Annotated in this window: 42 protein-coding genes and 3 pseudogenes; 28 read left to right on the top strand and 17 right to left on the bottom strand. The window is 40.7% G+C overall.

Going from position 1 to position 50962, the window contains the following annotated elements:
* Positions 1-195: 195 nt before the first annotated feature.
* Positions 196-525: a Grx4 family monothiol glutaredoxin gene (gene grxD / locus AB1A03_RS14635; RefSeq protein WP_354625372.1), complete on the bottom strand. Its 330-nt coding sequence runs from the start codon at positions 523-525 to the stop codon at positions 196-198.
* Between the two features lie 227 nt (positions 526-752).
* Between grxD and AB1A03_RS14630 the strand changes: the two genes are divergently transcribed.
* On the top strand, positions 753-1334 hold the full coding sequence (locus AB1A03_RS14630) for a Fe-Mn family superoxide dismutase (protein WP_354625371.1): 582 nt from the start codon (positions 753-755) through the stop codon (positions 1332-1334).
* Positions 1335-1437: 103 nt separating this feature from the next.
* On the opposite strand, the gene AB1A03_RS14625 is transcribed toward AB1A03_RS14630, so the two are convergent.
* Positions 1438-2061 carry an AhpA/YtjB family protein gene (locus AB1A03_RS14625; protein ID WP_354625370.1) on the bottom strand — a complete coding sequence of 208 codons (624 nt, stop codon included), beginning with the start codon at positions 2059-2061 and terminating at the stop codon, positions 1438-1440.
* 142 nt (positions 2062-2203) lie between these two features.
* Here AB1A03_RS14625 and serB point away from each other — a divergent pair, with 142 nt between their 5' ends.
* From serB to AB1A03_RS14610, 3 genes are read left to right on the top strand one after another with little or no spacing between them, the layout of a single operon-like run.
* Positions 2204-3250: a phosphoserine phosphatase SerB gene (gene serB / locus AB1A03_RS14620; protein WP_354625369.1), complete on the top strand. Its 1047-nt coding sequence runs from the start codon at positions 2204-2206 to the stop codon at positions 3248-3250.
* Between the two features lie 10 nt (positions 3251-3260).
* Positions 3261-3635: an ATP-binding protein gene (locus AB1A03_RS14615; protein ID WP_354625368.1), complete on the top strand. Its 375-nt coding sequence runs from the start codon at positions 3261-3263 to the stop codon at positions 3633-3635.
* Positions 3636-3682: 47 nt separating this feature from the next.
* Entirely contained in the window at positions 3683-4162 is a 480-nt protein-coding gene (locus AB1A03_RS14610) for a VF530 family protein (protein ID WP_354625367.1), read from the top strand.
* A gap of 73 nt (positions 4163-4235) precedes the next feature.
* On the opposite strand, the pseudogene AB1A03_RS17390 reads toward AB1A03_RS14610, so the two are convergent.
* A pseudogene (locus tag AB1A03_RS17390) lies at positions 4236-5536 on the bottom strand (DEAD/DEAH box helicase).
* 185 nt (positions 5537-5721) lie between these two features.
* Between AB1A03_RS17390 and AB1A03_RS14590 the strand changes: the two are divergent.
* Positions 5722-6081 (top strand): periplasmic thioredoxin of cytochrome c-type biogenesis, encoded by a 360-nt coding sequence (locus tag AB1A03_RS14590; protein WP_354625363.1) that lies wholly within the window; start codon positions 5722-5724, stop codon positions 6079-6081.
* A gap of 58 nt (positions 6082-6139) precedes the next feature.
* Entirely contained in the window at positions 6140-7228 is a 1089-nt protein-coding gene (locus tag AB1A03_RS14585) for a hypothetical protein (RefSeq protein WP_354625362.1), read from the top strand.
* A 226-nt stretch (positions 7229-7454) separates the two neighbouring features.
* Here the strand turns inward: AB1A03_RS14585 and AB1A03_RS14580 are convergent, their stop codons facing one another.
* Positions 7455-8225: a site-specific integrase gene (locus tag AB1A03_RS14580; protein WP_354625361.1), complete on the bottom strand. Its 771-nt coding sequence runs from the start codon at positions 8223-8225 to the stop codon at positions 7455-7457.
* Positions 8226-8546: 321 nt separating this feature from the next.
* Here AB1A03_RS14580 and AB1A03_RS14575 point away from each other — a divergent pair, with 321 nt between their 5' ends.
* The 6 genes and pseudogenes from AB1A03_RS14575 to AB1A03_RS14550 all read left to right on the top strand — a co-directional run bounded on the left by AB1A03_RS14575 (position 8547) and on the right by AB1A03_RS14550 (position 13825).
* On the top strand, positions 8547-10079 hold the full coding sequence (locus tag AB1A03_RS14575) for a transposase (RefSeq protein ID WP_354625360.1): 1533 nt from the start codon (positions 8547-8549) through the stop codon (positions 10077-10079).
* Between the two features lie 212 nt (positions 10080-10291).
* The gene (locus tag AB1A03_RS14570) at positions 10292-10651 is read left to right on the top strand and encodes a hypothetical protein (RefSeq protein WP_354625359.1); all 360 of its coding nucleotides are present in this window, start codon (positions 10292-10294) and stop codon (positions 10649-10651) included.
* Between the two features lie 264 nt (positions 10652-10915).
* Positions 10916-11869: a GapS4a family protein gene (gene gapS4a, locus AB1A03_RS14565; RefSeq protein WP_354625358.1), complete on the top strand. Its 954-nt coding sequence runs from the start codon at positions 10916-10918 to the stop codon at positions 11867-11869.
* Positions 11862-12038, top strand: a complete 177-nt coding sequence (locus AB1A03_RS14560; RefSeq protein ID WP_354625357.1) for a hypothetical protein — start codon at positions 11862-11864, stop codon at positions 12036-12038. Before gapS4a ends, AB1A03_RS14560 begins: the two co-directional genes overlap by 8 nt.
* Before the next feature lie 64 nt (positions 12039-12102).
* Entirely contained in the window at positions 12103-12978 is an 876-nt protein-coding gene (locus AB1A03_RS14555) for a hypothetical protein (RefSeq protein ID WP_354625356.1), read from the top strand.
* A gap of 497 nt (positions 12979-13475) precedes the next feature.
* Positions 13476-13825, top strand: a pseudogene (locus AB1A03_RS14550) (DMT family protein).
* Between the two features lie 190 nt (positions 13826-14015).
* Here the strand turns inward: AB1A03_RS14550 and AB1A03_RS14545 are convergent.
* The 9 genes from AB1A03_RS14545 to htpX all read right to left on the bottom strand — a co-directional run bounded on the left by AB1A03_RS14545 (position 14016) and on the right by htpX (position 22743).
* Complete coding sequence (locus AB1A03_RS14545; RefSeq protein WP_354625355.1) at positions 14016-15734, bottom strand: carbohydrate-binding module family 20 domain-containing protein; 1719 nt, start codon at positions 15732-15734, stop codon at positions 14016-14018.
* 718 nt (positions 15735-16452) lie between these two features.
* Complete coding sequence (locus AB1A03_RS14540) at positions 16453-17130, bottom strand: YoaK family protein (RefSeq protein ID WP_354625354.1); 678 nt, start codon at positions 17128-17130, stop codon at positions 16453-16455.
* A gap of 101 nt (positions 17131-17231) precedes the next feature.
* Positions 17232-17528: an antibiotic biosynthesis monooxygenase family protein gene (locus AB1A03_RS14535; RefSeq protein ID WP_354625353.1), complete on the bottom strand. Its 297-nt coding sequence runs from the start codon at positions 17526-17528 to the stop codon at positions 17232-17234.
* 452 nt (positions 17529-17980) lie between these two features.
* Positions 17981-19447 (bottom strand): ATP-binding protein, encoded by a 1467-nt coding sequence (locus tag AB1A03_RS14530; protein WP_354625352.1) that lies wholly within the window; start codon positions 19445-19447, stop codon positions 17981-17983.
* Positions 19448-19502: 55 nt separating this feature from the next.
* Complete coding sequence (locus AB1A03_RS14525) at positions 19503-20198, bottom strand: response regulator transcription factor (protein WP_354625351.1); 696 nt, start codon at positions 20196-20198, stop codon at positions 19503-19505.
* 55 nt (positions 20199-20253) lie between these two features.
* Positions 20254-20955, bottom strand: coding sequence for a spondin domain-containing protein (locus tag AB1A03_RS14520; protein ID WP_354625350.1), 702 nt, complete (start codon positions 20953-20955; stop codon positions 20254-20256).
* A gap of 10 nt (positions 20956-20965) precedes the next feature.
* A complete protein-coding gene (locus AB1A03_RS14515; protein ID WP_354625349.1) occupies positions 20966-21556 on the bottom strand; it encodes a spondin domain-containing protein in 591 nt (196 codons plus the stop codon).
* Positions 21522-21668 (bottom strand): hypothetical protein, encoded by a 147-nt coding sequence (locus AB1A03_RS14510; RefSeq protein ID WP_354625348.1) that lies wholly within the window; start codon positions 21666-21668, stop codon positions 21522-21524. Before AB1A03_RS14510 ends, AB1A03_RS14515 begins: the two co-directional genes overlap by 35 nt.
* A 199-nt stretch (positions 21669-21867) precedes the next feature.
* Complete coding sequence (gene htpX / locus AB1A03_RS14505) at positions 21868-22743, bottom strand: protease HtpX (RefSeq protein ID WP_354625347.1); 876 nt, start codon at positions 22741-22743, stop codon at positions 21868-21870.
* A 539-nt stretch (positions 22744-23282) separates the two neighbouring features.
* On the opposite strand from htpX, the gene AB1A03_RS14500 reads away from it, so the two are divergent.
* Positions 23283-24374 (top strand): linear amide C-N hydrolase, encoded by a 1092-nt coding sequence (locus AB1A03_RS14500; protein ID WP_354625375.1) that lies wholly within the window; start codon positions 23283-23285, stop codon positions 24372-24374.
* 59 nt (positions 24375-24433) lie between these two features.
* On the opposite strand, the gene AB1A03_RS14495 is transcribed toward AB1A03_RS14500, so the two are convergent.
* Complete coding sequence (locus tag AB1A03_RS14495) at positions 24434-24961, bottom strand: hypothetical protein (RefSeq protein WP_354625346.1); 528 nt, start codon at positions 24959-24961, stop codon at positions 24434-24436.
* 35 nt (positions 24962-24996) lie between these two features.
* The gene (locus AB1A03_RS14490; RefSeq protein WP_354625345.1) at positions 24997-25425 is read right to left on the bottom strand and encodes a hypothetical protein; all 429 of its coding nucleotides are present in this window, start codon (positions 25423-25425) and stop codon (positions 24997-24999) included.
* 262 nt (positions 25426-25687) lie between these two features.
* Here AB1A03_RS14490 and AB1A03_RS14485 point away from each other — a divergent pair, with 262 nt between their 5' ends.
* The 15 genes and pseudogenes from AB1A03_RS14485 to AB1A03_RS14400 all read left to right on the top strand — a co-directional run bounded on the left by AB1A03_RS14485 (position 25688) and on the right by AB1A03_RS14400 (position 49708).
* Positions 25688-26083, top strand: coding sequence for a hypothetical protein (locus tag AB1A03_RS14485; protein ID WP_354625344.1), 396 nt, complete (start codon positions 25688-25690; stop codon positions 26081-26083).
* A 167-nt stretch (positions 26084-26250) separates the two neighbouring features.
* Positions 26251-26523: a hypothetical protein gene (locus tag AB1A03_RS14480; protein WP_354625343.1), complete on the top strand. Its 273-nt coding sequence runs from the start codon at positions 26251-26253 to the stop codon at positions 26521-26523.
* A gap of 75 nt (positions 26524-26598) precedes the next feature.
* Entirely contained in the window at positions 26599-27459 is an 861-nt protein-coding gene (locus AB1A03_RS14475) for a zinc ribbon domain-containing protein (RefSeq protein WP_354625342.1), read from the top strand.
* A gap of 244 nt (positions 27460-27703) precedes the next feature.
* The gene (locus AB1A03_RS14470; RefSeq protein ID WP_354625341.1) at positions 27704-29419 is read left to right on the top strand and encodes an ATP-dependent nuclease; all 1716 of its coding nucleotides are present in this window, start codon (positions 27704-27706) and stop codon (positions 29417-29419) included.
* A gap of 199 nt (positions 29420-29618) precedes the next feature.
* The gene (locus AB1A03_RS14465; RefSeq protein WP_354625340.1) at positions 29619-29870 is read left to right on the top strand and encodes a type II toxin-antitoxin system Phd/YefM family antitoxin; all 252 of its coding nucleotides are present in this window, start codon (positions 29619-29621) and stop codon (positions 29868-29870) included.
* Positions 29867-30127, top strand: a complete 261-nt coding sequence (locus tag AB1A03_RS14460; protein ID WP_354625339.1) for a Txe/YoeB family addiction module toxin — start codon at positions 29867-29869, stop codon at positions 30125-30127. Before AB1A03_RS14465 ends, AB1A03_RS14460 begins: the two co-directional genes overlap by 4 nt.
* Positions 30128-30340: 213 nt before the next feature.
* Entirely contained in the window at positions 30341-31159 is an 819-nt protein-coding gene (locus tag AB1A03_RS14455) for a helix-turn-helix domain-containing protein (RefSeq protein WP_354625338.1), read from the top strand.
* Between the two features lie 93 nt (positions 31160-31252).
* The gene (locus tag AB1A03_RS14450; protein WP_354625337.1) at positions 31253-32743 is read left to right on the top strand and encodes a beta-ketoacyl synthase N-terminal-like domain-containing protein; all 1491 of its coding nucleotides are present in this window, start codon (positions 31253-31255) and stop codon (positions 32741-32743) included.
* Entirely contained in the window at positions 32625-37442 is a 4818-nt protein-coding gene (locus tag AB1A03_RS14445) for a phosphopantetheine-binding protein (RefSeq protein WP_354625374.1), read from the top strand. Before AB1A03_RS14450 ends, AB1A03_RS14445 begins: the two co-directional genes overlap by 119 nt.
* On the top strand, positions 37436-38773 hold the full coding sequence (locus AB1A03_RS14440) for a KR domain-containing protein (RefSeq protein ID WP_354625336.1): 1338 nt from the start codon (positions 37436-37438) through the stop codon (positions 38771-38773). The genes AB1A03_RS14445 and AB1A03_RS14440 overlap by 7 nt, the downstream gene beginning before the upstream one ends.
* Complete coding sequence (locus AB1A03_RS14435; RefSeq protein ID WP_354625335.1) at positions 38763-41180, top strand: PfaB family protein; 2418 nt, start codon at positions 38763-38765, stop codon at positions 41178-41180. The genes AB1A03_RS14440 and AB1A03_RS14435 overlap by 11 nt, the downstream gene beginning before the upstream one ends.
* 9 nt (positions 41181-41189) lie before the next feature.
* Positions 41190-46983: pseudogene (locus AB1A03_RS17385) on the top strand (hotdog fold thioesterase).
* A 24-nt stretch (positions 46984-47007) separates the two neighbouring features.
* Entirely contained in the window at positions 47008-48621 is a 1614-nt protein-coding gene (locus AB1A03_RS14410) for a PfaD family polyunsaturated fatty acid/polyketide biosynthesis protein (protein ID WP_354625332.1), read from the top strand.
* A gap of 8 nt (positions 48622-48629) precedes the next feature.
* A complete protein-coding gene (locus AB1A03_RS14405) occupies positions 48630-49067 on the top strand; it encodes a VF530 family DNA-binding protein (RefSeq protein WP_354625331.1) in 438 nt (145 codons plus the stop codon).
* Between the two features lie 5 nt (positions 49068-49072).
* Positions 49073-49708, top strand: coding sequence for a DUF1294 domain-containing protein (locus tag AB1A03_RS14400; RefSeq protein ID WP_354625330.1), 636 nt, complete (start codon positions 49073-49075; stop codon positions 49706-49708).
* Positions 49709-49710: 2 nt separating this feature from the next.
* On the opposite strand, the gene AB1A03_RS14395 is transcribed toward AB1A03_RS14400, so the two are convergent.
* Positions 49711-50151, bottom strand: coding sequence for a tyrosine-type recombinase/integrase (locus AB1A03_RS14395; RefSeq protein WP_354625329.1), 441 nt, complete (start codon positions 50149-50151; stop codon positions 49711-49713).
* Positions 50075-50650, bottom strand: coding sequence for a phage integrase N-terminal SAM-like domain-containing protein (locus AB1A03_RS14390; RefSeq protein ID WP_354625328.1), 576 nt, complete (start codon positions 50648-50650; stop codon positions 50075-50077). Before AB1A03_RS14390 ends, AB1A03_RS14395 begins: the two co-directional genes overlap by 77 nt.
* Positions 50651-50962: the final 312 nt, after the last annotated feature.

The raw sequence follows: 50962 nt of genomic DNA, 5'->3' as shown, positions 1-50962 counted from the left end.
CAGGACTGGTTTTCGATCTAAAAACCATCTTGAGGTAACATGGGGATATATTCATGCAACTTCAAGATGTAAAGTTAACAACTGATTGATACCAAATCCAATAATTATCTAGCCATGAATGCCTTGCCTTGTTCTACCATTGTTCATCAACAAGCTATGACTATAATATTATGCAAATTGGTATAAAAAATGATGCTAGGCTTCTCTATTCTTTTTAGCTGCCTGTTCAATAATGGGTTGTAATTCACCCTGTTGGAACATTTCTAAAATAATATCACAACCGCCAATGAGTTCACCGTCAACCCATAATTGTGGGAAGGTAGGCCAATTAGCATATTTAGGTAGCTCTGCGCGAATATCTGGGTTTTGTAGTATATCAACATAGGCGAAAGGGTGACCACATTGCATAAGAGCTTGTGATGCCTGTGAAGAAAAACCACAGCTAGGTAATTTAGGAGAACCTTTCATATATAATAGGATTGCATTTTCACTAATTTGATTTTTAATTTTATCTAACGTTTCCATTTTATACTCCAAAAAAATTTTATTTATTCTACTCAAATTCAAGTGTTAATAAAACGTCATTAAAAATGAGGGTTAACAATATGATAAAATATTATCACAAATAACATTGACATAGATCATTTTCTTGCAGAGAATCTAATAATAAATGAAGTTCGCTAACACGATCCCTGTGTCTGCATTTATAAAACGACTTATTTTGCAAATATTTTAATATGGAGACGAATAATATGGCTTTTGAATTACCAGCTTTACCTTACGCGAAAGATGCACTAGAACCACACATTTCTGCAGAAACGCTTGATTTTCACCACGGTAAGCATCACGCAACTTACGTACAAAAGTTAAATGGCCTAATCGAAGGTACTGACTTAGCAAATAAATCTTTAGAAGAAATTATTCAAACAAGTACTGGCCCGCTTTTTAATAATGCAGCACAAGTCTGGAATCATACTTTTTACTGGAACTGCCTAGCAGCGAATGCTGGTGGTGAGCCGACAGGCCCAATTGCACAGGCTATTGAACAAAGCTTTGGCTCATTTGCTGAATTTCAAGCAGCATGGAATGATAAAGCAGTAAACAACTTTGCTTCATCTTGGACATGGTTGGTTAAAAAAGCGGATGGTACATTGGAGATTGTTAATACTTCTAATGCGGCAACACCATTAACTGACGAAGGTGTTACACCATTATTGACGGTCGATCTATGGGAGCATGCTTACTATATTGATTACCGTAATGTACGTCCTAACTATTTAAATGGTTTCTGGGCATTGGTAAATTGGGATTTTGTAAATCAAAATTACGCTTAAAATTTACCTTAATAATTAGTAACATTAGTGTTGTAATAAAAAAAACCTTAACATTATGTTAAGGTTTTTTATTATATTCGCTCGTTAATTTAAGATGCTTTCTCTATTTAGAAAATTTCATTTTGTTTTTTGTTTCATTAAATTCTTTAATAAATAGGTTATGGCCTGCTTCAAGTTTTTTAAAAAATAGCGCCATTAAAATCCCACCGACAATAAATGAGCAGATTAATAATTGAATTAAAATGGAACGACCCGTTTCTTGATAATGATTAATGACACTGAGAATTTTTTGTTGCTCTAATGTGATACGTATATAACCTATTTTTTCATTTTTTTTGTATAACTCTGCAATATAGGGAGATTTTTCCTCTGCTTCTTTGACACCTTTTCTATCAAAATCTAATAAAGTTGATAGCGGTAATGCTTGTTTAGATTGGCTGACTATTTGACCTAAATGATCATAAATAGTGATATCTCTAACCGTTGGATCATTACTTAGCTCTTCAATAAGTAACTGCAATTCCTCTGTTTTATTATTGGCAAGATAACGTGTTGCTTGTGCTGCTGCTAAGTTCGTTAATGAATATGAAAATTTTTCGCTTTGCTGAGATTTAATATCATTAGAGGTCATTTGTAATATATAGTACTGATAGCCGATAATCATACAAACTGCTAATAAAGTTGTTATTTGTATAAAGCGCCATAAATAAAACCATTTTTTATGCATTTAAAGTTCCTTACAACAAGTTGTTATACTTGCAATGATGAATCGCAATAGTTATCGTGTCAGACATATTATTATAATCAATTTTTTAATCGCTAGTAGTACGCTACTGTGTATTAAATCGCTTTAAAACAGGTATGTTACAGTGAATCCAATAAAAAAACTCGTAGTTCAATCAAATTGTCAATCTTTGCTTAAATTGAAGGGCGAACTAAAGCAAAAAGTGACTGGCTTAGATTGCCTTTATTATGAAAATGGACAATATAGCCAACAATTAAATTCTCCTATGGCAGCAAAGGCTTCCCTGATTGTAATGGGGGAGGCGTTTACTTGCCAACAATTAGACGCGTTATTAATGCTGCTTGCCGCGCAAGGGGTGGATGGTATCGCCATACATGCGCCTGCACTTATTGAAAAAGTAACTTTATTGCGCCTCACGCTAAATAATATCCCACAAACATTAAAAGCAGCGCTTGATGTATTTGTAAAGCCCCATCACTTAGATTTTGCATTGATGGATTCATTTCCTGATTGGCAAAAACCGGGTCTTATATTGATGGATATGGACTCAACAACAATTCAAATTGAGTGTATTGATGAGATAGCGCGTTTGTATGGGGTTGGCGATGAAGTGGCCGCGGTGACCGCACAAGCAATGCAGGGCAAACTCGATTTCAATGAGAGTCTGCGCACGCGTGTCAGCAAATTAAAAGATGCGCCGATTACGATTTTAAAAGAGGTAGCAGATAGCATGCCGTTAATGCCCGGATTAGAAGTGTTAATAGCTGGCGTAAAAAAAGCGGGCTGGAAAATTGCCATCGCATCGGGTGGTTTTAACTATTTTGCGGATCGATTAAAACAAGACCTTGGCTTTGATCATACTGTTGCGAATACATTAGAAGTTAGCGGCGAACAGTTAACGGGGAATGTGTTAGGTGAAATAGTCAATGCACAGGTAAAAGCAAGAACATTGGCCGAATTGGCAAAACAATATGATATACCAATGTCACAAACCGTTGCTATTGGTGATGGTGCTAATGATTTGCTGATGATGGAATCCGCCGCCGTCGGTATTGCGATTCATGCCAAACCTATTGTTCAAGAAAAAGCAGACGTTGCATTAAATGTGACTGATTTGTATGGCGCTCTAGCACTGTTAAGTGCGACACTTTGTCCAAGTAGTTGGGCATGATGCGCCTATTGTGTCGCTTAAATTAACCCTAATTCGTGGATTACCAGGGAGTGGCAAATCCACACTGGCAAAAACATTGCCCGCAGTGCACCTTGAAACAGACATGTATTTTATAAATGCACAGGGGCAATATCAATTTGACGCGCGTAAATTACCAGAGGCACATAACTGGTGCCTTGCGCAATGTCGTTATTATTTACAGCATAATAAGGATGTGGTTGTCGCCAACACCTTCGTCAAACAGTGGGAAATGGATCATTATAGAAAATTAGCACTTGAGTACAAAGCAGAGCTAACTATACTGGTTTGTACAATGCAATTTGATAATATACATCAAGTGCCACAATCCACGGTGGCCAAAATGAAACGCAATTGGCAAGCATGATGCGAGTTAACATAGCAAAAATATTTACATAATCCTTTAGGAATAAAATGAGCGAAATAGAAGAACAACAGAACAACCCATTGCATGGTTTAAAATTAGAGACGTTATTAACCCAATTGGTCGAATTTTATGGTTGGGAGATTTTAGCAACGGCACTGCGCTTTAACTGCTTTAAAGTAAATCCAAATATCAAAGGGAGTTTAAAGTTTCTTCGTAATACCCAATGGGCGAGAGAAAAGTTAGAAGATTTTTATCTATATCGCTATACGCGCATGCCTCGACCGACACCTGATCAGTATGATTTAGCACCACGAGAACGCGGTTTTAAAAACGGTATTGTACCACGTAAACCGATGCAATTAACGGTTGAGTCCATTGAACTTTCTCAGGCGAAAGCCGCTTCGGCGTTTAAAGAAAAACAGAATGAAAAACGTGGCAACACAACGAGAAAGCCCGTTGCAAAACGTCAAAAGAGTAATGACTCATCCGAGCCACCCTATGACCCAAGTAATCCTTGGAATCAATAGTTATCGCAATTCCTATGGGGCATGGCTTGCTTCGCCTCAATAGCCCCTCTATTTGAAGGAGTGGCTATTACGCTTAACGTGGTTTACGTTTTTTAGCTTTTGCTCGACGGATCGCCGCCGGGGTGTTTTCTGCTTTTTTTCTGGCTAGCATTTGGTTACGTTCTTGTGTTGCTTTGTAGCGGCTTTTTTTGAGCACGTCACCCGTTGCATTATCAGTATCGCCGGCAGAGAGACTCATTTCATAACCGGGATAAATAATACGTTCAAAACGACGCCCGATAAGTGTTTCAATATTATCTAAGAACTGCTCATCTTTAGGGCTCACCAGAGACACCGCCATACCATTTTTACCGGCTCGACCCGGCACGACCAATACGGTGCACATAATCTTCAGCTAAAAAGGGAAGATGGAAATTAACTACATAGGGTAGGTCGGGAATGTCCAATCCACGGGCGGCAACATCGGTAGCAACAAGCACCCGAACGCTCCCTTCAGTAAATTTTTCGATCGCTTTATTACGTGCGCCCTGTGTTTTATCGCCATGACAGAGTGCGGTTTTAATGCCATCGAGTTGTAACTCTTTAGCTAAAAGATTGGCGCTCTCTTTGGTGCCTGGCAAAAACCAATACCTGACGCCAGTTTTTCACGCCAATTAATTCTGATAGTAGCTCCCGTTTACGAGATTCTGAAACCCAGTAAACTTGTTGTTTAACTTTACCTGAAGTTGAATTTTGTGGTGAAACCTCTAATGTTTTTGGCGTTGTTAACAGTTTTTTCGCGAGTGTTTTGACTTTGTTTGAAAAAGTCGCAGAGAACATTAATGTTTGGTGTTTCTGTTTAATCACCAACATCAGCTTTTCAATATCCTGCAAAAATCCCATATCCAGCATGCGATCCGCTTCATCTAAAACAAGGTATTTCACATGCGAAAGATCGACATTTCTTTCGTTTACATGTTCAAGTAATCGCCCCGGTGTGGCGACGAGTAGATCCACACCAGATTTCAACATTTTGACCTGTGGTGCGATATTTGTACCCCCGGTGATTGCCCCTGAACTCAGTGGTAAAAACTGACTATATTCTTGTACATTTTCGGCCACTTGCGCAGCAAGTTCACGGGTTGGTGTTAAAACGAGTGCTCGAATGGTGGTGTTATTGGCTACTTTATCGCTTTTGCTTTTAGCTAAGAGATCTAAAAGCGGCAAAGTAAACGCAGCCGTTTTGCCGGTGCCAGTCTGCGCACTAGCGAGTAAATCATGGCCATTACGAATTAAAGGGATTGCTTGTTGTTGAATAGGCGTAAGGTTTTTATAACCACATGCTTTTACTGCTTTTAATAATTCTGAAGATAAACCGATCGCATCAACACTCATTTAAACCACCATCAAATACACTATTATAAAATTAAGGGCGAGAGTATAGCAGCTCATTGGCATCGTGAGTTGAATTTTAATAAAACAATTTTACGCGCTGGGCAGTAGGGTGCGAAATCTACTATCAATCGCTATCTTTAGTCGGTAATATTTGTCATTTCATCAATTAATATATGAGACTTATTATGCTTAAAAATATTACAGCACAACAAGCCACTGCACTGTTAGATTCAAAGGATACATTTATTATCAATATTGTCGCCAGTTGGTGTTCTGACTGTGTTGATCAAAGTAAAAATATCGCCGATTTTGCGGCTTACTGCTGCGAAAACAAGATTCCCGTTTACCAGCTTAATGTGCAAGATATTAAAAATGAATACCTGAGTGCCACACATGAAGCCGTAACAATGTGCTTAGGTGGAAGAGGTTACCCACGTACTGCCTTGATTAAAGCAGGTATTATTGTTGATGCTGATAATGTTGAAGTGATCAGCAGTGATGCACTTGCGCAATTGGCAGAGAAGTTCATTAAGTCGTTAAAATAGCGCTATGGGCTAAGATTTTTAATTGTAACGCTTTCACCTTTATCCGAGATTTTAAGCAATGCATCTCTGTTTTTCTATTACCGCACATGGTTTTGGTCACGGTGCCATTTCGACATCGATCATTGCCCGGCTAATGCAATTTCATCCTGAAATTAAGATCACAATAGTGACACTACTGCCAAAAAGTTACCTAGCGTCACGTCTATCTGGGGCTTTTACACATGTCAAATTAGGTCATGATTTTGGCATGATAATGCACTCAGCTAACGTAGTCGATGTGCCCAATAGTCGTGACGCTTATCAACAACTCTTAGAAAACTGGGCGCAATATGTGAGCGAAGAGATGAACGTGTTACAGGCGTTTAAACCGGATTGGGTGATTAGCAATATCTCACCGATCACGCTCGATGCCGCGCAGCAATTAAATATCAGAACGGCATCGGTTGCACCATTTAACTGGGCGCAAATTTATGAACGTTACTGTTTAGATAAAAAATATGCACATACTGAGACGCTTTATAGGAAAATGTTGGCTGTCTATCGAAAAGTAGAATACACCTATAAACCACAGCCTTCAGTCCCGTTTACTGGTGTTAAAGAGATAGATATAGCCAGTATCAATAACCAGCCTACGGATCATATAGAGGATCTCATCCGTTATTTGCCAAAGGGAACAAATAGGGTCGCCTTAGTGGCATTAGGTGGTTTACCCTTCGATTTGGATATTAAGCATTGGCCAACTATTCCCGGCTTACATTGGTTGTTAAACCAGCCTGGAAAAGTATTACGTGATGATATGAGTCAGATTAATGAACTTAAATTCTCTTTTTTACAGCTTGTAGGTAGCTGCGATTTAATCATCACCAAACCCGGTTATGGTACCTATTGTGAAATCGCTGCGATTGCGCAAAATAAAAAAATTAGGGTGTTAAGTTTAGCGCGTCAAGATTGGCCTGAAACACCTTACTTAAATAGCTTTTTAGCTAGCAGAGTACCATTCTTAGAGATCCATGAAAGCGCCTTAAAGGGGCAAGCCTTAACGCACATTATTACGCAATTAAATGGGTTAGATTACCCCAAGACCGAGATTTGTGAAGACGGTGCGATGCAGCTAATAACGCATTTGTTAAGCAATGGCGCGGCATAAAGCTGGGGCGTTTACCCATGCAACTTAAAGCATTAATCCTTGAGGTTGCTCAATTATCGAAAAGCGCCTGTTTTGTTGTGTGTCACTCCTGTCGAATTGTATAAAAACATACGTGCATGTATTGTCCTAAATGAGATAGGTGGCAGCGTCATACCTATATCAAGTCAAAGTATTTGCAAATAGTTATTTTATAAAGTAAAAGATATGGATGTCCCCGATTAGTTATTCAGCCTAATAATATTTGCAGAGAGCGTAGGTCAATGCCTTGCTCTAACAAGTGTGTTGCAAAGCAATGTCGCAGTGAATGTGGACTTATATTTTTCTTAATCCCTAACTCAGCCATTACTTTCTTCAAGGCTTTTTGGACGCTTCCTTTATCCATGGGTACATGTTTGTTTTGACCAAAACGAGGAAATAATAAGACCGGGTGACGGTGTGTATTCCAGTAACAGCGCAAAGCCTGTAAGGTTCGTTTGGGAAGGGGGATTAAGCGATTCTTCCCGCCTTTTCCCTCACGGATATGAACTTGCATAGTTTGGCTATCAATGTCGTTGACGGTTAAATGAAGGGCTTCACCTAACCGTAATCCCATGCTGTACAGGACAAGAAAAAACACCTGATAGCGTAAAGTACGCGTCGCGCTAATTAACATGCCAACCTGCTTGTTGGTGATGACATCAGGAATGCGTTTTACTTGTGGTGGTTTGACAATATTTAACCATTCCCACTGGCGTTCAAGGGTATGCTTGTAGAAAAACTGCAACCCATTACGGTCTAATTTGATGGTACTCCAAGAGTGAGTTTGAATGAGTTGCGCAAAGTAGCATTTCAAATCAGCTTTAGTGAGAGTGTCAGGTGTGCGGTCAAAAAAAGTAGTTATCCTACGCACAGCACGAGAATAAGCATCAATAGTGGCAGGTCTCATGCCCTGTAATGCTAAGTTGGTCAAGTGTTGTTGATATAAAAGGTTAAAGTGTTTTTGTTCTGAGGTGTTCATCGCTTATACTCCTATTAGACATCACCGAAAAGTGATGCAAATATAAGTATGCGTGTTGGTTCATATTTTGTTTTTCTGCCGCACAGCGGCTTCGTTCAACAAGGCATTTAAACGGAACTAAAACAGTGGGTTAGGTTCCGCTTCGCTACACATTTTAACCCACTATTTTAGTCCGCTTAATGCGGCGTTGAGGCTGTAGAATTTCTCCAAAAAGACCGTTTTTACGTTGTTTTTCATTTAATGAAAATTGTATAAAAAATGTACTTGCATGCGCTGATCTGCTGTGATCTAATAGTTATTATTCGCTCAGAGTGAAACGTCATGGCTAATTACAAACCAGACCTATCTTGTCAAAGTAAATTCATCCCGATTGACTTTGCACAGCAAATTCTCCCCGGTACATTTGAGTACGCACTTTCCCATATCGTTGATAAGCACCTTGATTTAAGCACCTTTGATGATTGGTACAATAATGACAATGGCGGTGCAGCTGCTTATCCACCTTCTGTTATGCTAAAAATCATCTTGTTCGGTTACTCTCGTGGCCTTGTTAGTAGTCGCCGTATCGCAGACGCGTGTGAGCGTAATATCACCTTCATGAGTTTATCGGGTGATGTACAGCCACATTACACGTCAATCGCCAACTTTATCTCCAAAATGAAAGATAAAATTGAGCCGCTTTTTACCCAAGTCTTAATGATATGCGATAAAGAAGGGTTGATAGGTCGTCACATGTTTGCGATTGATGGTTGCAAGATAAGCAGCAATACGAGTAAAGAGTGGAGTGGTACATTTGCAGAGCTTGAACGCAAACAACGCAAGTTGCAACGTGCTAGCCAACGCATTATTGCAAGACATCAGGCACAAGACGGTCTTAATGAAGATGAACGCCAACATGACCTAAAACAGAAACAAAAATTAGATGAAAGTGCCAATAAAATTAGTGCGTTCCTTGCGAGTAATAAAGAGAAAATAGGTAGTCGAAATAAACCAGTAAAAAGCAATATCACCGACCCAGATAGCGCCAAGATGACCACCAGTAAAGGGACGATTCAAGGTTATAACGGTATTGCTATCAATGATGATAAACACCAAATCATAGTGCAAGCGCAGGCATGGGGCTCGGTAGGTGAGCAGCAGACATTGAAGCCCGCGGTTAAGCAGTTGCAAGAACAACTTACGAAGCTAGGTACACCCGATACCTTTAAAGATGCCAAGTTCAGTGCTGACAGTGGTTTCCACAGAGAAGTGAACCTTGAGTTCATGGCCACGACAGGGTTAGATACTTATATAGCAGATACCGCATTTAGAAGCCGCAATCCTTTATTCCAAACCAGTCAAACCTATCAAACAGAACAAGAAAAACGGCGATTAAAACGCAGTAAAGGCAGAGCGCGACTATTTACTAGTCACGATTTTTACTTTGATGAAACGGTCTCAAGTTGCCGCTGCCCAGCAGGTAATGAAATGTGGTTAAGTGTTAAAAATGTTGAAACGGCAGGTCGGCAATACGTTCGTTTCTCAGGTTATTTAAAGGATTGCCGGGCCTGCGTACTACAAAAGCAATGCATGCGCAACGCGCCGACTAAACAAGGCAGACAAGTCCAGTTTGAAATCAATAAAAGCACCAAACCTATATCTTATAGCGATAAAATGCGGGTGAAAATAGACAGTAGCCCCGGACGGCGACAATACAGTAAACGGTTAGGTGCAATAGAGCCGGTATTTGGCAATATTACGGTCAATAAAGGGATGAATAAATTCACGCTGCGCGGGCAAGAGAAAGTGAATGCGCAATGGCAGATGTACTGTTTAGTGCATAATATTGAGAAGTTAAAAAACAGCCTGCATTAACCCAAGGGCGATGCCTTAACATCGAATACCCCCGCCTAATTAAGCCAATTCAGCGATATATCACTCAATTTAATCAGTCAGTTATTAAAAACAGAATATTTAATTGAATATCAATAAATTATGAATTATTGTGTTTTTTATTTAAAATAATCAGGCTGAAAATGAGAAATTCTACAGCCTCGTTAAGTTTCAATAGTAAATATAGAGGTAACATGGAAAGTTTAGATGAAAATAGCAATCTGATTGCTCAAAGGAAATCCCTTTTACCTTGGTGGGTAAAGTGTGTTGGCTGGCTCTTTGTTGTTATGGGAGCGCTATCTATACCTTTGGCACTATTCACTCTACTGCCTGGATCAGAAGTAAATATTGAAACATTTGGCATTGTTTATCAAGGCAATGGGATAAGTATCGAATTAATTTTAATCGTGCTTATAAATCTGTTTTTAGGTGTGACCGCTTTGGGGTTACTTCGAGGTAAAACATGGGGGCTTAATGCATGTATTGCAAATGGATTTGTCGGAATAGCTATCTGTTTGATTGTAATGTTTTTAAGCATAAGTAATGATTATTAAAAATAAGATTAGAACCAATCTTTCAAGTTATATTTTTAGTTAAATTATATAGAATTAAACCAGACTGGTTCTCGGTAAATGAAAAACTTAACAAAGCAAATCAATCAGACGCATAACGGTTGTCGCCGTTTTTGCTAAAAACAAAAGCCAGCAAAAACAGCGCCAACCTACGCGCTGTTGTTTGCGGCGTTATGCGCCAAAGCGGTATTTACAGAGTAATTTAATTAGCAATTGTTAATTAAATTACTTTTTAGGAGTTAACAAATGGCTGGTGAACGTTCAAAAAATATTGGTGAGATTGGAGAAAGTATTGCAGAAAATTTCTTCAATAAAATTGGTTGGGGGCTACCTCAAAAAGGAGTTTACTACCCTTGTTATAAACCAACATTTCACGCTCTTAAAGAATCTAAAAGTGGAGAAAAAAATCAGCATGGCATAGATTTTCAGATATCCTATAAATCAACCTTAGAGGCTGAAACTTTAAATAATTTGCTAGTTTCAGTGAAGCATATTAAAGACAGTAAATATCCCCAATCTGCAACTGTAAAATTTAAAGGGTATATTAGTGATCTAGTACACTCAATGGAATGCTTTAAAAGAACACCACAACGCCGTGAAATTGCCGCTGGTCATAGTGGGTGTAAAATAATTAATGACATTCCTGTTCTATTCTTCATATCTAGTGAAGATGATGAAAATCATGACTTTATAAGTTGTTTGCAAACATCCAGGTTTATGAACGAATACGATGTTAAAGAACTCTATATTGTTGATAATAAAAAAGTGACATTTATATTGAATGTACTGGATTATATAGAACAAAAATATGCAGATTATGAATGGTATTTTTATCACCCAGTCACAGGGATGAACATTAGTGATACTAACATTCATCAACACAGTAAAAAAATGCAAATTGAATTTCTAACAAACCCTTTTATACCTTTCATTCTTAAAAAGAAAATAGGGGAGAATGAAACTTGTAAGTTTTTATTAGCAACTGTTGATAGCTTTACCGAAGATAATTTTGCAAAACTGGTTACATACTGTAGAGCGAATACAAATGATAATGTTAGTGATATAGAAATCGCAATGGCAGATTATTTTGTCGATGACAGTGGTGGTGTTGTAAGAAAAGTTCTTAATGCTCATGATATTGAGTTAGATGTTAAAGTATCAAGTTACAATTCTAACTTTAGGAGCTTAGCTAATGAGTGATTTATTCTTTATTCCTACTGGTGATTATTTAAGGCAGTTTATCGGTAATACAATGATAAAGCCTGCTGATATTAAAGAAATTTTAAAACAAAGAGGTATATTTTCTTCCTCTAATGATAAAAAAATATTGGGTCCAATTTTAGTGAAAACTGGGATATCTTCCTGTTGAATTTGAAACATTAAAAGAATCAATTCAAACGAAAGAGGAAAACCCTAAAATTCAAAGTCGAAAATTGAAGTGGCAAAGTAATGGTAGTTTACTGGATGCAATTCCTCACGACTTCGATTTCTCAAATTTAATAGATGATCCATTTGGAACTATCTCTATAGATAATGCACCTGTGTTTACCGTTGCAGGGGATGGTAAAAATACTAATCATTTGATCGCTGAAATAACGATAAAAAGATGTGATAAAACAAAAAACCTTGGTGATGATGTTAGCTATCACAAATGTTCAGTAGAGCTGAAACTTGATGATGATAATAATATGGATCTAAGTGTTTTGACAAAACACACTTCTAAAGAAGCATTAAGCGTAGTAAATAAAATTTCTAGGCGCATTCATAAGCACCTAAAAGACAATAATTATGTAAATGATGAGCCAATAGAAAAGATTTTGTTTGGTAGTTTTACTAATGAAAGTCGTATAGATTTTCTTGTCGCTATGGCAAAGTCAAATGCAATGTACCTATATTATCAAGATATGAAAAAAGTACACATGTCTCCTGATGAAAATGTACCAGGGAACATACCCACAGAAATAGCACTTTTTGAGAAAAAAATTAATGACCTTATGTTTAAAGGTAAAAGCTTAGATTCGAGTATTTTCCTGAAAAAGCCAGATCTAAAAAAGCATATCAAATTGTGTAGTGTGACTTCTAGATATGAGCTTAATGATGATGAGCATCAAGGTAGCTGTTTAGTCAGAATATATTTCCCTGAGTTTGATGATGAGAGTGAATTGCTTATGGAAGTAGAAAATTTAAATATACAGAAAAAATTACCAGCGGAATTAAAGTCGGATATAAAGTTGCAAATATTAAAGTTTTTAGAAATAAAAAAATTAGATTTGTATGCGAAACACTCAACTAAAAACGTTGGCGCATAACAAACAAGAATAGGTGTCGCGCAGCCGACACCTTATTCGGGTGTTGAACAAGCCCGATCGGGAATTGCTTCTCTTTATAGTAAATAGTGGATTTTGCTGAAGGCTAAATTTAATTTGTCACTTTTCTTTAGGCGAGTTTCGCTAATATACAATTGATAGTTCAATTATATCAATCTGTTATCTTTTTTGGTTGAATGCCAATACACCTCTTTTTATTCGCTTTCTGTTATGAATTCTTCGTAGAAAATCACCCAATCGGGGACACCCAAACTTTTTTATTGATGTGAATCAATAAAAAAGTTTGGGTGTCCCCGATTTCTTTGATGTCCGCATTATAGACTAAAAGTCATTAATATCCCCGATTACACCCTTCGATAATCTTTTTTTGGGGGCAAAATAGATATTTACGCTTTACAACTCCAGCAGTAGAATGTGCCGATTTTCGGCACGCTCATCAGTTTTAAAAATGGTGGGCTATTGTATGAGTTTGATATTTAATGAATCCAATAGTAATCAGTATTTCACTGCTTGTTTGTAGTAATGTTTTTATGACTTTTGCATGGTATGCCCATTTAAAAGAACTTAATAATAAACCGTGGGTAATAGCTGCTCTAGTTAGTTGGGGAATAGCTCTTTTTGAGTATATGCTACAAGTTCCTGCGAATAGGGTAGGTTATACCGCTCTTAATGTTGGCCAACTAAAAATTCTTCAAGAAGTCATTACGTTAATGGTATTCGTTCCATTTTCAGTTTTTTATCTTAGAGAGCCTCTAAAATTAGATTATTTATGGCAGGTTTTTGTTTGGTTGGGGCGGTGTACTTTGCATTCCGCAGCAAATTTGCCTAATAACATGATTGGTCTGTATATCTCGAGATAAAACATGGAGATTCTCGCTTCGTTCTGCCTCTATCTATTTTTTCTTCTGCCTGAAATTTGAGCGTAGACTTGAGCGAGTTAGCTACGGATAAAAAACCAGCCTAACTGGCTGGTTTAAATTTTTAATCGTTACAAAAACGTTAAAGGGTGATTGTTACGTTTAAAAATTGCCTGTTGTTGCCGCTCCCGTTCCGGTGTTCACCGTATTATTGCCACCAGATTGCCATTGAATAACATTACTCGGATTAGTTTCGTTGCGTATAATACATTTCCATTCAATATTGGTCGTTGCTGGCAGTGCAATTGTACCTGTCCATGTTGGGTAACTCGTTGGATCAAGTTTAACAGCGCTAGCTGCTTGCCAGTTACCTAATGCAGCAATGTTACCTACAGCATAAACGCTATCGCCCATATTGGTATAGCCATTGTTACAGGTAAAAGTAACATCAACAGAAGTGACAGGATCAGGATCTTTAACTCCATCTCGTAACCACATTCTCGCTGTACTTCCAGGAATGTTGAGCGTATAGCTGCTACTGTTTACTTGGAAATTTGAGCCTGTAAAGACATCAACATATTTTTTTGTTGTATCAAGCTGACTACTGTTAATCGTTATAGTTTTATCATAGCCACATTTATTGATGCCTACTAAGCCCGCTTGATCACGACGGAAAATTAATGCACATTGATCTGCATATAAAACCTCTTGCCCCTTACCTTGAACGCCGTTGTGGAATTTTACCATTGCTTTTATATTGGCTTGTTTATAATCATTGACCCAGCGTCCGTTATCAACACCTGTTGTATCACTCAATACCATAGGTACGCCTTCTTGACGGCCCATAATATAAGCGTATGCAAGATGCTCGGCTGTCTCTGGCATGATCTGGTAGCGGAAGCCATCATTAGTAGGGATATCATGCGTGATGGTAAAGGTTAGGGCACGCATACCATCAATTGCACCACCCCATGATTTAGGATCCGCTAATGCGTCTATGCCACTATATCCATCAAATACATCGCGTAATGTTTTTAACAACGGGAAGTCATAAGCACTGTGCGATGTGTCACGTAGATAGGGTTCTAAGAACGTATCATAATCGGCATTGCCAGAACCGCCACCAGTGATAATTTCACCAAAGAGGTACATGCCCTGTTTAATTGAGTCTGTAAATACTTCATTCATGTGCCATGCAGTCATATGCTTCGCTGCATCAATTCTAAATCCTGTTACGCCCATATCTTTGAGTGCTTGAAGGTAATTTCGCTGCATCTCGCGAATGTAATTATTTGGATCTAAATCGGGTAAGCCGCGATCGCCTCCACCACCACAAATACGGCCGTTCGTTGACTCCCATACATCGGTCCAATTACTGATACAGAATTCAGCATGAAAATCACTTGGTGAATATAAGCCATTGCTTAGATCGCCAAATAGTTTTTGCGCTTCCCAGTAGCCGCTGTTGTTAATATAATCGTTGGTGGTTGCATCACCTGGGAAATAAGTTGAGTTGCCGCGTTCATTGGCTGTGTGATTAATTACAATATCTGCATAAGTTTCAACACCTTGAGCCTTTAACGCATTGACCATTGCTTGAAAGCTTTGTTTATTGCCTAAAAAATTATCAATAACACGTAAATCTTGTGGCTGGTAACGTGCCCACCACTGGCTGTTATTACTATCCGATTTTATAGGAGGGGAGACCAATACTTTTTTGTAGCCAATAGCTGCAATTTCAGCCGCCTTTGCCTCCACATCTGCATATTTCCAGTCGAAAGCATGTAGGATTGCATCGGCGCTTGCCATGTGCGAGAAAACAGCTAACGATGTGCTAATCAAGCAAGTGTTAATTGTTTTCGGATTTATTTTAAATTTCATTAATAGTATACCTTTTCCATTAGTAAGTTATTGTTTTATCTACAAAGACCAATCACTATAGAGGGCTTTTACTAAGCAAATTTTTAGCAAATGTTGTATATGTCAATGTCAAGTTTCATCGGGTTATAAGTGTTGCTCACTTATTGCAATGCTCATGCTACAAAGGTTATTTTTGTGCATAAACAAGCTACCTTGTGAATGATTGAACTCCTTAACCATCCCATTGTAATGTTACAGATCCCTGTAGTTGATTAGAGCATGTTAGGTTTGCTCCAGTTGCTCAATAAATGAGCAGGTATGCAATTTAATGGTTTAATTTTTTTAATCAATAGCATGTAAAATACAAATGCATTAAACGTGATGGCAGCGTTTGATTTAGCCTAATATCGGTTAGTAAATGTTAAGTCGGTTGTACTTTAATTATAGGTTCGTCTTAAAAATGGTTAAAAATCTGGCAACGATAGCCGTAGTGATATAGGAAATATCGAGGACATCTATCTATTGGTTAATATTAAATAAATTAAAGAATTGGCTGTCCCGCTATTTTCTATATTCCGCTACTTGTCTTAAACCAGATTGAATTGAGTATCAAATGTGGAAATTTAACTATTTAATTACAGCAAAGCGCTGAATAAGATTATTTTTAAAAAGAATGGCTATTATATTTTTATAAATTAAAAGATATGGATGTCCTCGTTTTTCGTTTTTCTGGTCTAGCTCATTGCATGCAATTTTCATTGCTGAATTTGGCATTATAAATAGAATAAGATAGCGCCAATAGTAAGCAAATCGTTGCCGGTATAAATAGCGTTTTTAGTTTAAATAGCGTAAAGAAAAATGCACCAATCGTGCCACCAAAAATAAAGCCGATAATGATCAGTAGAAAGAGTAGGGCCTTTCTTTTGTCAAAGGTTTCGCCGCGCAATTTTCCGCCAAGCATGATTCCCAAATCGGTAAATATGCCAGTTACATGTGTGGTTCGAACGACAGCGCCACTATAAGTTGTCGCCAGAGCATTTTGTAACCCACAAGCGGCAGAAGCTAAATAATGCCCATATAGAGAGTCATGTGTTAAGAAATAGACTGAGGCAAAAAGAAATATTGATTCTAAACAGAGAAGACCACTGTAGTTGCGGCCTAGCTTCAATGCCCCACTACGTAAAAAAAATCCGGAAATTGCCGCGCCAATTAGGAAGCTGAAAATAATAATGAGCAAATGAAAAAAGTCAGCAAAAGAGGCGTTTATAACATCTGCTCCAAGCTGTGTTGCTGTACCTGATAAATGTGAAATCGATTGATGTTTGAAACTTAATAATCCAATGGAATTAACAAGCCCAGCAACAAATGCAAGTATAAATGAGCCATATTCTACCCAGCGGGGTAACTTTGAAATCACGATAATCCTTTATTTAGCGAATGCTGCTGTTGTACAAATCCCTGTTTAATCTCAACGATGGATAATAACAATATCTATCGTTGAGATTATAGCAATTGTTATTATTTTAATTGATCTGAAATAATCGTCATTTCAATTGGTGCCTTACTGACAATGATGCTCTCATGCATTTTGTCTACCGCGTCCTGCGGAGCGTCATTTAGATTAAGGGCTGTATCTCTTGCTTCCTTAGATTCCCACTGAGTATAAGCGGCAAAACTATCATCTGACACCTTATGTAATCTGGCGCCTAGAGACCCATGATTAGTGAGGTAATGATCAGTGACAGCTTTCCAACCAGCAATAAAATCATCATGCTTATGATGATGGATATTCCATCGATATAAAACAGTATACATAGGTATCCTTAAATATAACGCTTTGTTAAATAGCGTGAATATAGGTAATTACAATGGGCACAATTGGTAATAAATTTGCATTTGTGCATAAATAAGAGGAACACTAGGATGTCCCAATTAATATATCGCAATAAAAATGCGTCCCTAAAATCTGTGGAGCTATGCAAAAAATATGCATTACAACACTGGATGACTCAGGTCGATGGGAAACGCTCTGCAATATAATTTAGCGCTAACTTTACGCTTAGGATGGATAAAATGGAAGAATATATTGCTAGCAGCAGAAAAGTATCTGAGGTCATAAGTGATATACTAGGCGTTCAAAATAAAAAAACATAAATACTAGCTGTAATGGATATTGAGACGTCAGTTATGTATCTCCCATTCATCTGTAATCTGAATGAGAAATGCAAAGATTTTTATATATTTCTAATAAGTAGCTCTGCTATTACTCAATCATGACCATTTTTGGCTAACACAAAGGTAAATTGGCTGCCAATGCCCGGTTGGCTGCTGACCGATATGGCACTTCTATGCATGGCTAATAAATGTTTCACGATGGAGAGTCCAAGACCTAAATTAGTTGCGTTACCTTGGCTATTGCTGGCTTGATATTTAGGATTGAAAATCGCTTGTAACTCATCGTTAGCAATTCCTTTTCCGTTATCAACGATTTGCATTTCTACTTTATCGTTGAGGTCTCTAATTTGTACGCTAACTTCTCCACTGGCTTGTGTATGACGAATCGCATTATCAATTAAATTGACCAAAACACGTTCCAATTTACTAATATCGGCATAGGCGATAATGCCATTTTCATGGTCTGCTTGAACGGTTAATGCGACTTGTTGTTTATCTGCTTGATAGCGTAATCGTTGCATGACGTCATAGGCGAGTTCAACTACATTAACGTGCTCAGGAATAAATTGTACATCGCCACTTTCAAGGCGTGCTAATTCGAATAGTTGATCAACTAATTGATTTATTTGCTGACCATTTTTTAATGCATAGTGAATTAACTCATTACTGCGTTGTGGCGCTGGCGTGATTAACCAGGTTTCTAAATAGCCATTTAATGCAGTTAACGGTGTTCTAAAATCATGTGATATATGAGACAACAATTCACGGCGCAGTTGTTCGGTGTTTTTAATCTGGCTTAACTGCTGTTTTATATGCTGTGCCGATGAGATAAAACTGTGTTGTAAATCTTCAATTTCTTTATTTGAAAATAGAGACTCCTTGCGTTGCTGCATTTCAGTGAAATCATTATTGACATATTCAAGGCTATATTGACTCAGTTTTTTCAGTGGCTTAGTAATGATAGTAATGGCGATAAACATCGCCGTTAAGCCAAATAAAATAGCTGCACCTAGAATGAATGCACTCTCTTTTAAAACTTTGCTTTCGGAGATTTGAGCCATCGTCGTATCATGTTTTTGACCTCCAATAATTACGTATAAATAACCTATTATCTGCCCAGATGGGCTATTAATAGAGCTCACTGAAAATATTTTCTCTGTATTGGGGGTACGGGGATCATCACCATAAAGAGGAAAAATTGCCCCCTGTAAATATGCTTTTATGGGATGTAAATTCACCTGTTTAAGTTTTACGACTCCCTTTGGTGCTGAATAGGCAAGGATTTTTCCCGTGTTATCTAGGGCATAAAACTCCCATTCTGGCCCTAATAACATCTGCGTGTGGAAGGCGTTCATTAGGGTATTTGTGTCAATAATTCCCGCTTGTAAATTAGTATCATCCTGAACAATATGATGCGCTAAATCACGATGTAACGCTTGCCCAACTTCATCAGAGAGTTGCTGGCTACTGTATAAATAGAGCTGTAAAAGCACGAAGGCAAACAGCACAAATAACAGGCCGATAATCAGTGCCAGTTGGCTGGCTATGGAACGGAACATAAATAACCTCGTTTATAAACAGTCTTAAAATATGATAAATTTACAATCAGCAACGCTATTCGTGGGAAAATTTATAACCCACTCCCCAAACGGTTTTCAGCCAGAATGGGTTGGCGGGATCTTTTTCTAATTTTGAACGTAACCGATTCACCGTCGAATTCACTGTGTGTGCAGACCCTTCATGACGACACCCCCATATTTCACTAAGTAACTGTTCGCGACTGAATACCCGATGTGGCTGTTGTGCTAAAAAGTAAAGCAGCTCAAACTCTTTGACGCTGCAGTCGATAACCTGATCGGTAAGCGTGACTTGATATAGATTAGGGTTAATATGCAGAGTGTGAAAATCTAATACAGCTTTACTCGCTTCCTCTTTTGCCGCTTTATTGTCGCTACGGCGTAAATGTGCTTTCACCCTTGCTTGTAGCTCTAAAACGGAAAAGGGTTTGCTTAAGTAATCATCGGCACCGTTTTCTAACCCCGTCACTATATCCAGCTCTGAGGACTTTGCTGTGAGCATAATAATGGGGATATCAGGTTGTAACTGGCGTAATCTTTTACATAATTTAAGGCCATCTGTACCGGGTAACATAATGTCAAAAATGGCAAGGTCGTAGTCATGATTAAGCTGTTTATAAGCTTCACTGCCGTCATGAAAAACCATTACTTTAAGATCGAGCATTGATAAGTTAATGGAAACAATATTTGCAATATCGCGATTATCCTCGACCAATAATATTTTTTTTCTCATCACTATTTAACCACTCTTATCCATTGATATAGATAAGAGTGGTTAAAGCGGTTTTTTATTGCACTCGTTTGATAATTATTTTCGCCGCTGGATTATCAAATTTGTGCTCTGGTAGTAAAAGTGAACCCGCAAGTTCATGTGCAGTTAATACCCCTGCATGGACATAAACTCTGTTTACATCGCCATCGCGGCTAGCATTAAAGCCTTCGCCTCCTGATCCTGGGACTGCTACCTCATCATTTATTTCGCTACCCGCATCGTACACCATTAACATTTTTTGGTAGCTTTCTCCTAGTGTCAGTGAGTTTAAATCCATGTTAGTTAACCCAGTAAAACCATCATTGGTATTGATTAACATGGTGGCAAGGGTTAAACCATGTGCTTCGTTGGCATTGAGTTCAACAGTCCAGTTCATCGTCTCACCCGGCAATACGGGGGCATCGCTAACTTGGCTTTGTGTGATCCCTGGTAGGGCGATAAGTTGGCTTGCATCGCCACCTTCAGCTAAGGCCTCAAGGGCAACGCTCGCAGGTGAACCTGTTTGCCATAAGGAGATGCCGACTGCATGTGTTGCTAAAGCTGGTGGCGAAAATATTTGCCCCTGCGTGATATTGGTCAATGTCACATCATAAATGGACGGCTGCATAGCGGTGTCATTGTTATAGTCGCTATCATTGTTATCACCACAGGCTGATAGCGCAGTGATCATAACGACTAAGGCAATATAGTTAAGCTTGTGCGTTTTAATGTTTTTCATGACACTCCCCTTACTTAACCGTAATGACTAATTTAGCAACGGGGTTTAGCCATCTATGGACGCTACTATTTAGGTCGGAAAACCCGCCCATCGGATCATTGTCACCAATATTACCCGGATGAATATGCACGCTTTGGTTACCTTCACTGCTGCTTGCGCCACTGCCTCCTGTTCCTGCATGACCACTTGGATCTGCAGGAATACCTTGTACACCCAGCATGCCGCCACCATTGATAATTTCATCGTTAATTTCGGTGCCCGCATCGTATGCGTTTAGCATAATGGTATAAGTGCCAGCTTGGGTTGGGATCTTCCAGCTATCTAAACCAACAAAGCCATCATTTGTCGGTAACAGCATCGCACCTAAAGAGAGGTACATGTTGCTGCCTGTATCTAAATTACCACTTGAGGTAACACCCGCTAACGTTGGCGCAGAGGTTAAATCTAATGTGACGCCACCCATGTTGGTTATCTCTGCACTTAACTGCGATGTATCACCCCCTTCGGCCATTTTTTGTAAAGCGTCACTGGCAGCTTCTCCGACATGGAAAAGTGCGCTTTGATCATCATGTGCTGCAATTAATACGGGGGTGAATGCCATTGAGTTTCGTGAGATTGACCAATTCAATATCAATCAAAGCAGCGTAAACTTGAGTCGTAGCGAGTAGGGTAGAGGCAACGGTTAGTGATGTAAGTGTTTGTTTGAATTTCATGACTATCTCCTTTTTAGTAAGTGAGATCAGTCTAAGTAATAAATATCCCAAGGAGAGCCTAGAGTTATCACAAAAGTATCCCAAATTGAGATAGTGGGAAAAGAGTGATTTTATTGCATGCAGTAACGAAATAGGGGGATGATAAATGAAAAAACCGCTATTTATTAAATAACGGTTTTATATTAATTCAAAGTAAATGCTATGAAATAGCGCTTTGCAGTGCGCTAATTCGTGCTTCTAGTGGTGGGTGAGACATAAACAGACCACTGCTGCGTTTACCGGAAATACCAAAGGCCATAAGTGTACCGTCTAGATGCGGCTCAGACCCTTTTTGTAAACGTTGTAATGCTGCAATCATTTTCTCTTTACCCACTAATTTAGCAGCGCCGGAGTCCGCACTAAATTCACGTTGGCGTGAATAGTACATTACGATTGTGCTTGCTAAGACCCCAAAGACCATCTCTAAAGCGAATACGATAATGTAATAGGCGAACCCGCGTCCTTCAGATTCAGAGTCACTATTACTATTGATGGCATTATCAATGATACCGCCAAGCACGCGTGCAATGAAGATAACAAAGGTATTCACAACGCCCTGAATTAAAGACATGGTGACCATATCTCCACTCGCTACGTGGCTAATTTCATGGGCGAGCACCGCTTCCGCTTCATCCTGCGTCATGGAGTGTAGCAGCCCCGTACTCACAGCTACTAAGGCATTGTTTTTGTTCATGCCCGTGGCAAATGCATTCATATCGGGTGCATCATAAATGGCAACCTCGGGGCACTGTATCCCAACCTTTTTGGCTTGAGCCGCTACAGTTTTCAGTAACCAATCTTCCGTTGCATTGCTTGGTTGTGTAATAACGGTTGCACCCGTACTACGTTTTGCTAACCATTTAGACATTGCTAATGAGATAAATGAGCCACCAAAACCAAACACAGCAGCAAGGACTAACAATCCACCCATGCTATTGGAGTTTAAACCCGTAAATTTAAAGACCAAACTTAGTACAATACCCAATACCAACATAACTGCTAAGTTAGTTAGTAAAAATAAGCCAATGCGTTTCATAGATACCTCAAAAAAGAAAATGTTCGTGTAGACATAATATGGCTAATTTATAGTTTTTCAAGTGTTTATAAAAATAAAATTCACCTTTGCTTTGATTTTTTTAGTTAATAACGCGTTGTAAAGATTATTACTGCTTATTTAACAATTGCTTATCTATTTTGTAACGTTGAAGTTTAATATACAATCATAACGTTGCTTCATCGTTGATTTTCCACCTTTTTTGGATTGGCACCGTTGTGACAAAGTTGTAATAAAAATGCCAGTTAACCATAAATTCATGCTCCTTTGCATTATCTAGATATTTTTAATTATTTACTGTAGATCAGTCAAAACACATTGATTATAAAACGATTTATACAAAAAACAGCTAAATATAAATTTATAGTTACTATTACGTAATGGATAACGAATTGGTTAAATTCAGCTAGTACAGCTAATACTTGGTGGCTTAGGCTGATTTTATTTACAATCATCACACGATTTAGGAGATATCAATGTGAAAACCGTTTAAGTTACTTGGCACATTTTCATTTCTTTCTATTTTTTTCTTAACTGAAGTCGGAGCTTGCACGCGCATATTCTGGAATACCAATCCAGATTTAATGATAGTAGGCCGTAATGAAGATTATGTCACCGCTTCACATCCGACATTCGTGGCTACACCGCGCGGCATAAAACGGTGGGGGACGGCTGATCCCACTAAAAAAAGCAAATCAATCAATTGGACGGTTAAATATGGAAATGTTGCCTCATATGCAAATAACCGCTTTCCAAATGATGGGATGAATGAAGTGGGACTGACTGCTCGCACACTCTTTTATGTTGATGCCAATGAATCTATTGCGCCAAATACATTGAAGAAAGAGTTAGATGAGGATCATTGGGTCAGTTTCACACTGGATAACTTTGCTACGGTTGTTGAAGCTGTTGATGCCATCAAAAATAAGGTTCATATTGTATCGGTAGTCGGAAAAAAGGGATCTGGTTTTAGTTATGCGACACCAAAGCACCTTGCTATCGCAGATGCAACAGGAGACTCGGCAATTATTGAGATTCAAAATGGTGTTGTTACGGTGTTTCATGGTAAGGAATATCGTATTTTGACTAACCCGCCATCCTACCAAAAGGAGCTGGAAAACGCTGCTAAGTATAAGGATGCGACTCAGGAGCAGTTGCCAGTAAGCTGGTCTGCTAACGATCGCTTTGTACGTTCAGACTTTTTCCTGCGTCACCTACCTAAACCTAGGGATAATGATGCCGCAACAGGCTATGGCTTTATGTATTCAGCACTCAGTACCTCAATAATGCCTGCTGGTTTGCCTGCTCCAGCTGAAGATAGGGAAGTGGTTAAGCAATTAGTGGCGACACTTAAAGATCCTCAAGAGACTTACGGTGGGGCGGCTACTTATTTCCAAACGATCTCTGACTTAACCAACTTACACTACCGATTTAAGTCTTTGATTGCCCCTTCTGACGTATTTTTTGATTTCGCAGGATATAACTTTGCCAAGGGACAACCGGTGCGTGTTATTAAGCGCATAGATAATTATGCCCAACAAGGCTGGAGTGGTGATGTGGTCCCACACCTAAAAGATATTAAAGGTGATATATACGACCAATCGATTGAGTAATACAAGCAAGATAAGGGATATCCAACTCTATGTTAATAAATGGTTTGGATATTCCTGCTCTACGGCCTACCACTCTCACGTATGCGACTCAAATAGGTGAGTGTCTGTTGAATCATCTCAAAGTCGACTTCATCACTTACAGTCGTCTTAGGCTGTATATCTTTTTTTATTGCCGTTAATTGTTTGATGATGGTATCAATAAGCGGTAATGAATCTTGTTGCCAATGCCATTCATGCGCAGTTAATAAATGGCTGAGTCTCAGTGTCGTAGTTGTAAAAAGATCAGTCAACTCAACTAAGCATTGCAGCGTTCCCGTTGTACTTTCCCTTTGCAACATAGAAGAGAAATCAATTAACCAGGATTCAGATTGCCCCGTTAATAGCCGCTTAAAATCAGGCCAGAGTTGCAATATTTCTAATTGTTTAATCAGTTCAGAAAAGCTATAGCTATTATTAAGCGGCATCTCTTCCTGTAAATGACCAAAAACATCAGAGTGGTATATAGGAGCTGAAAATTGATAATTAAGCAACTGCTGTATTAACTCATCGTGACTAAAGTGTTGATTCACTAAAAAAGGATCTTTCATTAACAAGTTTCCACTGAATAAAAATTATTTGAATATTAAAATTTGGATGTAGTTAGCTTTGATACGTCAAGCTGATACTCAGCAAAAGGGTAAGCAGAAAAAGAGATGTCAACCCAGGTTTGCTGCGAAATAACCACTACCGTTATGGTCATACGCTGCTCTTTTTCATTCCATATATTGGACTCAACAATATAACTATCATCAGGCATTACATAGCCGACATCGCTACTTTCAGATTGAATGACTACCTTAAAACGATCACCCTCAAAGCCCAATAATAGATAGTGTTTTTCATGTTCGCCCCCGACCATATCCTTGTGTTTATAACTCAAAGCGTCACGACTAAAATCAATATAGTAGTAATCACGACTTAATCCCTTAACATGTTTAAGTAAGTGATTGGGAGCACTTAAGGCGAGCGGAGATAGCAGTACCAAGGGCAAAAAAAGAGAGCGAAATTTCATCGTAATTCCAATTGCTAACCAATATAAGGTCTGTTTTAAAAAGAGTTAATAGAAAATTCATCTAAAAACAAAATAAACTCGAAAGATAAACAGACCCTAGCACATTTTTTGATAAAAAAAGCATTGAATCATCCTCTCCATGGCTTAAATTTTCATCTATAGCCTAAGCCTAGAGCAACTAATGGTTATTACCTGTATCAAATCAAACATTGTTGCTCTGATTGTATTTATACTTATTTTTTTGCTGCAAATGGAAGATATAATGAAAAAATCCCCCCTATTATTACTTTTTATTAGTGTAATTTCTTTTTCTAGTTTTTTTGCTAACGCTAAAGATAAGAACATGGTTGGGAAAACCGGCGATGTTCCTTGCCCTTGCGTTTTTAATAAAAATAGGGCGTGGAATCCAGATAAAATAGTCTGGAACAATCAAGAGTGGTTTTGTTCCAAATATAATGAGGATGGGCTCTGTGATTCTGTTGCAGTGATTAATTATACCGACAAAAAGCCGAATGAATGCGATAACGATACAGTGCCACTGCGTTGTCTGTTTGACCTAAAAAAAGCCCCAAAGGCGATCAAAATTAACGGTTCAACTTGGGCGTGTTTGGCTTACGATATTAACAACAAGTGTATTCAGGTGCATGAGGTTGAGTAATTGGTTGAACGAAGAGAAAACTTTCGCAATGCCACAGTAATCGGGAGCAACTTCTTTATAAACTCTCATTGACTAGCAAATGCAGTACAAGACTGGCCAAAATCTTTAAGTGGTGCCAGTATCCTATCTCATAAGCTCAACAGTTTTTTGCTATACAAGGAAGTATCATGCTGATAAATATAAGAAATAGAGTGAATAAAGTTAAGTGCGCACTGACTAGCCTAAATAATCAACCGATAGGGAAGAGTGTGTTAGTAATTGTACTGTTTCTTGATTTATTCATTTTAATGTCAATTTTTCAAGGCTTAGATGACCACACAAGTCAATTAACAACACCCTACGAATATGTCCCTCAGTATTGCCGAGATATTGTGATTGATGAAGCGTGGAATGAGAGTAATAGACTTATTCACACAGCAAAAATGGTAGCAAGAGATTGAGGTAATTACACTTACATAGATGAAAAACACAGAGATCAAGAAATTCATCCTATCTGTCAGTCGATAGCAACGCGATTGGATGTAATTGAAGCGAACAAAACGTTGTCTAGCAGCTTAAATCTATTGCTTAAACTGAGACAGCAATCCGTTGAGGTTAAATCTGAGCTTGATCGTGTAAAGGGGGCATATGATACATCTCTTTTAGAGGAGATAGCTGATAACAATAGTGTAAAAGAAAACACCGTCTCGCTAAAAAATCAGGTAGTACATTTAACGAAAAAACTTAACACCCTAGCAAATGATGAGTCCGCATCGGTTTCACTGCTTATGCAGAATCAACATGTTATTGAGTTTTTTAATGTGATTGACAACTCGTCTACTAACAACAGGGATATCCTTTTACAGGAATTACGCGATTTAAATTTTTGGTATCCAGCAAAGCGTTTGGCGATGGAGATGATCTTTTTGCTGCCACTTGTCATCATCTTCTATCTATGGAATTCCAAAAGTATCGTCGCGAGCAGGCCATATCAAAGTTTAGTTTCATCTCATCTGCTAGTTGTCGTATTTATACCAGTTATATTTAAGCTGATAACGTTGGTTTACGATATTCTGCCCAAAAAGCTTTTAAAGCATATATTTGCATTACTCGAGTCATTAAAGCTTGTGGCAATATGGCATTACGTCATGATGGGTGCTGCTGTTTTGGTTGCGATGGCTTTGATTTACTTTATGCAGAAAAAAATATTTTCACCTGAAAAAATCATTCAACGACGTATTATTAAAGGACAATGCCAACATTGTGCTGCCCATTTACCAAGCGGTAATAATGCTTGCCCAATATGTGGTTTTATGCAATTTAAGTTATGTGGGCATTGTAATAAAAAAACCTATATACATGGAAAGTATTGTAGAAAGTGTGGCGCCTACGATTAAATAGTAGCTCCATTTTACTGGTTAATATTACTGAAAGTTGTGGGTATCCCAGATTTTCGTGATCAATAAAAAGGTTTGGATGTCCCCGATTAGTAAGCAGTCCGTTATTAAAAACAGAATATTTAATTGAATATCAATAAATTATGAATTATTGTGTCTTTTATTTAAAACAATCAGGCTGAAAAAAAGAAATTCTACAGCTTCGTTATGTGCCAGTGTATCTTCAGAGAGTAATGTTTAGAAAATGAAAATACAAATCAAGAAGTTTAAAAAAATTAATGATGTTTCTGTCGATTTGGAACCGTTAAATATATTTATCGGGACTAATAATTCGGGAAAAAGTAGCTTTATTCAAGGGATTCAATTTGCTGTTTCTAGTTGCCAAACCTTGAAACTTAAAAAAGGTAATTGGATCAAGGATAAAACTAAGACACTATCATTAGACTCTAGCGAATATTTGTATACACCTACAAATGACATCGCATATTTGTATCACGGTAAACCTCTAGCTGGTGCTAGAAGAAGAGAAGATAGACGTTGGATTGAGTTTATTTTCAATAATGGTGTTACTTCTACTGTACAGATATCCCGAGGAAAAAATGGTGGTTTTACCACAATGTTAACGGGGAAGAAGCTTGGTGACTTGTTAAGCGAAATTGAAAAGCCATATTGTGTTTATGTTCCTGGTATTGCAGGCATTCCAATTCTAGAAAAATATGAAGTTCCAATAGCAGTTAAAAAATCAGCTACACGTGGAGACAGCAATAACTATCTACGAAATATTTTATACACAATTAGCAACGACTCTCAAAAGTGGGAATCGTTTAAGGACTCTGTAAATTCAATTTATGAAAAAATAGATATAAAAGTTGAATTTGATGAACATGCTTCTGAATTTATAAATGTTTATGTAATCAGTGACAGTGTCAAGTTGCCTCTTGATTCGGTAGGAACAGGTTTACTCCAAATTGTACAAATATTTGCATATATAGAATATTTCGATCCTAAGATTATTTTGTTAGATGAGCCTGATTCTCATATCCACCCAACTAAGCAAAAACTACTTTCAAACGAATTGGTTAAACGAACGAGTGAAAACCCTGAATTAAAAGTGGTATTTTCTACTCACTCTAGATATATACTCGAATCATTGGAAGACAAAGCAAATGTAGTTCATTTTCAAAATGGGAATGCAATATCAGGAGTCAAAGGGAGTAATATACTATTAGATATTGGGGCTGCAGACGCAGACTACTTGTTCTCTAAGAAAGAACTTAAATACATTATTGTAACCGAAGATAAAGTTGATAACGTTTCAGAAAAGAAACACTTTCTTAAAAAATTCTTAATCGCTAATGGATTAAGCGAAAGTGAGTTTGTATTACATTCATATGAAGGCTGTACAAAGGTCGATTTTGCAAAAATATTGCAAGGATTCGTAAGGAAACAAATTCCTGGTGTTAAAGTCATTGTTCATATAGATAGAGATCAAAAACTTGATACAGATTGTGAGGTACTTAAACTTGCTGAGGACTGTGCTAAAAGAGAGTTGCTGTTCTTCATGACCAAATATCAAGAAGTTGAAAATTATTTCTGTGTTCCGTCTCATTTGAATCAAATTTATGGTGTGTCAATTGAGGACGCGAATGCCAAGTATTCACTCTTTATCGAGGAACTTAAAGAAGAGGCGATTCGAAAATTATCTAACTTTATACTTAGAGAGCGTCAGGAGTTAAGCCTAAATAAATCTAATAAGACTGATATTGCAACAGTAAGTAATCTCGCGAAAGAATGGTATGAAGCTTACAGTGAAGAGTTTACTCCTGGAAAAGAGTTACTTGGAAAAACAAAACAATATATTCAAAATGAATTGAAGAAGAATCCAAATGACATTTTAAATGTATCTGATTCACTTCGATGTGAAAAATTCCTTAGTTTAGTTACAGAGGAAAGCACATAACAAGGCATTTTGATGGTAATGGTAATCGGGGACATTCAAGTGTTTTATTGATGTAAATCAATAAAACACTTGGATAAAATATTCGGATGTCCCTGATATACCAACGCCGATCTAAACCCCGAGAAGCCTATCCTTGTTTGTTATGTGACAACACTCTATACTGTACCAATTAACGTACATGAGCGCTTTGGAGTTATATATGGATGCAATAAGTTATACAGCCGCTAGAGCAAATTTAGCCAATACAATGGCGCAGGTCTGTAATGATCACGCACCAATTATTATTACCCGTAAAAGTGAAGATCCTGTTGTTATGATCTCATTAGAAGACTATAACGCAATGCAAGAAACAACGTATTTACTTAGATCCCCTGCAAACGCTAGAAACCTTTTAGAGTCTATTGCCGAACTTGAGGCTGGCAATGGAACTGAAAGGGAGCTAATAGAATGAAGCTAACATTTTCAACTAAAGCTTGGGAACAATACATTTATTGGCAAACCACCGATAAGAAAATAGTAAAACGTATTAACTTACTTATTAAAGATATTCAAAGAACTCCCCACGAAGGTATTGGTAAACCTGAGCCTTTAAAGCATGGATTATCTGGGTATTGGTCTCGCCGAATAAACGATGAACATCGCATCGTTTATAAGCATCAAGATAACACCATTCTAATTGCACAGCTCCGATATCATTACGGCACATAACGGTGATGCCAATCCTTTAATCTATTTTTTATAGCAGTCATCGCTCCTACAAATTAAAGCAAGTTAATGAAGGTAAATTGTTCATATAACAGATGCTAACTCACTATTTATTAAAAATATTTAAAATCTAAGTATCGGCTGATTGTATAGGGGGTGATACCTGTGTATATTAGCTCGCAATCGATTATCACGTCATACATATATTAAATTTAAATGTCTAAACAGCATAAAAACGCCACTACAACACCTGAAATGCGAGCTTTTATACATCAATCCGATCTTCCTACGGCGGTTTTAGCGCGCCTATTGAAAATATCAGAAGCGACCGTGCGTAAATGGCGTAAACGTAGCGATAATCATGATGCCTCACACATTCCCAAACAGTTACACACCACATTAAGTGCGGCGCAGGAGTTCGCGGTTGTCCATTTGCGTACCCGTTTAAAACTGTCGTTGGATGAGTTATTAAGTGTATGTAAGCACTTTATTAATGAAGATACCTCTCGTGCAGGATTGCAACGTTGTTTAAAGCGGCATGGTGTATCAAAGCTTGCGGATATGGATCCCTTACCGACAGATGAGCTGAGTGATGATTTCGTGGTGGTTGATATCGCAGAGAATGAATCGAACACGGTGATCACTGCGCCCATTTCCCCACAGGCGATGTCTGATGTGCTAAATCAGGTGCGTAATAAAAGTGCGGCAAAGCCCTTATTAACACAGCAAACCAGTGAGTTGGCTGAATATGCATTGCATGCGAAATCAACGCCCTTAAGCAATTTAGATGTGGTACAGGTTAATGTGACTGTTTTACCAACGTTTTCCAGCAACGAGCCGCAATATCGATTGTTAGTTGCCAATGATCCCGAAGGAAAGTGGGTTTATGTCGATCTCTATAGTGACGGTGAGAAAAATGCTGCGAGACGCTATATGAAGCACGTTTTACATAAGGCACCTTTTCATATTCGCCGCGTATTAGTGGCTAACTATACGGAGTTTATCAGCCGTTTTAGTTTGCTCGATAAAGAATAAATAGATTAAATTTTAAGCCGTTAGCTTGCTCTGAACCCGATAAGGGGCAGACAAATCAAGCATAACGCAATGCATCCTAACTGGAGTAATAGCATGTCAAACACAGAAAATACGAACAATAGCGCGTCCCTTGTTGATGAGCAGTTTCATTCTCGTTTACAAGAGACGCCGATAGCAATTGTTGGTATGGCCTCGGTTTTTGCAGAGAGTAAAAACCTTTCCCAATTTTGGGATAATATTGTCGAGTCGGTGAATGGTATTCAAGATGTGCCAGAAGACCGTTGGGCAATCGATGATTATTACTCCAGTGATAAAAAGGAAGCGGATAAAAGCTATTGTAAGCGCGGTGGTTTTTTACCTGAAATTGATTTTGACCCAATGGAATTTGGTCTGCCGCCGAATATTTTAGAACTAACGGATATTACCCAGTTGATGTCGTTAGTCGTGGCACGCGATGTCTTAGCCGATGCGGGAATTGCCGATGAAGCGAGTTTCGACCGCGATAAAATGGGCATTATATTAGGCGTTGGCGGCGGTCAGAAACAGGGCGGGCAATTGATGTCTCGCTTGCAAGGTCCTGTTTTAGATAAAGTGTTGGCGGCTTCTGGCGTTAATGGCGCGGATCGTGAAATCATTATTGATAAATTTAAGAAAGCCTATATTCCGTGGGAAGAGAATTCATTTCCGGGCATGTTGGGTAATGTTATCGCAGGGCGTATTGCTAACCGCTTTAATCTTGGCGGTACTAACTGTGTCGTTGATGCGGCCTGTGCTGGTTCATTAGCTGCGATAAAAATGGCTGTTTCAGACCTATTGGAGCATCGCTCGGAAATGATGATTTCTGGCGGTATCTGCTGTGATAACTCGCCATTTATGTATATGTCTTTCTCAAAAACGCCAGCCTTTACCGATGGCGATGATATTCGTCCCTTCGATGAAAAATCCAATGGCATGATGATTGGTGAAGGGGTTGGCATGGTCGCGTTGAAACGTTTAGCGGATGCTGAGCGCGACGGTGATAAAATTTATGCTGTCATTAAAGGCATTGGTAGCTCCTCCGATGGACGTTTTAAATCTATCTATGCACCACGACCAGAAGGGCAGTTGAAAGCATTAAAACGTGCCTACGCCGATGCTGGTTTTGATGCCAAAACCTGTGGCTTAATTGAGGCGCATGGAACGGGCACTAAAGCAGGTGATGCCGCCGAATTTAGCGGATTAAATCTGCTCTTTAGTGAGAATAATGAGCACAAACAGCACATCGCGTTAGGATCAGTAAAGTCACAGGTTGGTCACACTAAGGCAGCGGCAGGTACTGCTGGTTTAATTAAAGCCGCACTCGCGCTTCACCATAAAGTGTTGCCCGCGACCATTAATGTTGATAAACCCAATCAAAACCTTAATATCGAAAATACGCCACTATATATCAATAATGAGACGCGCCCATGGATGCCTCGCGTTGACGGTGTTAAACGTCGTGCTGGTATTAGATTCGTTTGGCTTTGGCGGCACGAATTTCCATTTTGTATTAGAAGAGTACCGTGCAACACAAACAGAACCATACCGTTTAAATGTGGTGCCTGAAACGATATTAGTGAGTGCGCAAAGTAGAGCTGCATTGATTAGTAAATTAACGCAATGGGCTAAAAAACTCGATACAGATCAAGATGCTGCACAATTTGTGTTTAATGCCTTAGTAGAGGAAAATCCTTGCACAACACCTGCGCAAGAATTAGCTCGTTGTGGTTTTGCTGCAAAAAATAGTCAGCAAGCTAAAGCCGCGATTGAACAAATAGTAAAACGTTTTGCCACGGATAATAGCCAAGCGTGGAGTTTGCCAACGGGAATTTACTACCGTGAATCGGCTCTTGAAAGTGCAGGCAAAGTGGTCTCTCTTTTCTCTGGTCAAGGGTCGCAGTACCTAAATATGGGGCGTGAATTAGTTTGTAATTTTCCCCCTATGTTAGCGACCATGGCCGAGATGGATAAAGCATTTAGCCAAGCAGGCAGGGAAGAGCTTTCCCATTGTTTGTATCCTATTCCTGTGTTTAGTGAGCAACAACGTCAGGAGCAACAGCGCCTGTTACAACAAACGCAGTTTGCTCAACCTGCCATTGGCGCATTCAGTATGGGGCTTTATAAAACCATGCAACAAGCGGGTTTTAAAAGTGATTTTGCAGCAGGACACAGTTTCGGTGAATTAACGGCACTGTGGGCGGCGGGTGTCGTCAGTGATGCTGATTATATGCGTTTGGCACGCAGTCGAGGTGAAGCGATGGCTGCGCCGCTCGATAATGATTTTGATGCAGGCACCATGATCGCGGTCGTGGGAGATCCGGATCTCATTGCCGATGCGATAAAGGCATTTGCCGATATTACCATTGCTAATTACAACGCCAATAATCAAGTTGTCGTAGCGGGCGCAACGGCGCAGATCGCCAGCGCAACAAGCGCACTACAGGCACAAGGCTTTAAAGTGGTGGCACTCCCTGTTTCTGGTGCTTTTCATACGCAGTTAGTTAACCATGCCCAACAACCCTTTGCCGAAGTCATCGATAGCGTTGAGTTTCATTCTCCTGTCATTCCCGTATTTAGTAATGGCACTGCGCAGCTGCACGAAAACGATGGCGATGCAATTAAACAGAGTCTAAAAAATCATATACTACAATCAGTGCGATTTAAGGAAGAGATAGATAATATTTACAGCGCGGGTGGACGTATTTTTGTCGAGTTTGGGCCTAAAAATGTGTTGAGCCGATTAGTCGATAATATTCTTGCCGATAAAGATGATGTGACAACCATCGCGATTAATAGTAACCCTAAACAATCTGCCGATTTGCAATTACGTTTAGCGGCATTGCAAATGGCTGTATTAGGGCTGCCACTGACCACGATTGACCCATATAATGCAGTTGCTCGCCCAACTGTTGCCCCTAAAAAATCACCATTAGCGATGAAATTAAGTGGTGCGGCTTATGTTAGCCCGAAAGCGAAACAAGCATTCAGCGATGCCTTAAATGATGGCTGGCAAATCACTTCTGCAGCGCAACAGGAAAAGGTTGTCGTTAAGGAAGTTATTGTAGAAAAAGTCGTTGAAAAAATTGTTTATGTCAATGCAGATGGTACACCCTTTGAAACCTCGGAGACGACTCATGCTAATAACAGTGAGTTAGTTAAATCGGTTGAGCAAAGTGTGGCTGCGCTGATCCATCAACAGAGCCAATTATTAGACGTACATCAAGAGTTTATGCAAGGTCCACAGGAGTATGCAAAAACCTATCAAGATCTTTTATTGATCCAAAGTGGAACGCAAGCACTCCCCGAGAGTTTAGATAAAACGCTCTCTATGTATCATCAATATCAGTCTGAAACGCTACGTGTGCATGAAAGTTACTTAAATAGTCAGACAGAGAACATGCAGAAGGTGTTGGCGGAATTACCAAGCGTCACTGCGAGTGATAACATCGGCGTAGCCCACACGGTTAATTCAACTAGCGCGAAAGTACATTCTGTCGAACCAGTTGTTAATAATAGTGCTACGCTCTCAATTGCAGAGCAATTGGCGAAAACCCATAGCACCATAATCAATGTCACGCCGACCGTTACACCTGTCGTTGCCGAGCCAGTGGCTCCAGTCATTGATACAAAAGCGATAGAAAATGTGATGCTCGCCGTGGTCGCCGATAAAACCGGTTATCCCGTAGAAATGTTAGAGCTAAGTATGGATATGGAAGCGGACTTAGGCATCGATTCCATCAAACGTGTAGAAATATTAGGGGCAGTACAGGATGAAATAACGGATCTCCCTGAGCTTAATCCCGAAGCGTTAGCGGAGCTGCGCACACTGGCTGAAATTGTTGACTACATGAACGAATGTGCAGGCACTGTTGCTGTGAATGCAACGGTAGCAGCACCACAAACAGCAGCATCAATTGATAGCGATAAAATCCAATCTGTCATGCTTGCCGTGGTCGCCGATAAAACGGGTTATCCCGTAGAGATGTTAGAATTAAGTATGGATATGGAAGCGGATTTAGGCATCGATTCCATTAAGCGCGTGGAAATATTAGGCGCAGTGCAGGATGAAATAGCGGATCTCCCTGAGCTCAATGCAGAAGCCTTAGCGGAGCTGCGCACACTGGCTGAAATTGTTGATTACATGAACCAATGTGCAGGCACTATTGCTGTGAATGCAACGGTAGCAGCACCACAAACAGCGACAGCAATTGATAGCGATAAAATCCAATCTGTCATGCTCGCCGTGGTTGCCGATAAAACCGGATATCCCGTAGAAATGCTTGAACTAAGTATGGATATGGAAGCGGACTTAGGCATCGATTCCATCAAACGTGTAGAAATATTAGGTGCAGTACAGGATGAAATAACGGATCTCCCTGAGCTCAATGCAGAAGCGTTAGCAGAGCTGCGCACACTGGCTGAAATTGTTGCCTACATGAACCAATGTGCAGGCAGCGTTGCTGTGAATGCAACGGTAGCTGCACCACAAACAGCGGCATCAATTGATAGCGATAAAATCCAATCTGTCATGCTTTCTGTGGTCGCCGATAAAACGGGGTATCCCGTAGAGATGTTAGAGCTAAGTATGGATATGGAAGCGGATTTAGGCATCGATTCCATCAAACGTGTAGAAATATTAGGCGCAGTGCAGGATGAAATAACGGATCTCCCTGAGCTCAATGCAGAAGCGTTAGCAGAGCTGCGCACACTGGCTGAAATTGTTGCCTACATGAACCAATGTGCAGGCAGCGTTGCTGTGAATGCAACGGTAGCTGCACCACAAACAGCGGCATCAATTGATAGCGATAAAATCCAATCTGTCATGCTTTCTGTGGTCGCCGATAAAACGGGGTATCCCGTAGAGATGTTAGAGCTAAGTATGGATATGGAAGCGGATTTAGGCATCGATTCCATCAAACGTGTAGAAATATTGGGCGCAGTGCAGGATGAAATAACGGATCTCCCTGAGCTCAATGCAGAAGCGTTAGCCGAACAGCGCACGCTGGCTGATATCGTTGCTTACATGGCAGCTGTAAGTGGTGCAGGTGATACGCCCAAACAACCATTGCTAGCAAAGATTGATGAGCAGCTTGATCGCCGTGTAAATGATTTTCAGCCAGCGCCGAGTGCGATTGTTACCGTTAAACACCTTGCTCCCGTGAATAAAATAGAGAGCAATGTCAACGGAGAAAACCTGTTATTGGTGGATGATGGCGAAGGTTGTACCGTGCGTTTAGCGGAGCAATTAACGCAACTTGGTTGGGCGGTAACGCTCTTACAACCTGCGTGGGTTAAAGCGACAAGTACAAAATCCTTCGTCGATAAGGTCATTGTTATGCCCTTGGAAGAGTTAAGTGAGCAAGAGGTCAGTGCCATTTTAGCAACCCAAACGAGTTGGACGAGTGTTATCTATCTGCACCCTAAGCAAGCAATTGCAGGGCTTGAGTATCCAGAAAAGAGTAAACAGGGATTACAACTTGCTTTCTTATTAGCAAAATTATCAGGATTAGCGCAAAACAATCATAATGATACCCGGTCTTCATTTGTCGTTTTAACGCGTCAGGGCGGTGCTTTCGGCGTTGATGAAAATGAATTAGATGCCGACCTTGTGCAAAGTGGATTAACAGGTTTAGTCAAAACCCTTAACCATGAATGGCCAAGGGTATTTTGTCGTGCCATTGATATCGCAACGAAGTTTAGTGGCGATAAAGTTGCCAAACTGATTATTGAAGAACTTAATGATAGTGATTGCAGCCATGTTGAGGTCGGATTCAACCATAATGGCCGTTTAACCTTAGTGGCAGAGTCGACTGACAGTTATGCATTAAACTCAGGTAATAGTATTGATCAAAATTCACTTTTTTTAGTCAGTGGTGGAGCGAAGGGGGTGACCGCACACTGTGTTATTCGCCTTGCGCAAAAGTATCGAGCAAAATTTATCCTCCTAGGACGTTCGCACTATCAGAGTGAAGAGCCTACTTGGGCTAACGACGTTTTGGATGAGGTCGAACTGAAAAAAGCGGCGATGCAAGCTATTATTGCCACGGGTGAAAAAGCAACACCGAACAGTGTGGCAGCGCTGGTAAAACCTATTCTTGCCAACCGCGAAATAAAACAGACCTTACAGGCGATTGACGATGCAGGCGGCTTGGCGGAGTATGTTAGTGCCGATGTCACAGATGCGCACAGCGTAATGGATGCCGTTTCACCTATTACCGATCTTTGGGGGATATTAGCGGTATTATTCACGGTGCTGGCGTGTTAGCGGATAAATTGATTGAGCAAAAAACCTTGGCGGATTTTGATGCGGTATACCGTACAAAAATAGATGGGTTACTTTCGTTACTCGCTTGCTGTGATGAGGATAAACTACAACACTTGGTTTTATTCTCCTCGGCGGCTGGTTTTTACGGTAATCCCGGACAGTCCGATTATGCCATTGCCAACGATATTCTTAATAAAACCGCTTACCGTTTTAAAGCCTTACATCCAACGGCGCAGGTGTTAAGTTTTAATTGGGGCCCTTGGGATGGCGGAATGGTTACGGCTGAACTAAAACGCATGTTTAATGATCGCGGTGTGTATATTATTCCACTGGATGCCGGGGCTGAGTTATTTGCCAGCGAAATGGCAGCCGACAGCAACCGCTGTGTGCAGATTTTAGTGGGTAATGACATGGGCGGTGAACCTGCCAATAATCAGGAAAATAGCGCAAAAAAGCCCTTAGTTAGTCGCTTCACTAAATCTCTTTTAGCGGCTAACAATGCTTTTTTAAAGGATCATCAAATTGCTGGTAATGCGGTTTTTCCAACCGTTTGTGCCATTGCCATGATGGTTGAGACAGCCTTGCAAACTTACCCTGATTATTACTATTTAGGTTTGCAAAATTATCAACTATTTAAGGGGATTGTTTTTGATGGTAATGAAAGTGGCGATTATATTATCGAACTAACATGGCAGCAGGAAACGCCCGACCAGTTGACTATTGCAGCTAAAATTTGCAGTGACAATGGCGCTGGTAAGGTGGTATTCAACTATGCAGCAATACTCCTGTTGGCTAAAAAACGGTTACCGTTGTTGACATATAACGCTCAACTACCCGATTTGATTATTGATAAACAGTCGTCAGCGACGCAACTTTACCGGAATGGGACATTATTTCATGGCCCAAGTTTGCAGGGTATTCAAGCAGTCAATCAGTGTGATCAAAATGGCCTAATTTTAAGTTGCCAAATTGATGCGATGGTTAGCGATTTAAGCGGCGAATTTGCGTTACACACTAGTAATATTTTTGCTAATGATTTGGTGTATCAAGCAATGCTAGTTTGGGTGCGTCAACAACTCGGTTTAGGCAGTTTACCTTCTGCGACCCTAAGCTGGACTGTCTATGATGAAGTTACACTCGGGCAACCATTTTATTTACTATTAACCATCACCGAGCAGCAGGGCAGCAAGGTAGTTGGTGATGTTTGTTTAATTGCCGCCGATAAAAAAATATTGGCAGAGGTACGAGGAGTAACGGTCACTTGCAGTGAAAATTTAAACAATCTATTTACAGCGGCGACTGTAAAAAACGATGTAAACCATGACAGATAATTATTGCCTCACTCGTCATATGGCAATCATCGGTTGCGATGCTTGTACGCCTGATTTGCCCTGTATTGATCAGGTCGCAACGGCTTTATACAATGGCGATTGTCAACGCCCCATCGCAGATGTGCCGCGAGATGTTGGTGATTTATGCCATAGTGCTATCACGCGAGTTTTACAGCAGGGTAGGATCACAGCTAAACAAGTCGCCATTATCGTTATTGGTGATCTGGTGATTAGTGATGCAAGAGAATATGCGAGCAGCCAGAACCTGGCCAATTTAGGCGATGCGTTACACGCTGCGCAAGGGTTAATAGAGCAGCAACCGCTAGCGGTATTATTGATTGCTGCGAATATGGATGCCGTAAATAGTGTTCAGCAAGAGAAAGCAACGATCAGTTTTGCCGATGATTTTACTGGGTATGGGGCGAGTCTCGGTTTTTGTGCGTTACTACTCTCCAGCCTTGACCTTGCTGCACGCCTTAACGCCTATCAATATGGCGTTATTGCCGCGGCGGTCAGTAGCCGTGATCTTACTAAGCCTCTTGATGAGATTATTAAACAATCATTGCAACAGGCGCAGATAAGTCGCGAACAAGTTAGCGCAATAGAAGTGACTGCCCCTGCACAATCGCCTTTCGCACAATTAGAAGCGACGGGAGTTATCAAGGGCTATACAAATGGTACAACCTTACACACGGGCATAACCTGTAGTAAAAGTGTCTTGGGTGACAATGGTGCGTTATCACAACTATTTGGCCTATTGCATTGTGTATTAGCGCTGCAACTACGTTATCGACCCGCTATAAAAGAGTGGAGTGCACCTATTGCGGCACAATTGAGCGCATGGCTAGATTCCCCTTTTTATATTTTTAATGCGCCTGCCACCGCCTTTGCAAATGCAGATAAATCTCCGCGTTATATGGCTTACAGTTGTCTTTCATCAACGCAATACAGTCACCTATTGTTAAAAGAAAATGACCATCAAGGTGTGCGCACTAATGGTTTTAATGCCCATAGTGATCTATCGCTGTTTATTATTAGCGCCGATAGCGAGGCGCAATTAACAAAGCAGATCATCTCCCTTATCGACGGCCTTGATGCATATAACTTGAAAACGCTAGCGCGATCTCTCTATGAAAATAGCCAGCAAGGTCGGTATAAATTAGTGTTGGTTGCACAAAGTAAGGCTGCGCTACACAAAGAATTAACCCTTGCTGTTGATGGTGTGGGCGAAGCATTTGCGCATCATCGCGAGTGGAAAACCCCGAAGGGCAGTTATTTTAGCGCACAGCCTATCCATAACGCGCAAAAAATCGCTTTTACCTATCCCGGTATTGGGGCGAGTTATTTAGGTTTAGGGCGTCAATTATTACAGCTTTTTCCGCAAATATACCCAATGGTTACGGCGATGGTCGATGATCTCGGCGCCACCTTGCAGGAACGGCTTCTCTATCCGCGATCGCTCACCCCTTTAACTTTTAAGCAGCGACAGGAGTACGATTTAGCGCTGCGTAATGAACTCGCTAATATCGCTCAGTGTGGTATCGCCTATGCGTCAATGGTCAGTAAAATATTCACACAGGTCTTTACTGTTCAGCCTGACTTTTCCTGCGGCTATAGTATGGGCGAAGTGAGTATGTTTACGGCACTCGATTGTTGGCAAAATCCACAGTTAATGAGCCAGCGTTTGCACCATAGCACAACCTTTAAACAGCGTTTAGCAGGGGAGTTAGCCGCCATTCGTGAACATTGGCAACTAAGCGATGTTGGCGATACTCCGATATGGGAAAGTTACAGTGTCAAAGCAAACGTCGAACAAGTCGAACAGGTATTATTAGTGACGGATCGTGTTTATATCACCATTATTAACAGCCCCGATAGTCTTGTTATCGCAGGTTATCCCGAAGATTGCCGCGCAGTTTGCCAACGTTTAGGGCAACGCGCTATTGCATTGCAGGTGGCGAATGCCATCCATTGTCCACCTGCCTATAGCGAGTATGACAATATGCAACGTTTATATACGCTCGATGTAGCGCACAAGAAAAACTGTAAAATGTATTCCAGCGCCTATTATCTGCCCGTACCGCAACACAGCAAAGCGATTGCAATGAGCATTAGTAAATGCCTCTGTGAACAGGTGGATTTTCCGCGTTTAATTAATACCCTCTATCAACAAGGCTGTCGCGTGTTTGTGGAGATGGGGGCTGGCAGTTCATTAACGAACTGGACAGATAAAATATGTCAGCACGCCAAGGTTAACGACTATTTAGCCGTTTCCGTGAATGCGAAAGGAGCGAGTGAACAACTCACTCTAATGCGTGCAATTGCAAAATTACTCAGCCTTGGCATCAAGATTAATGTCGACAGTTTTTTTTATGGCTCAGTCATTCAACCATTACAAAAATATTAAGAGAATTATATGGAAGATATCGCCGTTGTTGGTATTGCAAATCTATTTCCGGGATCAACGCAGCCAGATCAATTTTGGCAGCAATTATTGGCTAAAAAAGATAACCGAACAACGATTTCTGCGACCGAGTTAGATGCGCAACCGACGGCATATTACGGTAAAAAAGGCGAGAGCGATAAGTTTTACTGTATGTCGGGCGGCTATATCCGTGATTTTATTTTTAATGCCGATCCCTTCTCGGCAAGTGGCTTAGATAGCGGTTATCTTGACCAATTAGATGCGCTCAATAAATGGGCGCTGTATGTTACAGAACAAGCATTACAAGATGCGGGTTACTGGGGCGCACCACAACTGCAACAATGTGGCGTGATTTTGGGTAATCTTTCCTTTCCAACGCAAAGCTCAAATCACCTTTTCTTACCCCTTTACCATCATGTTGTCGAGCAAGCCTTACAACAGTTAAGTGCAGATAACTTCAAGCTGGCTAACTTCACGCAAGCTAAAGCCGTACCTGCTGAGAATGGTTTAATTGCTGGTTATCCGTCGGCCTTATTGGCAAAAGCGGCAGGGCTTGGTGGCAGCCATTTTTCACTCGATGCCGCCTGTGCATCATCCTGTTATAGCGTCAAGCTTGCCTGTGATTATCTCTATACGGGCAAAGCCGATATGATGCTGGCGGGCGCGGTATCGGCGGCGGATTCGCTGTTTGTCAATATGGGTTTTTCAATTTTCCAAGCTTTCCCGGGTAATAATAACCATGCCCCCTTTGACAAAGCATCGCAGGGGTTATTCGCAGCACAAGGTGCTGGGATGATGGTGTTAAAACGCCACCGTGATGCGCTACGCGATGGCGATAAAATTCATGCCATTATAAAAGGGGGAGCATTATCTAATGATGGTAAAGGGGAATTTGTTTTAAGCCCTAATAGTAAGGGGCAGATCTTAGCTTATCAACGCGCCTATGATGATGCACAGGTGAGCCCGCGTGATGTCGATTACATCGAGTGTCATGCCACGGGGACACCCAAGGGCGATAAAGTTGAGTTAAGCTCAATGGAAAGCTTCTTTAGCCGTTACGATAATAAGCCCTTGCTCGGTTCTGCTAAATCGAACCTTGGGCATCTTTTGACGGCTGCGGGCATGCCGGGCATGTGTAAAGCAATTTGGGCGTTAAACGAAGGGATTATTCCTGCAACGATCAGTTTACAAAACCCCATCAGCAGCAAATTAGGCTATTTTACGGCCGCGCAGATCCCAACGGAAACCACACCTTGGCCATGTAAGGCGAATATCCCGACCGCAGGCGTGAGTGTATTCGGCTTTGGTGGCAGTAATGCCCATCTTATTTTACAGCCGGGAAATACCCCTTTTGTAGCCAAGGCGCAGCAAGTTAAAGCGCGAGAACCCCTAGCGATTATCGGTATGGATTGTTTAGTTGGCTCAGTAAAAAACCTTGCGCAATTTAAAGAGTTGATGGATTGCGAGGGCAATCTCTTTACTGAATTACCTGCACAGCGTTGGCTGGGGATGGAGAAAAATGCCAACTTGCTCGCGACCTTAAATCTGCAAGGTGCACCGAAAGGGGCCTATGTGGACAGTTTTGATATTGACTTCCTTCGCTTTAAAATTCCGCCCAATGAGCGCGATTGTCTTATTCCACAGCAGCTTATGATGATGAAAGTCGCTGACAATGCCGCCAAGGATGCAGGACTACGTGTTGGCAGCAATGTTGCCGTGTTGGTTGCGATGGGGGTGGAGTTAGACCTGCATCAATATCGAGGACGCGTTAATTTAGCAACGCAAATTGCGCAAAGTTTGCAGGAGCAGGGGATACATTTAACCCACAGCAGCAACAGGAACTCATCGCCATTGCCAAGCAAAGTTTAGGATCTCCTGCCCAGTTAAACCAATACACCAGTTTTATTGGTAATATTATGGCTTCTCGGATTTCGGCGTTATGGGATTTTTCTGGCCCTGCCTTTACTATTTCCAGTGAAGAAAATTCCGTTTACCGCTGTATCGAGGTTGCTGAAAATCTCATGCAAACCACTGCGGTCGAAGCCGTGATCATCGCCAGTGTGGATCTTGCTGGCTCCTTAGAGAATGTCTCTCTTCGTCAACGTTTTGCTCCGCTCTGTGGTGATGCCAATGTGGCTGCTGATATCTTACAGGCAAAGGGTTGGTTAGTTGGTGAAGGCGCAGGGGCTTTTGTTGTTAAAGCGCAATCGGCACTCAATGGACAAACATCTTATGCCACCATTAATGCACTCAGCTTTGCTGACGGTGTGGACAGTGATGCGATTATCAAAGCCAGTGAACAAGCCTGTGCGTTGGCAAATATTACTGCACAGCAAATTAGCTATGTTGAGGCCTTTGCCAGTGGCGTTGAACGTGAGAATCAAGCGGAGAAAAGCGCCTTTGCGAAACGTTACCCCACAGCGAAAATTGCCAGTGTTAAAAGCCAAATAGGCCATCTTTATAATGCTTCAGGCATGTTTAGTGTGCTTAAAACTGCGCTATTTTTAGATAAAAAACAGCGCCAACTTTTTGTGCGATCAATGGCTTAGGACAAGATTTAAGCTGTGCGCATTTGCTCTTGGCCTCCAGTGCAACCGCGCAACAAAGCGCTGTCATGCCTTCGCCTAATCACTCTCCCTCGCTAATCAAAGCGATTCATTTAGGGGGGCGTGATATTCAGCAAACCATTATTGAACAGGCGAACAATCCACTGTTTAGCACAATCAAAAAACAGATTCAGGGGCAATGTTTAGCACCTCTGAGTACGCCAATAAATTTAGGATTACTGCAAGTGCCCGAAACAGACAAAACCGAGTTAAGTGAAGAGATAAAAATGCCAACTGGAGTTACAATGAAGCCCTTTAGCCGTGGTGATATCTCTCAGCAAACGCAAACCCACCAAGCTTTTTTGCGAAATCGTTTAGCGGCGCAAAGACAAATTGCCAAGCTGATTACATTACAGACGCAGTTGCTGAGCGAACAACCGATTAACGTAAATTCACAGCCACTCTCTGAGACTGCACAGGAGGGGCAACATAGCGCGCCACTGTTTGCAATAAAGGGGCGCAGGGCTACCACTATCCGCCACTGCAATTACGTGAATGTTATAACAAACCGCAGCGGGTGATTTTCGATAGTGCCGATTTAGTGGAGTTTGCCGAGGGAAAAATCAGCCATGTTTTTGGCCCTGATTATGCCGTGATTGATAACTATGCGCGCCGTGTGCGCCTTCCTACCACGGATTATCTATTAGTTTCGCGTGTCACCGCCTTGGATGCTACTATCAATGAATATCGTCAATCGTCAATGGTGACGGAGTATGATATTCCCGTTGATGCGCCATTTTTAATTGACGGGCAAATACCTTGGTCGGTCGCCGTTGAATCAGGGCAGTGCGACTTAATGCTGATCGCTTATATCGGTATCGATTTTCAAAATAAAAGTGAACGTGTTTATCGTTTACTTGATTGCCAATTAACCTTTTTAGAAGAGATGGCCTTTGGTGGTGAAACCCTGCGTTATGAAATTCATATCGACTCCTATGCGAAAAATGGTGAGCAATTGCTGTTTTTCTTCCACTACGACTGTTTTGTTGGTGATAAAAAAGTCCTGATCATGCGTAACGGTTGTGCGGGTTTCTTTACCGATGAAGAGCTTGCCGATGGCAAAGGGGTGATCCATAACGATAAAGATAAAGCGCAATTTGCCAATGCCAAAAAGCACGACTTTCAGCCATTGATTAACAGCACGGCTCAACAGTATGGCTTAACGCAAATGTTGCACCTTGTCGATGGCGATGTGGCGGCCTGTTTCGGTGAACAATATGATCAACAGGGGCGTAATCCGTCACTCAAATTTTCGTCACAAAAATTCCTAATGATTGAACGGGTGACAAAAATCGATCCCCACGGTGGACACTGGGGGCTCGGCGTATTAGAAGGTCAGAAAGATCTCGCGCCAGACCATTGGTATTTCCCGTGCCACTTTCAGGGTGACCAAGTGATGGCAGGGTCGTTAATGTCGGAAGGATGCGGACAGTTGGTGATGTTCTACATGCTTTGGCTTGGTATGAATCGTGATGTCAATAACGCCCGTTTTCAGCCGATGGCCGTGAGCAGCAAACCGTACGTTGCCGTGGTCAAGTACTGCCACAACACAATACCCTGACCTACCGTATGGAAGTGACGGAAATCGGCATGTCACCGCGTCCCTTTATGAAAGCAAACATCGATATTTTACTCGATGGTAAAGTGGTGGTGGACTTTAAAAATCTTTGCGTTGAAATTAAAGAGCAGGATAGTCATTCTCCCTATCCCGTTACGTTGCCGAATAATGTGCGACTGATAAAAAAAGCGCCGCCGTTAAAAGCTCCCAGTGTCAGTGTGGAGCAGGCCCTCAATGAGCTAGAAAATCACATCGGGGAACTCGATAGTGATGCGCTGCATGAACTCGAAGATGTCCTCATTCATGATAATCATGCCACTGTTGATGAGCGTGGCATTAATCCCTTTAAACACCCTCATCGGCCATTAATGCGCGTTGAGTCGGATTTCAGTGCGCCACAAAATAAAGGCGTTATCCCAATTAAACATTTTGCCGCCCCCTATGTTAAAGGGCAAAATCGCGTGCCAGATAGCGCCCCCTTTACACCGTGGCATCTTTTTGAGTTTGCAACCGGTAATATCAGCAACTGTTTTGGCCCTGATTTTGATATTTATAATGAGCCGGGTAAACAGCGTATTCCACCGCGCACCCCCTGTGGTGATCTACAGGTGGTGACGCAGGTTGTGGATGTACAAGGTAAACGGTTAGATTTTAAAAACCCAGCGAGTTGTACCTCTGAATATTATGTCCCAGAAGATGCGTGGTATTTTAGTAAAAACAGCATTGATAACTGGATCCCATATTCAATCATCATGGAAATCGCACTGCAACCCAATGGCTTTATCTCTGGCTACATGGGCAGCACCTTAAAATACCCAGAAAAAAATCTCTTTTTCCGTAATCTAGATGGCAGTGGTGATCTGATAAAACAGATTGATCTACGTGGTAAAACCATCGTTAACAAATCGCTGTTATTATCAACCAGCATGGCAGGTGGGGCGATCATCCAAAGTTTTACCTTTGATTTGCTCGTAGAGGGAGAAACCTTTTACCAAGGCAGCGCGGTGTTTGGCTACTTTAGTGCTGAATCCTTAACCAATCAGCTGGGTATCGATAACGGTCAAATCAGTCACGCTTGGTTTGTTGATAACAACATACCCGCCGCACAAATTGAACGCTTTGATTTAAGCGATGCCGCGATGCCACTATTCCATGCGCCAGCGACGCAGCCCCATTACCGTTTGGCGGGTGGGCAACTGCATTTTGTCGACCACGTTGCCATTGTCGAAGGCGGTGGTAAAGCGGGTGTCGCCTATATTTATGGGGAGCGTACCATTGATGCTAGCGATTGGTTTTTCCGCTACCATTTCCATCAAGATCCGGTTATGCCCGGCTCCTTAGGGGTTGAGGCGATTATCGAGTTATTGCAGGTTTATGCATTGAAAAACGGTTTAGGCGCGCAGTTTAATAATCCCCGTTTTATCGCACCAGTGAGTAAGGTTGAGTGGAAATACCGTGGACAAATTACCCCGCTCAATAAACAGATGAGTTTAGATGTGCATATCACGGCGATTATTCACGATGCGCAGGAAATACGCCTGATCGGGATGCTAACTTAAGTAAAGATGGTTTACGCATCTATCAAGTTAAAGATATTGTACTGAGTATTATTGAAGCGTAATTGCACGCAAACTTTGGAAAAATTATGTCACTGTTAACGTTTAATAATAAAAATCAAATCGATTGGGCTTGGCAAGTCGATTCAGCTGCGCTTAGCTGCGACGATCGCGCCATTAAACAGGCACTAATGGATTGCAGCAAACCCCTTTACCTTGCGCAAATTAATGGTCAGATTGGCGTGGCACAACAGACCATTGCAGTAGGGGGGCAAGCCGTATTGGCCTTTGCACAGGCCGTCTTACCAGAAGATTTAGGCGATCCTGCCTTTAAACAACAGCACAAGGTGAACTATGCCTATCACGGTGGTGCAATGGCGAATGGCATCGCCTCCGTTGAGTTAGTGATTGCCCTTGGTAAAGCAGGTTTTTTATGCTCCTTTGGTGCAGCAGGATTAGTGCCCGATGTGATTGAAGCGTCGATTAAACGGATTCAAGCGGCCTTACCAAATGGCCCCTTTGCCGTTAATTTGATTCACTCCCCGAGTGAAGAAGCGCTTGAGTCGGGTGCTGTCGAGCGTTTTTTAAAATTGGGCGTTGATACCGTTGAAGCTTCTGCCTATTTAGCCCTTACCGAGCATATCGTTCATTACCGTGTGGCAGGATTATCGCAACAGGCAGATGGCTCTGTGCATATTGCTAATAAGGTCATTGCTAAAGTATCGCGTACTGAAGTCGCCAGTAAATTCATGTCGCCAGCACCACAAAAGCTCTTAGATAAACTGCTTGCGCAGGGGAAGATAACCCCATTACAGGCACAACTAGCACTAAGTGTACCGATGGCCGATGATATTACCGCGGAAGCGGATTCTGGCGGGCACACCGATAATCGCCCATTTTTGACACTATTACCGTCGATTATCGCCCTACGTGATGAAATACAAGCCCAATACAACTATAAAACCCCGTTACGCGTTGGTGCAGGAGGGGGGATTGGTACACCTGAAGCGGCGCTTGCGGCATTTAACATGGGCGCGGCATATATCGTCCTTGGCTCGGTTAACCAAGCCTGTATCGAAGCGGGGGCTTCGCAGCATACACGACAACTATTAGCCAATGTTGAAATGGCTGATGTCACTATGGCTCCGGCAGCAGATATGTTTGAAATGGGCGTTAAATTACAGGTGGTGAAACGGGGCAGTATGTTTGCCATGCGCGCCAATAAACTCTATGAGCTTTACAGTAATTACAATGCGATTGAAGAGATCCCCGCCGTTGAGCGAGAAAAAATAGAGAAACAAATTTTTCGACAAAATTTAGATGATGTCTGGGCTACCACCGTTGCTTTCTTCCATGAGCGCGATCCGGAGATGTTGGCGCGTGCGCAGCATAATCCGAAACGTAAAATGGCACTGATTTTCCGCTGGTATTTAGGGCTCTCTTCACGTTGGTCAAATATCGGGGAAAAAGGACGAGAAATGGATTACCAAATTTGGGCTGGCCCAAGTTTAGGCGCCTTTAATAGCTGGGTCAAAGGAACCTATTTAGCCACATACAGCGAGCGACGCGCCGTTGATGTTGCGCTACATTTATTGACAGGCGCGGCCTATTTACAACGTATAAATCTATTAAAAATGCAGGGTGTCTCATTACCGAGTCATTTACTCAGTTATCGCCCCGACACACCGTTTTCCACACTATAAGGTCGCCAATGTCAGCCACTAAATCGAATAACCCATTATATGGGCTAAAGCTCGAACAGCTACTAACTGAAATTTCTGACCATTATGGTTGGCAGCTATTAAGTGAAGCGTTGCAAATTAACCGTTTTCAATTTCATACGGGCATGAAATCGACTGCTAAATTTTTGCGTGTCAATGAGTGGGCAAGGATAAAAGTGGAGAACTTTTATCTCTATCAATATAAACATTTTCCCTATCCCGATGATAAACAGTTAGCCATTCCTCCGCGGGATCGTCACATCCCCCTAGAGCAACTGCAACAAGGCACTGAGCCAGCAGAAATTACGGCAGAGGTGATAGCACAAATCGAACGACTCAGTGATGATGGCATGTTGGGCGTGGCTAATAAATCAGAAAAACAGCAACAAGAGCCGCCCTACGATCCCAGTAATCCGTGGAATCAATAATTGCGATGAATTATCAAGGCAAAATTGTTAATTGGAATGACGACAAAGGGTATGGTTTTGTGCAACCTAATGGTGGGGGCGAACGCGCATTTGTGCATATTAAAGCATTTACTGCGCGCGATTGTCGTCCTACGGATGGCGAGCTGATTGTCTACGAATTAGTTAAAGAGAAAAATAATCGCTTTCGTGCGTTCAATATAACCTTTGCGCGTGCAAACGTGAATGCCAATCGCACGAATAAAAAGAGTCAACAAAGTGCCTTTGCGACCTATTTTACGACTGTTTTTAGTTTAACCTTGCTGGCTGTTATCTTACTTGGAAAATTGGCCCCTTTTATTGGTGGAATATACCTCTGTATGAGTGTTGTTGCCTTTATTGCCTATGCCAGAGATAAGTCCGCCGCACAAGCAGGACGATGGAGAATTCAGGAAAGCACGTTACATCTTTTTGCATTAATAGGTGGTTGGCCTGGCGCCTTTATTGCGCAAAAAATATTACGTCATAAATCCAGTAAGCGTGAATTTAAAATCACTTATTGGTTCACGGTCATACTTAATCTCACTGCTTTAGTTTACTTGCAGTCTGATATAGGGATTCACTTTGTGAATAAGGTGCTAATGCCACTCATAGCGGCGATATAGTTTCACTGATCAATAGGGCTAACAATTCCGCGCTCATGTAAGCCGACAACATGTAAATAAATTTGCGTAGTGCTAATATCACTGTGTCCTAGCAACTCTTGAATATTACGTAAATCGGTGCCTGCTTCTAATAAACGCGTTGCAAAACTGTGCCTAAAAGTATGACAACCTGCTTTTTTCATCAACCCCATTTTGTTGATGGCCTGTTTGACACTGCGCTGTACAGATTGCTCAGAGATATGATGTCTTCGGGTAATATTAGTGCGCGGATCAATTGATAAGGTACTGGCAGGAAATAGATACTGCCATTTATCTTCAAATTCAGCATTTGGATATTTTCTTGCTAATCCATTGGGTAGATAGACACTACCAAACCCATTTAGCAGATCTTGTTGATGTAATAGTAAACTCGATTCTATTTCGCAACGAAGTGGGGCGAACAAACGCTTGCGGTAATAGTGTCCGTCTTGATTTATCCCCTTTAGTTTCGCGAACCAAAATGCATTTTGCAGTAAAATCGATATCTTTAATGCGCAATCTCGTTGCTTCAGATATACGCAAACCACAACCATACATTAATTGAGCCGCTAACTTTGCTTTATCATTAAGTTGCGTAATAACATGTTGGGCTTCTGTATGCGTAAAAACCGTTGGAAGCTGCCTTGGTTTAACGGCATAACTGAATTTTAACCCTTTAATATCAATCCTTAAAAATTCTCGATACATAAATATTAATGCATTCAGTGCTGTTTTCTGTGTATTACTACTGACGTTACGGGTAACTGATTGATATTCTAAAAAAGCTTCAATCTCAGCATTAGCCATCTCTTTCGGGTGTTTAAGCTGATGAAAACGAATAAAACTTAATATCCAAAAACAATAGGTTTTTTCCGTTTTAAAGGCGTAATGACGACTGCGAATAAAGATACGAAATTGATCCATAAAACGGGGGAATTAGCCGCGATCGGAGGACGAACATCATACATAAATTTCTCCTCAAAAAATAAATATGTATTTATACACAGTAGTATGGTGCGGGTTTACGAATTTATCCAATATTTTACGTCGCCGTGCAGGTTATATTTGTTAACATTCTAATTTGCTATATAAATTAGATGGTGAGGTCATTATTTCAAAAGGTGATAGGTGGCAGTGTCATACCTATCTCAAATAGCAGTATGTTATAAAGCAGAATTAACCAATTGAATTTAATGATTATTTATCTTTTTTTATGGTTTTGAAAAATGAGATAAG

This window comes from Psychromonas sp. MME2 (assembly GCF_040566515.1).
Classification (GTDB): Bacteria; Pseudomonadota; Gammaproteobacteria; order Enterobacterales; family Psychromonadaceae; genus Psychromonas.
The sequence above is the reverse complement of the archived record's forward strand: the minus strand, read 5'-3'. Positions and strand labels throughout refer to the sequence as shown.

Bases quoted from the DNA above. Each gene is read 5' to 3' on its own strand.
- grxD (WP_354625372.1), bottom strand. From the start codon at position 525: ATGGAAACGTTAGATAAAATTAAAAATCAAATTAGTGAAAATGCAATC.
- AB1A03_RS14630 (WP_354625371.1), top strand. From the start codon at position 753: ATGGCTTTTGAATTACCAGCTTTACCTTACGCGAAAGATGCACTAGAA.
- AB1A03_RS14625 (WP_354625370.1), bottom strand. From the start codon at position 2,061: ATGCATAAAAAATGGTTTTATTTATGGCGCTTTATACAAATAACAACT.
- AB1A03_RS14610 (WP_354625367.1), top strand. From the start codon at position 3,683: ATGAGCGAAATAGAAGAACAACAGAACAACCCATTGCATGGTTTAAAA.
- AB1A03_RS14590 (WP_354625363.1), top strand. From the start codon at position 5,722: ATGCTTAAAAATATTACAGCACAACAAGCCACTGCACTGTTAGATTCA.
- AB1A03_RS14585 (WP_354625362.1), top strand. From the start codon at position 6,140: ATGCATCTCTGTTTTTCTATTACCGCACATGGTTTTGGTCACGGTGCC.
- AB1A03_RS14580 (WP_354625361.1), bottom strand. From the start codon at position 8,225: ATGAACACCTCAGAACAAAAACACTTTAACCTTTTATATCAACAACAC.
- AB1A03_RS14575 (WP_354625360.1), top strand. From the start codon at position 8,547: ATGGCTAATTACAAACCAGACCTATCTTGTCAAAGTAAATTCATCCCG.
- AB1A03_RS14570 (WP_354625359.1), top strand. From the start codon at position 10,292: ATGGAAAGTTTAGATGAAAATAGCAATCTGATTGCTCAAAGGAAATCC.
- gapS4a (WP_354625358.1), top strand. From the start codon at position 10,916: ATGGCTGGTGAACGTTCAAAAAATATTGGTGAGATTGGAGAAAGTATT.
- AB1A03_RS14560 (WP_354625357.1), top strand. From the start codon at position 11,862: ATGAGTGATTTATTCTTTATTCCTACTGGTGATTATTTAAGGCAGTTT.
- AB1A03_RS14545 (WP_354625355.1), bottom strand. From the start codon at position 15,734: ATGAAATTTAAAATAAATCCGAAAACAATTAACACTTGCTTGATTAGC.
- AB1A03_RS14535 (WP_354625353.1), bottom strand. From the start codon at position 17,528: ATGTATACTGTTTTATATCGATGGAATATCCATCATCATAAGCATGAT.
- AB1A03_RS14530 (WP_354625352.1), bottom strand. From the start codon at position 19,447: ATGTTCCGTTCCATAGCCAGCCAACTGGCACTGATTATCGGCCTGTTA.
- AB1A03_RS14525 (WP_354625351.1), bottom strand. From the start codon at position 20,198: ATGAGAAAAAAAATATTATTGGTCGAGGATAATCGCGATATTGCAAAT.
- AB1A03_RS14520 (WP_354625350.1), bottom strand. From the start codon at position 20,955: ATGAAAAACATTAAAACGCACAAGCTTAACTATATTGCCTTAGTCGTT.
- AB1A03_RS14515 (WP_354625349.1), bottom strand. From the start codon at position 21,556: ATGGCATTCACCCCCGTATTAATTGCAGCACATGATGATCAAAGCGCA.
- AB1A03_RS14510 (WP_354625348.1), bottom strand. From the start codon at position 21,668: ATGAAATTCAAACAAACACTTACATCACTAACCGTTGCCTCTACCCTA.
- htpX (WP_354625347.1), bottom strand. From the start codon at position 22,743: ATGAAACGCATTGGCTTATTTTTACTAACTAACTTAGCAGTTATGTTG.
- AB1A03_RS14495 (WP_354625346.1), bottom strand. From the start codon at position 24,961: ATGAAAGATCCTTTTTTAGTGAATCAACACTTTAGTCACGATGAGTTA.
- AB1A03_RS14490 (WP_354625345.1), bottom strand. From the start codon at position 25,425: ATGAAATTTCGCTCTCTTTTTTTGCCCTTGGTACTGCTATCTCCGCTC.
- AB1A03_RS14485 (WP_354625344.1), top strand. From the start codon at position 25,688: ATGAAAAAATCCCCCCTATTATTACTTTTTATTAGTGTAATTTCTTTT.
- AB1A03_RS14480 (WP_354625343.1), top strand. From the start codon at position 26,251: ATGCTGATAAATATAAGAAATAGAGTGAATAAAGTTAAGTGCGCACTG.
- AB1A03_RS14470 (WP_354625341.1), top strand. From the start codon at position 27,704: ATGAAAATACAAATCAAGAAGTTTAAAAAAATTAATGATGTTTCTGTC.
- AB1A03_RS14465 (WP_354625340.1), top strand. From the start codon at position 29,619: ATGGATGCAATAAGTTATACAGCCGCTAGAGCAAATTTAGCCAATACA.
- AB1A03_RS14460 (WP_354625339.1), top strand. From the start codon at position 29,867: ATGAAGCTAACATTTTCAACTAAAGCTTGGGAACAATACATTTATTGG.
- AB1A03_RS14455 (WP_354625338.1), top strand. From the start codon at position 30,341: ATGTCTAAACAGCATAAAAACGCCACTACAACACCTGAAATGCGAGCT.
- AB1A03_RS14450 (WP_354625337.1), top strand. From the start codon at position 31,253: ATGTCAAACACAGAAAATACGAACAATAGCGCGTCCCTTGTTGATGAG.
- AB1A03_RS14435 (WP_354625335.1), top strand. From the start codon at position 38,763: ATGACAGATAATTATTGCCTCACTCGTCATATGGCAATCATCGGTTGC.
- AB1A03_RS14410 (WP_354625332.1), top strand. From the start codon at position 47,008: ATGTCACTGTTAACGTTTAATAATAAAAATCAAATCGATTGGGCTTGG.
- AB1A03_RS14405 (WP_354625331.1), top strand. From the start codon at position 48,630: ATGTCAGCCACTAAATCGAATAACCCATTATATGGGCTAAAGCTCGAA.
- AB1A03_RS14400 (WP_354625330.1), top strand. From the start codon at position 49,073: ATGAATTATCAAGGCAAAATTGTTAATTGGAATGACGACAAAGGGTAT.
- AB1A03_RS14390 (WP_354625328.1), bottom strand. From the start codon at position 50,650: ATGGATCAATTTCGTATCTTTATTCGCAGTCGTCATTACGCCTTTAAA.